This is a genomic window from Cytobacillus oceanisediminis, assembly GCF_003182355.1.
GTDB classification, from domain to species: domain Bacteria; phylum Bacillota; class Bacilli; order Bacillales; family Cytobacillaceae; genus Cytobacillus; species Cytobacillus oceanisediminis_A.
The window spans coordinates 115343-173013 of record NZ_QGTW01000013.1; the positions used below are offsets into that span (position 1 = coordinate 115343).

59 protein-coding genes, 1 pseudogene and 1 riboswitch (2 of these 61 running past the window's edge) are annotated in these 57671 nt (G+C 42.0%); of the genes and pseudogenes, 23 read left to right on the forward strand and 37 right to left on the reverse strand.

Going from position 1 to position 57671, the window contains the following annotated elements; all coding sequences use genetic code 11:
• On the reverse strand, positions 1-1010 hold the 5' portion of the coding sequence (locus tag DFO73_RS21320; RefSeq protein WP_110066712.1) for an acyl-CoA dehydrogenase family protein. It extends 133 nt beyond the left edge of the window; only the first 1010 of its 1143 coding nucleotides appear in the window; the start codon lies at positions 1008-1010; its stop codon lies off the left edge, out of view.
• 192 nt (positions 1011-1202) lie between these two features.
• Here DFO73_RS21320 and DFO73_RS21325 point away from each other — a divergent pair, with 192 nt between their 5' ends.
• Positions 1203-1589 carry a pyridoxamine 5'-phosphate oxidase family protein gene (locus tag DFO73_RS21325; protein WP_375137338.1) on the forward strand — a complete coding sequence of 129 codons (387 nt, stop codon included), beginning with the start codon at positions 1203-1205 and terminating at the stop codon, positions 1587-1589.
• 115 nt (positions 1590-1704) lie between these two features.
• Here DFO73_RS21325 and DFO73_RS21330 read toward each other — a convergent pair whose 3' ends face one another.
• The gene (locus DFO73_RS21330) at positions 1705-2088 is read right to left on the reverse strand and encodes an OsmC family protein (RefSeq protein ID WP_110066714.1); all 384 of its coding nucleotides are present in this window, start codon (positions 2086-2088) and stop codon (positions 1705-1707) included.
• A 191-nt stretch (positions 2089-2279) separates the two neighbouring features.
• Here DFO73_RS21330 and DFO73_RS21335 point away from each other — a divergent pair, with 191 nt between their 5' ends.
• From DFO73_RS21335 to DFO73_RS21345, 3 genes are all read left to right on the forward strand, one after another.
• Positions 2280-3458, forward strand: a complete 1179-nt coding sequence (locus DFO73_RS21335) for an MFS transporter (protein ID WP_110066715.1) — start codon at positions 2280-2282, stop codon at positions 3456-3458.
• Between the two features lie 262 nt (positions 3459-3720).
• Positions 3721-4539, forward strand: coding sequence for a DUF4362 domain-containing protein (locus DFO73_RS21340; RefSeq protein WP_110066716.1), 819 nt, complete (start codon positions 3721-3723; stop codon positions 4537-4539).
• Positions 4540-4832: 293 nt separating this feature from the next.
• Positions 4833-6755: a heavy metal translocating P-type ATPase gene (locus tag DFO73_RS21345; RefSeq protein ID WP_110066717.1), complete on the forward strand. Its 1923-nt coding sequence runs from the start codon at positions 4833-4835 to the stop codon at positions 6753-6755.
• Between the two features lie 265 nt (positions 6756-7020).
• Here the strand turns inward: DFO73_RS21345 and DFO73_RS21350 are convergent, their stop codons facing one another.
• Both DFO73_RS21350 and DFO73_RS21355 read right to left on the reverse strand, forming a co-directional pair.
• On the reverse strand, positions 7021-7845 hold the full coding sequence (locus DFO73_RS21350) for a YihY/virulence factor BrkB family protein (protein WP_110066718.1): 825 nt from the start codon (positions 7843-7845) through the stop codon (positions 7021-7023).
• A 19-nt stretch (positions 7846-7864) separates the two neighbouring features.
• A complete protein-coding gene (locus DFO73_RS21355) occupies positions 7865-8245 on the reverse strand; it encodes a YtxH domain-containing protein (RefSeq protein ID WP_110066719.1) in 381 nt (126 codons plus the stop codon).
• A 493-nt stretch (positions 8246-8738) separates the two neighbouring features.
• Between DFO73_RS21355 and DFO73_RS21360 the strand changes: the two genes are divergently transcribed.
• Complete coding sequence (locus DFO73_RS21360) at positions 8739-8969, forward strand: DUF1128 domain-containing protein (RefSeq protein WP_035326433.1); 231 nt, start codon at positions 8739-8741, stop codon at positions 8967-8969.
• 39 nt (positions 8970-9008) lie between these two features.
• On the opposite strand, the gene DFO73_RS21365 is transcribed toward DFO73_RS21360, so the two are convergent.
• The 5 genes from DFO73_RS21365 to DFO73_RS21385 form a co-directional block, all read right to left on the reverse strand.
• Complete coding sequence (locus tag DFO73_RS21365; protein ID WP_110066720.1) at positions 9009-10001, reverse strand: HD-GYP domain-containing protein; 993 nt, start codon at positions 9999-10001, stop codon at positions 9009-9011.
• A gap of 155 nt (positions 10002-10156) precedes the next feature.
• Positions 10157-10669 carry a type 1 glutamine amidotransferase domain-containing protein gene (locus DFO73_RS21370; RefSeq protein WP_110066721.1) on the reverse strand — a complete coding sequence of 171 codons (513 nt, stop codon included), beginning with the start codon at positions 10667-10669 and terminating at the stop codon, positions 10157-10159.
• A 93-nt stretch (positions 10670-10762) separates the two neighbouring features.
• Positions 10763-11488: a trehalose operon repressor gene (gene treR / locus DFO73_RS21375; protein ID WP_110066722.1), complete on the reverse strand. Its 726-nt coding sequence runs from the start codon at positions 11486-11488 to the stop codon at positions 10763-10765.
• A 72-nt stretch (positions 11489-11560) separates the two neighbouring features.
• Positions 11561-12550: a class I SAM-dependent methyltransferase gene (locus tag DFO73_RS21380; protein WP_110066723.1), complete on the reverse strand. Its 990-nt coding sequence runs from the start codon at positions 12548-12550 to the stop codon at positions 11561-11563.
• Between the two features lie 17 nt (positions 12551-12567).
• A complete protein-coding gene (locus tag DFO73_RS21385; protein ID WP_258309677.1) occupies positions 12568-12990 on the reverse strand; it encodes an FAD-dependent monooxygenase in 423 nt (140 codons plus the stop codon).
• Between the two features lie 238 nt (positions 12991-13228).
• Here DFO73_RS21385 and mnmH point away from each other — a divergent pair, with 238 nt between their 5' ends.
• Together mnmH and DFO73_RS21395 are read left to right on the forward strand one after the other, a co-directional pair.
• Positions 13229-14287, forward strand: a complete 1059-nt coding sequence (gene mnmH / locus DFO73_RS21390) for a tRNA 2-selenouridine(34) synthase MnmH (protein ID WP_110066724.1) — start codon at positions 13229-13231, stop codon at positions 14285-14287.
• Positions 14288-14516: 229 nt separating this feature from the next.
• Positions 14517-14858 (forward strand): helix-turn-helix domain-containing protein, encoded by a 342-nt coding sequence (locus tag DFO73_RS21395; RefSeq protein ID WP_110066725.1) that lies wholly within the window; start codon positions 14517-14519, stop codon positions 14856-14858.
• Between the two features lie 79 nt (positions 14859-14937).
• Here the strand turns inward: DFO73_RS21395 and DFO73_RS21400 are convergent.
• The 3 genes and pseudogenes from DFO73_RS21400 to DFO73_RS21410 all read right to left on the reverse strand — a co-directional run bounded on the left by DFO73_RS21400 (position 14938) and on the right by DFO73_RS21410 (position 18712).
• Positions 14938-15901, reverse strand: a pseudogene (locus DFO73_RS21400) (pseudouridine-5'-phosphate glycosidase).
• A 15-nt stretch (positions 15902-15916) separates the two neighbouring features.
• A complete protein-coding gene (locus DFO73_RS21405; RefSeq protein WP_110066726.1) occupies positions 15917-17014 on the reverse strand; it encodes a carbohydrate kinase in 1098 nt (365 codons plus the stop codon).
• Between the two features lie 312 nt (positions 17015-17326).
• Complete coding sequence (locus DFO73_RS21410) at positions 17327-18712, reverse strand: alanine/glycine:cation symporter family protein (RefSeq protein WP_110066727.1); 1386 nt, start codon at positions 18710-18712, stop codon at positions 17327-17329.
• A gap of 212 nt (positions 18713-18924) precedes the next feature.
• Between DFO73_RS21410 and DFO73_RS21415 the strand changes: the two genes are divergently transcribed.
• Both DFO73_RS21415 and DFO73_RS21420 read left to right on the forward strand, forming a co-directional pair.
• Entirely contained in the window at positions 18925-19362 is a 438-nt protein-coding gene (locus DFO73_RS21415) for a MarR family winged helix-turn-helix transcriptional regulator (RefSeq protein WP_110066728.1), read from the forward strand.
• 44 nt (positions 19363-19406) lie between these two features.
• A complete protein-coding gene (locus DFO73_RS21420) occupies positions 19407-20603 on the forward strand; it encodes an MFS transporter (protein ID WP_110066729.1) in 1197 nt (398 codons plus the stop codon).
• Positions 20604-21109: 506 nt separating this feature from the next.
• On the opposite strand, the gene motB is transcribed toward DFO73_RS21420, so the two are convergent.
• The 6 genes from motB to DFO73_RS21450 all read right to left on the reverse strand — a co-directional run bounded on the left by motB (position 21110) and on the right by DFO73_RS21450 (position 25312).
• Entirely contained in the window at positions 21110-21907 is a 798-nt protein-coding gene (gene motB / locus DFO73_RS21425) for a flagellar motor protein MotB (RefSeq protein WP_110066730.1), read from the reverse strand.
• Positions 21900-22694 carry a flagellar motor stator protein MotA gene (gene motA / locus DFO73_RS21430; protein WP_110066731.1) on the reverse strand — a complete coding sequence of 265 codons (795 nt, stop codon included), beginning with the start codon at positions 22692-22694 and terminating at the stop codon, positions 21900-21902. The genes motB and motA overlap by 8 nt, the downstream gene beginning before the upstream one ends.
• Before the next feature lie 155 nt (positions 22695-22849).
• On the reverse strand, positions 22850-23536 hold the full coding sequence (locus tag DFO73_RS29465) for a hypothetical protein (RefSeq protein WP_258309679.1): 687 nt from the start codon (positions 23534-23536) through the stop codon (positions 22850-22852).
• A gap of 149 nt (positions 23537-23685) precedes the next feature.
• A complete protein-coding gene (locus tag DFO73_RS21440) occupies positions 23686-24147 on the reverse strand; it encodes an STAS domain-containing protein (RefSeq protein ID WP_110066732.1) in 462 nt (153 codons plus the stop codon).
• Positions 24148-24204: 57 nt separating this feature from the next.
• On the reverse strand, positions 24205-24579 hold the full coding sequence (locus tag DFO73_RS21445) for a J-domain-containing protein (RefSeq protein WP_110066733.1): 375 nt from the start codon (positions 24577-24579) through the stop codon (positions 24205-24207).
• A gap of 124 nt (positions 24580-24703) precedes the next feature.
• Complete coding sequence (locus tag DFO73_RS21450; protein WP_258309680.1) at positions 24704-25312, reverse strand: peroxiredoxin; 609 nt, start codon at positions 25310-25312, stop codon at positions 24704-24706.
• A gap of 162 nt (positions 25313-25474) precedes the next feature.
• On the opposite strand from DFO73_RS21450, the gene DFO73_RS21460 reads away from it, so the two are divergent.
• Positions 25475-25663, forward strand: a complete 189-nt coding sequence (locus DFO73_RS21460) for a hypothetical protein (RefSeq protein WP_110066735.1) — start codon at positions 25475-25477, stop codon at positions 25661-25663.
• 35 nt (positions 25664-25698) lie between these two features.
• Here the strand turns inward: DFO73_RS21460 and hutH are convergent, their stop codons facing one another.
• On the reverse strand, positions 25699-27192 hold the full coding sequence (hutH, locus tag DFO73_RS21465) for a histidine ammonia-lyase (protein WP_181396088.1): 1494 nt from the start codon (positions 27190-27192) through the stop codon (positions 25699-25701).
• A gap of 358 nt (positions 27193-27550) precedes the next feature.
• Positions 27551-28402 carry an STAS domain-containing protein gene (locus DFO73_RS21470; protein WP_110066737.1) on the reverse strand — a complete coding sequence of 284 codons (852 nt, stop codon included), beginning with the start codon at positions 28400-28402 and terminating at the stop codon, positions 27551-27553.
• 261 nt (positions 28403-28663) lie between these two features.
• On the opposite strand from DFO73_RS21470, the gene DFO73_RS21475 reads away from it, so the two are divergent.
• The 4 genes from DFO73_RS21475 (at position 28664) to DFO73_RS21490 (ending at position 35037) form a co-directional block, all read left to right on the forward strand.
• Positions 28664-30757 carry a DNA topoisomerase III gene (locus DFO73_RS21475; protein WP_110066738.1) on the forward strand — a complete coding sequence of 698 codons (2094 nt, stop codon included), beginning with the start codon at positions 28664-28666 and terminating at the stop codon, positions 30755-30757.
• Between the two features lie 191 nt (positions 30758-30948).
• Entirely contained in the window at positions 30949-32265 is a 1317-nt protein-coding gene (locus tag DFO73_RS21480) for a short-chain fatty acid transporter (RefSeq protein WP_110066739.1), read from the forward strand.
• A gap of 118 nt (positions 32266-32383) precedes the next feature.
• On the forward strand, positions 32384-33643 hold the full coding sequence (locus DFO73_RS21485) for an MDR family MFS transporter (protein WP_110066740.1): 1260 nt from the start codon (positions 32384-32386) through the stop codon (positions 33641-33643).
• 161 nt (positions 33644-33804) lie between these two features.
• A complete protein-coding gene (locus DFO73_RS21490; RefSeq protein WP_110066777.1) occupies positions 33805-35037 on the forward strand; it encodes an aminopeptidase in 1233 nt (410 codons plus the stop codon).
• A 41-nt stretch (positions 35038-35078) separates the two neighbouring features.
• Here the strand turns inward: DFO73_RS21490 and DFO73_RS21495 are convergent, their stop codons facing one another.
• The 5 genes from DFO73_RS21495 to queF all read right to left on the reverse strand — a co-directional run bounded on the left by DFO73_RS21495 (position 35079) and on the right by queF (position 39604).
• Positions 35079-36266, reverse strand: coding sequence for a hypothetical protein (locus tag DFO73_RS21495; RefSeq protein ID WP_110066741.1), 1188 nt, complete (start codon positions 36264-36266; stop codon positions 35079-35081).
• A 278-nt stretch (positions 36267-36544) separates the two neighbouring features.
• Positions 36545-37984, reverse strand: coding sequence for a sodium/pantothenate symporter (gene panF / locus DFO73_RS21500; protein WP_110066742.1), 1440 nt, complete (start codon positions 37982-37984; stop codon positions 36545-36547).
• On the reverse strand, positions 37981-38271 hold the full coding sequence (locus DFO73_RS21505) for a YhdT family protein (RefSeq protein WP_110066743.1): 291 nt from the start codon (positions 38269-38271) through the stop codon (positions 37981-37983). The genes panF and DFO73_RS21505 overlap by 4 nt, the downstream gene beginning before the upstream one ends.
• Before the next feature lie 184 nt (positions 38272-38455).
• The gene (locus DFO73_RS21510; protein WP_110066744.1) at positions 38456-39088 is read right to left on the reverse strand and encodes a queuosine precursor transporter; all 633 of its coding nucleotides are present in this window, start codon (positions 39086-39088) and stop codon (positions 38456-38458) included.
• 18 nt (positions 39089-39106) lie between these two features.
• A complete protein-coding gene (gene queF, locus DFO73_RS21515) occupies positions 39107-39604 on the reverse strand; it encodes a preQ(1) synthase (protein ID WP_110066745.1) in 498 nt (165 codons plus the stop codon).
• Positions 39605-39716: 112 nt separating this feature from the next.
• Positions 39717-39762: riboswitch (PreQ1 riboswitch) on the reverse strand.
• A gap of 329 nt (positions 39763-40091) precedes the next feature.
• Here queF and mscL point away from each other — a divergent pair.
• A complete protein-coding gene (gene mscL / locus DFO73_RS21525; protein ID WP_110066747.1) occupies positions 40092-40463 on the forward strand; it encodes a large conductance mechanosensitive channel protein MscL in 372 nt (123 codons plus the stop codon).
• Between the two features lie 73 nt (positions 40464-40536).
• A complete protein-coding gene (locus tag DFO73_RS21530) occupies positions 40537-41181 on the forward strand; it encodes a Bax inhibitor-1/YccA family protein (protein WP_110066748.1) in 645 nt (214 codons plus the stop codon).
• Positions 41182-41499: 318 nt separating this feature from the next.
• Here DFO73_RS21530 and DFO73_RS21535 read toward each other — a convergent pair whose 3' ends face one another.
• Positions 41500-42225, reverse strand: coding sequence for a 5-formyltetrahydrofolate cyclo-ligase (locus tag DFO73_RS21535; protein ID WP_110066778.1), 726 nt, complete (start codon positions 42223-42225; stop codon positions 41500-41502).
• A 460-nt stretch (positions 42226-42685) separates the two neighbouring features.
• Here DFO73_RS21535 and DFO73_RS21540 point away from each other — a divergent pair, with 460 nt between their 5' ends.
• On the forward strand, positions 42686-43027 hold the full coding sequence (locus DFO73_RS21540) for a DUF3243 domain-containing protein (protein ID WP_110066749.1): 342 nt from the start codon (positions 42686-42688) through the stop codon (positions 43025-43027).
• A 41-nt stretch (positions 43028-43068) separates the two neighbouring features.
• On the opposite strand, the gene DFO73_RS21545 is transcribed toward DFO73_RS21540, so the two are convergent.
• The 7 genes from DFO73_RS21545 to DFO73_RS28845 form a co-directional block, all read right to left on the reverse strand.
• Entirely contained in the window at positions 43069-43350 is a 282-nt protein-coding gene (locus tag DFO73_RS21545) for a hypothetical protein (protein ID WP_110066750.1), read from the reverse strand.
• Positions 43351-43422: 72 nt separating this feature from the next.
• Complete coding sequence (locus tag DFO73_RS21550; protein WP_110066751.1) at positions 43423-43959, reverse strand: GNAT family N-acetyltransferase; 537 nt, start codon at positions 43957-43959, stop codon at positions 43423-43425.
• Positions 43960-44250: 291 nt separating this feature from the next.
• Positions 44251-45609, reverse strand: coding sequence for a TldD/PmbA family protein (locus DFO73_RS21560; protein WP_110066753.1), 1359 nt, complete (start codon positions 45607-45609; stop codon positions 44251-44253).
• A 1-nt stretch (position 45610) separates the two neighbouring features.
• Positions 45611-47002: a TldD/PmbA family protein gene (locus DFO73_RS21565; protein ID WP_110066754.1), complete on the reverse strand. Its 1392-nt coding sequence runs from the start codon at positions 47000-47002 to the stop codon at positions 45611-45613.
• Between the two features lie 239 nt (positions 47003-47241).
• Positions 47242-48753, reverse strand: coding sequence for a cardiolipin synthase (cls, locus tag DFO73_RS21570; RefSeq protein ID WP_110066755.1), 1512 nt, complete (start codon positions 48751-48753; stop codon positions 47242-47244).
• Positions 48754-48916: 163 nt separating this feature from the next.
• Positions 48917-49090, reverse strand: a complete 174-nt coding sequence (locus DFO73_RS28840; RefSeq protein ID WP_181396082.1) for a hypothetical protein — start codon at positions 49088-49090, stop codon at positions 48917-48919.
• 119 nt (positions 49091-49209) lie between these two features.
• Positions 49210-49353 (reverse strand): hypothetical protein, encoded by a 144-nt coding sequence (locus tag DFO73_RS28845; protein ID WP_181396083.1) that lies wholly within the window; start codon positions 49351-49353, stop codon positions 49210-49212.
• Between the two features lie 367 nt (positions 49354-49720).
• Between DFO73_RS28845 and DFO73_RS21575 the strand changes: the two genes are divergently transcribed.
• Together DFO73_RS21575 and DFO73_RS21580 are read left to right on the forward strand one after the other, a co-directional pair.
• Complete coding sequence (locus tag DFO73_RS21575) at positions 49721-50170, forward strand: SRPBCC family protein (protein ID WP_110066756.1); 450 nt, start codon at positions 49721-49723, stop codon at positions 50168-50170.
• Positions 50171-50183: 13 nt separating this feature from the next.
• The gene (locus tag DFO73_RS21580) at positions 50184-50681 is read left to right on the forward strand and encodes a GNAT family N-acetyltransferase (protein ID WP_110066757.1); all 498 of its coding nucleotides are present in this window, start codon (positions 50184-50186) and stop codon (positions 50679-50681) included.
• A gap of 105 nt (positions 50682-50786) precedes the next feature.
• Here DFO73_RS21580 and ggt read toward each other — a convergent pair whose 3' ends face one another.
• Entirely contained in the window at positions 50787-52568 is a 1782-nt protein-coding gene (gene ggt / locus DFO73_RS21585) for a gamma-glutamyltransferase (RefSeq protein ID WP_110066758.1), read from the reverse strand.
• A gap of 326 nt (positions 52569-52894) precedes the next feature.
• A complete protein-coding gene (locus DFO73_RS21590) occupies positions 52895-53407 on the reverse strand; it encodes an acyl-CoA thioesterase (protein ID WP_110066759.1) in 513 nt (170 codons plus the stop codon).
• A gap of 158 nt (positions 53408-53565) precedes the next feature.
• Here DFO73_RS21590 and DFO73_RS21595 point away from each other — a divergent pair, with 158 nt between their 5' ends.
• On the forward strand, positions 53566-54138 hold the full coding sequence (locus DFO73_RS21595) for a TetR/AcrR family transcriptional regulator (RefSeq protein WP_110066760.1): 573 nt from the start codon (positions 53566-53568) through the stop codon (positions 54136-54138).
• A 77-nt stretch (positions 54139-54215) separates the two neighbouring features.
• The gene (locus DFO73_RS21600) at positions 54216-55163 is read left to right on the forward strand and encodes an SDR family NAD(P)-dependent oxidoreductase (protein WP_110066761.1); all 948 of its coding nucleotides are present in this window, start codon (positions 54216-54218) and stop codon (positions 55161-55163) included.
• 14 nt (positions 55164-55177) lie between these two features.
• Here the strand turns inward: DFO73_RS21600 and DFO73_RS21605 are convergent, their stop codons facing one another.
• On the reverse strand, positions 55178-56116 hold the full coding sequence (locus tag DFO73_RS21605; protein WP_110066762.1) for a magnesium transporter CorA family protein: 939 nt from the start codon (positions 56114-56116) through the stop codon (positions 55178-55180).
• A gap of 209 nt (positions 56117-56325) precedes the next feature.
• Here DFO73_RS21605 and DFO73_RS21610 point away from each other — a divergent pair, with 209 nt between their 5' ends.
• Together DFO73_RS21610 and DFO73_RS21615 are read left to right on the forward strand one after the other, a co-directional pair.
• Positions 56326-56589, forward strand: a complete 264-nt coding sequence (locus DFO73_RS21610) for a hypothetical protein (protein WP_110066763.1) — start codon at positions 56326-56328, stop codon at positions 56587-56589.
• Between the two features lie 58 nt (positions 56590-56647).
• Positions 56648-57322 (forward strand): TrkA C-terminal domain-containing protein, encoded by a 675-nt coding sequence (locus DFO73_RS21615; protein ID WP_110066764.1) that lies wholly within the window; start codon positions 56648-56650, stop codon positions 57320-57322.
• A 112-nt stretch (positions 57323-57434) separates the two neighbouring features.
• On the opposite strand, the gene DFO73_RS21620 is transcribed toward DFO73_RS21615, so the two are convergent.
• Positions 57435-57671, reverse strand: the 3' portion of a protein-coding gene (locus DFO73_RS21620; protein ID WP_110066765.1) for a DUF1284 domain-containing protein. The gene runs 204 nt beyond the window's last position; only the last 237 of its 441 coding nucleotides appear in the window; the start codon falls outside the window, past its right edge; its stop codon occupies positions 57435-57437.

Genomic DNA, 57671 nt, shown 5'->3' on the forward strand with positions numbered 1-57671 from the left:
CGCATCGCCAAATCCACTACAGTAATAGCCGCGTTTGTTACAGCAAGCTTGACTGCTCCCAATTCCGGCCCCATACTGCTTCGAACTTCCTCCTCTTCTTCATCCCACCGCTTTGCAACTGAATATAGAAAATGGCGGGCTCTCATTAGTTCAAACTCCATCTCCCCGATTTTTTGCTGAACGTTCGGTAAATCAATGATGGAACCTTTAATGCTATTTGGTGAATATTCTTCTGCAAAAACGATCGCATAAGTTTGAGCCGCCTGGGCAATGCCTAAATAACACGCAGGAATATGAAGAAGCCACCCCGCCGCCCCTTTCTTGCCGGGCTGAAAGAACTCGACCAGTGCCTCTTCTTTTACACTGACATCATTTAAAATAAGGTCGTGGCTCCCTGTACCCCTCATTGCGATGCTGTCCCATGTTTCCTCGAGTGATACACCGTCTGCAGTCCGGGGAATCAGAAAATTTCCCGTTTCTCCACTTTCTGCAATCGTAGCGCTCACATTAAAGTAATCAAGTACAGGTGCCATCGTCGTAAAGCTTTTTCTGCCATTGATAACCCATTTATCACCATCTCGAACAGCAGTCGTAACAGGCTTCCCTCCCCTGGTCGGACTGCCTGTTTGGGGCTCCGTCGCACAATTGTTCATTAATGCACCATGCTGCACTTCTTCACATAACGCCTTAAAGGTTGATTCTTCCCAGCTTTTTTTCTCGCCAAGACTTTTAATGATTCCCATATGCCAGCCAATTGATAAAGCCGTAGAACCATCGCCTTCCGCCATCTTTTCCTGCAAACGGATAAATTCAAAAAGAGAGATTTCCTCGCCTCCATAGCGTTTGGGAATGGTTAATGACGTATATCCTGACTCTTTCAGCTCTGCGATATTTTCAAAAGGGAACCGGCCCTCTTTATCATTTTTAGCTGCTCTTGATAAAAATTTTCGGGAAAGCTCTTCCATTAACTGGACTCGTTCTTCAATGGTATTCAATTCCTGGAATTTCATGATTGAGCACCCCTTTCTTTTTTAAGCTGTAATCCTTATTGTTTTTGTCGGAATTATTATACTAAATTTTTATGAAATTGTTCTAGCCGGACGCCTTATTTGTCATAAAACAGACAGGAACACACAGATTAAGATGGAAGAAAGGAAGGGAGAATTATGTATGAGTGAACAATAAAAAAGAAAATGATGGACATGCTTGATGAATCTGGTGTTGGAACCCTAGCAACCATCCAGAACAGCAAGCCCTTCAGCCGTTTTATGCTATTTTTCCATGAAGACCTGACGATTTATGCGGCCACAAATAAAAATACCCATAAAGTGGAGGACATTGAAGCGAATCCATATGTCCACATTCTTCTTGGACTCGATGTTAAAAATACGAACGGAGAATACTTCGAAATCGAGGCCAAAGCGAACATTGATTCCTCCCTGGAAAGCCGCCGAAAATTCTGGGATGAAAAGCTGCGGGATTGGCCCTCTGGCCCGGACGATCCCAACTATGTCCTTTTAAAACTAGAGCCTGAACATATTCGATATTTTTCCAAGGCGGGGGAAGGTCCGGAAGAATTATCAATATAAATACAAGGAAGAGAGATCCTCTTCCTTGCAGCTCTTATCGCAGATTAACGGGCAGTAAAAGCCCGATTAGTTCAACTAACCATAAGTGGAGAATAAAGTACCCCCCCACTTCGCTTTATACAATCTCGAATGTTTCGACAACCTCAATGCTGTCTTCCACAGAGCGTACCATTGAACAGTTCTTTCTCGTCAATTCAAGTGCTTTATGAAGCTTCGCTTCATTTAAATCATTACCTTTAATGAGAAAGTGGATATGTACCTTTTCGACCCGATCGGCGATTTCTTCATTTCTTTCGACACTGGTTTTAATTTGAATATCCTCAAAATCCATTCGCATTTTTTTCATGATTTTTCTAAGGACCCCTCCGCTGCACACAGCCAAAGAAGCGACGAGCAGCTGGAAAGGCCTAAAACCATATTCCTCATCCCCTGCAATATCAAGGCGGCCAAATGGCAGCTCAGTATAAAAACCTACTTCTTCCTTCATTTTGAAATCCATTGTTTTCGCCCCTTTTTACTTTATATTTATATAGAGATTACACTATTTTTTCAGTAAACAAAACCATTATGTTAGTTTCATTCGGGATATCGCCTGATTCTCCATTATATTTTTCTTGCCAAGACTTCATATTCCCGATACCATCATTTAGGAGACATTTTTAAGTTGCTTTCAGAAAAAGAGGTTTTAATATGAATAAAGAAACAATGCGTTTTTGGATACTTATTAGCATTGTTGCGATTTCAGGGTTCAGCCAGGGAATGCTCCTTCCGTTAATCGCCATTATTTTTGAAAATGACGGCATTTCCTCCAGTTTGAATGGCTTGAATGCAACTGGGTTATATATTGGGATACTCCTAATCTCTCCTTTTATGGAGTATCCACTGAGAAAGTATGGGTATAAGCCGGTTATTATACTGGGCGGACTCCTTGTCGTTCTCTCCCTTGTTCTTTTTCCGGTTTGGAAGTCATTCTGGTTTTGGTTTATTTTGCGGCTCCTGATTGGAATTGGCGACCATGCCCTTCACTTTGGAACACAAACATGGATCACGTCATTTTCACCGGAGAATAGACGCGGCCGGAATATTTCACTGTATGGATTATTCTTTGGAGTTGGATTTGCTGTAGGTCCTTTAATGGCACCGCTTGTAAAAATCAATGAGACACTGCCGTTTATCATATCTTCCCTTCTATGCCTGATCGCCTGGATGTTTTTATTTACTCTGAAAAACGATTATCCGGAACAATCCATTGAAATCAATTCGTTTAAAGAAACAATGAAGCGTTTTTCAAAGGCTGCCAAATATGGCTGGGTGGCATTTTTACCGGCTTTAGGTTACGGATTTCTTGAGGCTTCTTTGAATGGAAGCTTCCCTATATATGGCCTGAGAATTGGGCTTGAGGTTTCCAGCGTATCACTTCTGCTGACTTCGTTTGCAATTGGCGGAATTGCGTTCCAGCTCCCACTCGGAATCATGAGCGATAAATATGGAAGACGCAATGTTTTAATGGGTGTACTTTTTATTGGGTTTATTAGCTTTATTGCTGCAAGCTTGCTGGAAGAATCGGTGCTGGCGCTTACCGTGTGCCTCTTTATTGCCGGAATGGTGGTTGGCTCCACCTTTTCACTCGGTATCACCTATATGGCAGACTTAATGCCTAAAAATTTATTGCCGACTGGGAATTTGCTTTGCGGGGTCGCTTTTAGTGTTGGAAGCCTAATTGGCCCTTATATCGGCGGACTTTTTATTCAATTCTTTAAATCAGTCAGCTTTTTTAACATTATTAGCATTATGCTTTTGCTAATCTTCCTTGCAGTTACATTATTCGGAAATAAACAGCCGGCTTTTGAAAAAAGCCAGTCATTTTAAGGGGATCTGTATGGAGATCCTCTTTTTTGTGGAGTTTGACGGCTTATCAGGAGGAATTTTTCGCTGCAGATGCTCGTTGACATGTTAATTTGAGCTTTGGCCATTTTATATGCAAGTTTTTCATTTGAATCATCTTCATTTAATGGCAAGTTTTAAAATATTTTTGCACACACCAGATATACACAAAATCCTCATGTTAGCGATAATAGTTCATTTGTAACATTTATCCTCTCCTTCCGTCTAATGGAATGAGGTGAATGGGATGAAGTATATTACGGCATTTTTATTATCTTCTTTTTTACTGGCTGGCTGCTCACCGGCCAATGGCGTTAACCCATCTGCAGACAACTATGATCCACAACCAAAAGATGTAATTGATTCTCATGGAAGCATTGAACATTTAGAAGAACTTGATCGATTTATTGAACAAGTTGACAAGCAGAAAAAGGCTAAAGTGCGCATTGTCCAATATACAATTGAAGGGGAGCCCATTCTGACAGACTTGGATTATAATAGGGAAATCATTCAATATCAACACGACACGACCAGAGACCAATACGGCTCTGGCAGCATAACTAAAAAAACTTGCCAAAATATCGCCAAAACAGAAACCAATACAGAAACATACTATAATCTCAGCTGCAGCGGGATCCAGGAGGAAATCATTTATGTAGAGCATGACAGCACCGCTCAGGACCGCTTTGAGTTCCACTTGAAGTATGGCGTTGGCAAAAAGAACGAAATCAATACAAAAAATCAGGAGCTTGTAAAGGATCTGCAAAATGGGGAAATGGTGACTGTCAGCGATTTTCAGTTTTCTGAAGAAGAGTTAAACAGAATATACAAAGCAATGATTTTTGCAAACTATTTGAGTGAAGTAAATTTATCAGACTCCTGTAATCAAAAACCATATGAAAGCTACGAACTAACCGTCTGGATAAATAGCGGGGAACGTCATTTTGAATGGACCGAATGCGACAAAAGCCCGGATGGCAAAAAAATGTCGGCTATGAAAGACCAAGTCCTTGAAATCCTTAAGCAAAATGAAACCTACAAAGCGCTCCCCCTCTCTAAAGGGTAATGAATAAAAATCAAGCATTTGTCACAATTCTAATGGACTGTTTACCTTTTCAATTCATAGGTTATATAGTAAAATAAAGATAAATAGAATACAATATTTGCATAATGCTAATTGCATTATCTCATATGACCGGTTTTACTGCTGTCACCTCCATGGTGGCAGCTTTCGTCGTTTTTTAGGGGTATTGAATGTGATTATTCTTCTCAATAAGGTGATTGAGAAGAATCATTATACAGACAACCGGAGAAAAATTGGAATTTATATAAACACAACTCATTTTAGGAGGAGAAACCATGAGTATGGAAGCAAAGGCTTTACTAAAAAGCAGCAATACACCTGATGAAAATTTCTTGGAAAAAATAAAACCCCATGCCGAACTAATTGCAGCTCTTTTCAGCGGTGTACTAATCCTTGCAGGCTGGCTATTGGACCGCAGCGACCTGACAACTGCATCCATTTTCACCTATTTGATGGCCTTTATCATTGGCGGTTTTGCCAAGGCGAAAGAAGGCATCGAGGAAACGATTGAGAATAAAGAACTGAATGTTGAAATGCTGATGATATTTGCAGCAATTGGATCAGCTATTATCGGCTACTGGACAGAAGGTGCCATTTTAATTTTCATTTTCGCGGTTAGTGGCGCTTTGGAAACGTACACAATGAATAAAAGCCACAAGGAAATTTCATCTCTTATGGAATTGCAGCCGGAAGAGGCGTTAAGAATTACTGGCGGAACCGAGGAACGCGTCCATGTTTCAGAGCTGGCCATTGGGGATCAGATTTTGGTTAAGCCCGGTGAAAGGGTTCCGTCTGATGGAACAATTGTAAAGGGGTATTCTTCCCTGGATGAAGCTGCCATTACCGGGGAATCACTCCCTGTTTCCAAGACTGCTGACGAGCCGGTATTTGCGGGTACAGTTAACTTGAACGGTTCGATTACAGTTGAAATAACCAAACCGAATAATGAAACGCTTTTTCAAAAAATCATTGAGCTTGTACAATCTGCACAGAGTGAGAAGTCTCCTTCCCAGCTTTTTATTGAAAAGTTTGAGGGCACATACGTAAAAATTGTTTTGGCCGTTGTTGTACTAATGATGTTTGTACCTCATTTCCTTTTAGGATGGAGCTGGACAGAGACCTTTTACAGGGCAATGATCCTGCTGGTAGTTGCTTCGCCATGTGCCCTTGTCGCATCCATCATGCCGGCAACTTTATCGGCAATTTCAAATGGTGCCAGGCACGGAATCCTTTTTAAAGGCGGCGTGCATCTCGAAAACTTAAGCCACCTAAAAGCGATTGCTTTTGATAAAACCGGGACTCTGACAAAAGGGAAGCCGGAAGTAACAGATGTCGTGGTCAAACAGGGCCTTGCTAAAGATGATATGCTGCTGAAGGCAGCTTCCATTGAAAGCCACTCCAACCACCCTCTTGCGAATGCAATTGTCAAATATGCCAAAGAAAATCTTTCCGTACCGCTTGTTCACCCGGAAAGCATTGAAGATGTAACTGGCTTTGGCGTCAAGGCCACTGTTGGTCATGATGAATGGAAAATAGGCAAGGCAGCCTTTGTTGGAAAAACGGAAGCGAAGGCATTTGCAGACGGTGCTGCAGACCGAATGGCAAGCGAGGGGAAAACAGTCGTTTTTATTCAAGTAAATGATGAAGTTGTAGGCCTTATCTCCTTGAAGGATGTGGTCCGCGATGAAACAAAGCAGGCCCTTGACCAGCTTAAAAAGCAGGGCATTTACACCATTATGCTGACAGGGGACAGCCAAACAACTGCTACAGCCATTGCCAGTGAAAGCCATGTAAATGATCATATCGCTGAATGTCTACCTGAAAATAAAGTTGAGCATCTTAAAAAACTGAAGGAAAAGTACATTAATGTAGCAATGGTCGGAGATGGAATTAACGATGCCCCTGCCCTGGCAACTGCCAATGTAGGGATTGCCATGGGTGAAGGAACCGATGTTGCATTGGAAACTGCTGATGTTGTTCTAATGAAAAATGATCTGCCTAAAATTGCGGAGGCCATTGACCTATCACGCCGCATGAATCGAATTATAAAGCAAAATGTCATCTTTTCCATTACCGTCATCATGTTTTTGATTGCATCCAATTTCCTGCAGATTCTTGATTTGCCTTATGGTGTTATCGGACACGAAGGATCCACAATATTGGTTATTTTAAACAGCTTGAGACTGTTAAGGTCATAAGAAAAAGCCTGGGAACTCAAACTCCCAGGCTTTTTTGAAGTTGGACAGTACTTATACAAGTACCTATTTGCTTATTAATGATAACCGTTTTGCCCGTTAGCAGAACCGGATGTTTTTTGTTTTGGTTTATTCTTCCCTTTTTGCTTCGTGCCGCCGTCTTTTTTCGTATGTTTTGTCATGATAAGCCCTCCTTAAAAGATGAATTCCCCCATCTATATTGTGTAACTATAGACGCTTTTTTAAGAAGGAAACTGCAGGAATTTTTTCAGCAATCTTCTTTTTTGAATTTAGTATTGATGGCATTGATTTCCCCGCCGAGAATGATGATAATTCCCGATATGTAAAACCAGATCATCAGGACAATGATGGCCCCTATGCTACCGTAAGTAGCGGAAAAATTGCCAAAACTGCTGACATAGTAGGAAAAAGCAAGCGAAGACAGCACCCAGCCAACTGTGGCAAAAAGCGCTCCCGGCACCGCGCTTATACAGGTCAGCTTTTTATTGGGCGCAATCCAATAAAGGCCAGTAAACACAATAAAAAGGATGATTGGACTGACCAGCCAGCGCAGCATATTCCATATTGCCAGGAATTGGCCGGATAACCCAAATTCTGAAAATAAAAACAGTCCGATTTGCTTGCCGAATACAGGCAGAAGCAAAGCCAGCACAAACACAAAAATCATGGCAAAGGTCAGCAATATGGCCATTCCTCTTGCAATTAGAAACGGGCGGCTTTCTTTTACGTCATATGCCTTATTAAAAGCCCTTACTACCGCATTAATGCCATTGGAAGCAGACCAAATGGTTGCGATGATCCCAAAGGAAAGCAATTTTCCATTTTTCTGCGTAATTTCATAGATATTTGTTTCAATCAGCTTCATCGTTTCGCCCGGGGCAAAATCCCGAATAACATTTAATATGTCTTCTGTTGTAATCGGCAAATACGGAAGCAATGTCACTAAAAATATTAATAAAGGAAAGAGAGAGAGAAGGAAAAAATAAGCCAATTGGGCGGCAAGACCCAGCACATCATCTTCCTCTATTCTCCTCCATAAGTTTGGAATCAGAGTCGAAAAAGCTCGTCCCATTCCAACACCTCGCTTGAGTTTAATGCGGAGCCCGAACCGTCTCACCAGCAGATTCCTGTGGCGTTCCGCTTGATCCCTTCGGCTTTATATCGCTAAATGCCTGTTTGGTATTTTGGACGATTTCTGTTACTTCTGGAGCCATCTCCTTTAACTCCTCAACAGTCCCAGTAATAAAAGCCACATCCTCACTCACTTGCTCAATTGCTGTCTTGACTTTATTCGATACTTCCTTCACCTGGGTAACGGCTTCATTTGGATGCTTTAAATAATAACCTACATCACTGGACGTTTTTTTGCAGTTATAGACAACGGTTTCTCTTGTTGTCTTATCCAGCATGCTCAATGCTCCTCCTGCAAGTGCCCCATAAAATACACCTTTCCAAAACAATGATTTCCCCATATTTTATTTCTCCTTTGGCAAATTTATTATATGAAAATTTAATTCATTTTTTCCCTTTTTTTAAAATAACGAAACCTTTCTGTTCCGCATATTGGTATCGTTTGTATTATGTACAATCCGTCTCTCCTATATTTTCTACTAATTTCCATTGCAGATGCAACCCTTAATTCAGTTGACATTTTTTTAAGAACATGGAAAGATGAAAAGAAAAGCGGAAGGCGCCCGCTTAAGGACGCAGACTAAAAACGCCACGTCCTGTGGCAACGTCTGCATGACCCGCATCCTGCGGGCCTCAAGCATAAGACGAGCCCTGTAAGAAAGTGTTCTTTCTTCTGAAAGGGATTGGCTTATGTTTCGAGTCCCTTGGAGCCGAAACTAGACAAACTTATGACCTCGAGCCGATGGCGCCTGTAGCTAGACAATTGAAAAGCGGAGACCCGTGACCTTACAGTTACTGCTTCTTCAAATACATAACAATGAGAGGATGTCCGGCATGAATAATTTATCGGAAAAATCGGTTGAAAATGTTGAGTTCATGATTGAAGCAATTAAAGAAAAGTTAAAGGTTCTAAATCTAGGGGCTATCAAGCCATCCCATTTTGATGAGGAAATGTATGAAGAATTAAAAGACATCTACGATCTTGTTATGAAAAAAGATTCCTTCAGCCCAAATGAAATGCAGGCATTGGTAGAAGAGCTCGGCAATCTTAGAAAAAATAAATAAATTGAAAGCAGCCAGTTTTGGCTGCTTTTTTACTGGATGCTAATAAAGTCCTTCTCCCTCAATGATCCCCGATATCAATAAAGTATGGTGTTCAGCCAATGAAATCTCCACGCCTGTATCCAAATATCGGATAAATGGACGCTGCAGGCTCTTAAGGATTTTCGTTACAATTGCTTTCCTGCCATTATTTAAAAGAACCTTGCTCCCAGGGATATAGGATGGAACTTCCTGGACAAACTGTTTAACCAACTCAATGGTAAATACCGTGCCGCTTTTCGCCATCATGTATTCCATTGCTTCATGAGGAGGCATTCCATCTTTGGAAATTAAATTATCATACATATTGGAAATTCCGCAAATTTGAGCAAATTCATGGATTTGGCTGCCCTCCAACCCCCGGGGACTGCCGCTTCCATCTGCATGCTCATGATGCTGATAAGACATATGGGCTGAAAGAAGACTGATTTCACGTCTTTTTCGAAGAAACTCAAATCCTTCCTTGGCATGGTCTTCTCCGTTTTCTGCGATTGCTTTTCCGATATCATGAAGCAGGGCACCTACAGCAAGATCCCGAATTTGCCTCTGCGAAACCTGTCTTTTTTTCGCAAGCTTTAGAGACAGCAAAGCCGTGTTGACCGCATGGGCAAAGTCCCTTAGTTCCTCAGCCAGCGTCGAAGCAGGAACCAGGACAATCGCTTTGCGCCTTCCAACTTCTTCTGCAAGCTTCAAGGCCAGCTTCTGCACTTCGCGGACCGGAAACTCCTCCTTATTTGCCGCAGCCTGGAAAGCTCTCTGCACCGTTTCAATTGCATCGATCCATGTTGGAAAGTCAACCATTTCATCTATTGTGATTCCGGAAGACTCAGCATCTTCCACAAATAAATACCGGATATCCATTTCCTTCAGCCTGCCCAAATATACCGGGTGGATCGAACGGCCTGCAGCAAGGAGGACACGCCTCTGCTTGTCATAAATCGGCTTGGCCAGCTGCATTAAATTATGATTGTATTCATCTATGCTAATCAGTCTCATTTTCACCACCTCCATTTTCCTTAAGTATACAAATACAAGGATAAGCTGTCATTTGATTTTCAGGATAATTTACTGAAAACACCGAAATATATTCTTGTTTACCCAATCACTAAAAACCCCCTGCCACTTTCGGCAGAGGGTTTTGAAAATTTAAGCTATAATAATTTAAGCGCTTCGCGGGTAAAGGCAGGGATATCGTCCGGCTGGCGGCTTGTGACCAGCTGGTTCTGGCAAACGACTACTTCTGTGTCCTGATAGTTTGCGCCGGCGTATTCCATATCGACTTTAATGGACTTGTAACCTGTAGCGTCGCGGCCTTCAAGCGTCTTTGCTGTAAGGAGCAGCTGCGGCCCGTGACAGATGGCAAAAACCGGCTTCTTATCGTCCATGAACGATTTAGCAAACTGTACGAAACGGTCATCTGCACGAAGCTGGTCTGGTGAGAACCCGCCTGGCAGGAATAACGCATCAAAGTCCTGCGGGTTTACGTTATCGATGCTCTCATCGATTTCGACAGCTGCTTCTCCTTGCTTCCCTTTTACAGTTTTCCCCTTTTTCTTCTCAATCGTTACCACTTCATGGCCTGCTTCTTTAAATGATTGGGCAGGCTCTGTATATTCTGCATCTTCAAACATATTCGTCATTAAGCAAGCGATTTTTTTACTCATAGGTAATCCTCTCCTTTGAAAAAAATCTTCACATAAGGAGATTTCCCTTATCGGACGGGCTTAAACGTTAGATTGCATATTTCAGGAGAAGTTTTAAAACACCTGGCTGTCCATTCTTCTCGCAAAATCAACAAACCTGAATTTGTCCGGCCTATGCCTGGATTCCGTGTATTGGAAGAGTGTTGCGTCATCAAAATAAATATAATTTTTCACAACGACAATCGCATGGAAGCCTTCCATATCCAGGAGCTTCCGATCCTCTGCAGTCGGTTCCTCCACTGTAAATTCCTTTTTTGCAAAACTGATTTTTTTCCCTAACTCTCCTTCAATATAGGCAAAGATAGAGCTTTGGCATACTTCCTCAGTTAAGCGGGGCACATATTTTTCAATTAAAAAATCTTTGTCCAATATGATTCTTTCATCTTCTATTTTTCTGACACGGAAGACTTTCCACACTTTTTCACTTTTTTCAATTTGAAGATGATTCATCGTCTCAGAATCTGGCTGAGTTAAGGAAAAACTGTCTACAATCGTTTCTGCCCGCTGGCCCATTTTTCCGGCAAGCTCCTTAAAGCTGACCAGGCCCGAAATGGGGAACTGCAGCTTTTTTAAATCAAGAACCATCGAGCCTTTGCCGCGGATTTTCTGGATATATCCGTTTTGGGCAAGCAAATTCAAAGCCTTGCGAATGGTTTCCCTTGAAGTTGAATACATCTCAGTCAATTCATTCTCTGAAGGCAGAATGGATCTGGCGGGATACTTGCCCTCCTGAATATGCTGGGCAAGTTCCTCATAAATTACCAAGTATTTATTTCTCATTTTTATCACCGTTTAGTCCAGTTTTATCCCCATTCTACCATTTTTTCAGAACTGTATCCTGTAGACCTTCATTTACTTGTTAGACAGCTGTATAAAATACCAGCCGCCTTCTGTTACAACGGGCTTATAGGTTTTTATTTTCAAATTTAATTCTTTCGCCATATTGACGATAACCTCCTCAGCCGGGGTCGGATATAGATTTTCAAACGCGGAGAAGAAGCTATTGAAAACACTTGAAAAGGCTTCTCCTTTTTTTGAGTGGAGAATAGGAGTGATGATCGTGATTGAACCATTTCGGCTGAGCCAGCTTTTCAAACGAGATAATAGCTGCTTGCGATCCTGGGGTTCGATATAGTGAAGCAGATTGTTGGCCATAATCAAATCTGCTTTACCTTCAGGCATATAATCATGGACATTGGAGTTGATGATGTTAATATTTTTAAAGTCCCGGCAATTACTTCGGGCCGATTCTGCGACCTCTTTATTAATCTCTATCCCTGTCAAATCAACATTGGGAAACTTTACGCTGATCCTGGTTAAATAGCCTCCTTCTCCACAGCCAATGTCGATAATGTGCTTGATCTTATTTTTTCGGATCGTTTTTAAAAGCCGGGGCAGGGCAAGCTGCTCAAGGAGTGTTGAGGTTCTCGCAACAGTTGGCCCGTGCTCTTCATGATCAAAGGTATTTCGTTTATTTGAACGGAGCAGCTCCGGATATGAAAGCAATGTCGGGATATGCAGTTCCATCATTTCTTTAAGGATGATCCCTGTAGACCTTGGGTTTTTCGGTGTGGAAGGCAGACTGAATTTGGACGCTGTTTTAATTTTGTCCTCCCCTTTCTTTTTTAAATGGCGGATGGCCAGTCCAACCTCTACCCATCTTAAAAGCAGCTCCTCCTGCAGATTCTTGCTTGATGCTACTTCCTTAACTGTCCTCCATTTCCGAAACTGCGAAAAAAGATCAAGTTCGAAGCCTACATAAGCATGCCAGCTATACAGAAACGGCTGGTGTTTTTTCATCCAATTCCTTGCTTTCAGTAAACGGACATATTCTTTTATCATCGTTGTTCAACCTTCTTTCAGCATTTCCAAGGATAGTCGTCTTCACAGTAGCCTTTTCCAATAGCACCGGATAGGTACTGAAAGTTCGGATATTGCAGTGCCTGTTTGAGAAGAATTCCTTTCAGCTTTTCATGCTCGATCATAACGGCATAATCAAAGTCTCCCGGCAATATGCTATAATCCATGGAAAACTCGTTCTCTCCCTCCTCAAAACCAATCCTGGAAAAAGAAAAACCATTACCTCGAATCTCATTCAGAACATCAAGCCGTTCGAAAATTTGCATACTCTTCGGCTGCAGGAGCTCTCCTTTATAAATGGAAGACGGCGCTTCAAGCTTTTCAATTACCAATACATCGATCTTCGACCTGGCAAGCTTCAGCCCAAGCGTCAATCCGCCAATCCCGCCGCCGACAACAGCTACCTCCGTATTCAGGGACATACTTCGCACCACCTTTGCCCTTTATTTATCCTCCTTTTTAAAAAGCAAAACCAATGGATATGCTGATATTACAGTGTTTGGAAAATTTTAATAGACCGTTCGCATGAAAAAAGGAGTATGATTAAGAGAGGCACCTATATTTTCAAATTCTTGTATAATAGATAGAATAGAATTATACAAACTAAATTTTTGTTCCATTTAGGACAATCTATATAGCATTAAACTTGGAGGCATTTCTATGAGAGAAATAACAGTCGAACAATATATTCAAATGGATAAGGCAGTTCCGGTTGATGTAAGGTCTCCAATTGAGTTTGAGGAGTGCAGTATTCCAGGAGCTGTGAATGTACCGCTTTTCACCAATGAAGAACGTGTGGAAATTGGTACTCTTTATAAAAAAGAGGGTTCTGATGCTGCTAAATGGAGAGCGATGGAGATGGTTTCACCCAAAATTCCATCCATGCTCGGGAAAATTCGGGATCTGAAAAATGAAGGCTATCAGCCTGTTATATACTGCTGGCGCGGCGGCATGCGCAGTAAATCTGTAGCCACCTTTTTAACATATGCAGGAGTCTCTTTCCCTCGTTTAGTAGGGGGATACAGGGCCTACAGGCAATACATTCTTGAAAATACAGCTGGGTTAATTCCTAATCAATCAGTTGTTCTGCACGGCATGACTGGCGTGGGAAAAACGGATGTACTGAAGGTTTTAAACGAAAGAGGTTTTCCTGTCATAGACCTTGAAGAAATGGCGGGACACCGCGGCTCGATCTTCGGCTCCTTTGGAATGGGTGACGGCAGCACCCAAAAAACCTTTGACGCGCTGCTGTATCAAGCACTTTCAGAGGTTAAGGGATCGCCATATATCATTATGGAAGCAGAAAGCAAGCGAATCGGCAAGGTTGTTCAGCCAGATGAACTGCTGGATACGAAGAAAACCGGCATCCACATCGATATGTTCGCTGGTATGGAGTCCCGTGTTCAGCGTATTTTCAGGGATTATGTTGAGCCCTACAAACAGGAAGAATGGTTCAAACCAAAAGTCAGTGAAAGCCTTGTATTTATCAAAAAAAGGCTCAAAGATCCTGAAATTCGCACCCAGCTTGATGAAGCAGTCGAAAAAGAAAACTACGAACTGCTGATCAAGCTTTTATTGGAACACTATTATGACCCTCGCTATGCATTTAAGCAGCATGATTATGAAGGTCAATTCCACCATGTAAATGCTGATGATGTTGAAGCAGCAGCTGAAGCCGTCATCAAGATCATTGAAACACAAAATGCTCCCGTCCTGTGACGGCGGAGCATTTTTTAGCATTTTGGGCTCTGTTAAATTTGCCTGTTGATTTCCGCTCCAATCAACAAAGTGCCCAAATCAACATCGAGCTTTGATACAGCCAAATTTATAAAACTATCAAAATAGCCATATTTAATCCCTTCGTTTATCTCGCTATTTCTTACTTTTTATTGAACAAATTGTTCGTTATAATAGGCAAATATATTATCTCATAAGGAGCATTATGCCTATGATAGGTAGACGCATTAAAAGTTTGAGGATCAAAAGAGGCTTTTCTATTAATGAGCTCTCTGATAAAGCCGAGGTTTCAAAGTCATACCTAAGCTACATTGAAAGAGGCATCCAAAAGAACCCCTCGGTGCAGGTACTATCCAGAATAGCCAAAACTCTTGATGCCAATCTCGAGGATTTATTGGAAGAAAATAAAGATATGACAGCAGACCTAACAACCCTTGATGAGGAATGGGTCAGCCTAGTGAGGGAGGCTATACGGCAGGGGATAACAAAAGAAGACTTTTCCTATTATTTAGAGTTTATTAAGTTCAAGAAAATGAATGAAGAGAAAGAATAATAGCTTCAGTTTATTGAATAACACCCCTGCAAAGTCCTCCTATGTAATCTTTTGAACAGAAAGGGCGGCTTATGCTGCTTTAAATTAAAAAGCCAAGCCCATCATTTGCAGATAAAGCCTGGCTTCCCTTTTTTTTATTGTTCAAACTGATTGCAATTTTAGATCCCACTTCAGCATATGCTTCACCAATGCAATGTTCGCCGTCAAGCTTATGCCTTCTGTAAGCTCCTTTACCTTCCCAAGCAAAAACGGGGTTACTTTTTTACCGCTCATGCCATTATCTTTTGCTTCTTGCAATGCCGTTTCAATAACCCCTGTGATAAATGCCTCTTCAAGCGCATCTTGTTCAGGAATCGGATTTGCAATGACAACTCCGCCTTTAAGGCCAAGCTCCCATTTAGTCCGGATCATTTCAGATGCTTCCTCTGCAATGTCCACTCGGTAATTCACGTTAAACGGGCTAGTACGTGTATAGAATGCAGGCAATACATCGGTTTCAAATCCAACAACCGGGACACCATGCGTTTCCAAGTATTCAAGAGTTAATCCTATATCCAAGATTGATTTTGCACCTGCACAGACAACAGCAACATTGGTTTGGGCAAGTTCCTGAAGGTCGTCTGAAATGTCCATGGTGGTTTCTGCCTCGCGGTGTACTCCGCCAATTCCGCCTGTCACAAAGACTTCAATGCCTGCCAGCTGTGCACAGATCATCGTAGCCCGCTACTGTTGTTGCTCCATTTTTCTTCTTTGCAACCAAATAAGGCAGGTCACGTCTGCTCGACTTTTCTACTTCCTCGCTTTGGGCCAGAAACACCAGCTCCTCATCAGATAGGCCAATCTTAATTTCCCCATTTAAAATCCAATGGTTGCAGGGACTGCCCCATTTTTACGAGTAATTTCTTCACCTTCTTTTGCGTCTGGACATTCTGCGGGTATGGCATACCATGTGAAATAATCGTTGATTCCAATGCAACAACCGGTTTATTTGCTTTCTTTGCTTACAAAACTTCTTCAGAGTACTCCAGCCATTTTTCTAACATGATGTCACATTATCCTTAGTTAAAATATTGTTTGAATGTTTCCTGTAAGCGTGTATTATTTAGGTTCGGATTAACTGTTTCTAGTGATTGCAGCGCCAGCATCGAGCAGGCCGTTCCAATTTTACAAGCATCCTCTGTGTTCAAGCCCTTCAAATGTGCAAAAATAATTCCGGCTACAAGTGAATCTCCAGCACCTGTCACATCGGCAATTTTCACCTTCGGAGGAAGCAGCACACCTGCTTCTCCTTCGTTGGTGAAGTAAACCAGCCCTTTATCCCCCCGGCTAATGACTACTTTTCGTGCACCTTTTTTCATTATTTTCTCTGCGGCTTTAAAAAAATCTCCTTCACTGCTGATTTCCATTCCTGTTAAAGCTTCCGCCTCATTTTTATTGGCAATCAGCCAGGTCACGCCATTCAGTTCCTTCGGCAAATTTTTCATTTTCGGTGCAGATACAGGGGTGATGCAGAGCGGTATACTCTCTTCATCACATCTAGCAATAATCTGCTTTAGGACAGGAGGAGGAAAGTTAGTGTCAAGTATAACCATTTCGGATGAGGCAAGATACCCCCACTTCTTCTCAATAAACTCAGTGTTAACATTTTCATAAATAGACATATCGGCTAGGGCAACGGACATTTCTCCTTCAAGATCGAGCACTGCTGTATAAGTGCCAGTGGTTAGCCCTGCCAGGGACTGTGAGGCTGTCACATCAACAAAAGCTTTTGTATATTCGATCAGCCATTCTCCGTCAGGGTCGTCACCCACAACAGTCATCAGGCCAACATCACAGCCCAGCCTCCCAAGGTTTTCGGCTATGTTGCGGGCTACCCCGCCGCAGGACTGAGAGCTCTCAGCCGGATTTGATGTCCCATACTGAAGTTGGCCTGTCACCTGAATCTTCCTATCAATATTGGAGCCGCCAATACAAAGCACTTCTTTTTTTACGGGAAGGACGTAGGCTCTGCCCAAAATTTTCCCCTGCTTTGTAAGCGAAGAAATATACCCAGCAACAGCTGATCTGGAAAGCCCCGTCTTTTCAGCTAAATCATTTTGTGCGATAAATGGAGCCTCTTTAATCAGCTGCAAAATCAATGACTCTTTTTCATTCATAATTAATCAGCCCTGTCGTATTAAACTTTTGTTTATATTATGTACTTTCGTCCATAAGTAAAACAAGTGTTATTTTTTCAAATAATTTTCTATAAAGGGTTTATTACCCATATTTCTAGTATATTTATTCGCTAGTTAACTTGTTTGTTTGCTGGATTAAGTGATTTGTTCGCTAAATTTTATTGTTTATTCGCTAGATTTAATTATTTAATAGCTAGTTTCCAGCATTTATTCGCTAAGTTCACAATTAGGGAGGCGGTTCGGCTCAATCTATAAAAAAATGCCTCCCGCCATAAGACGGAAGACCATTAATTACGCTGCACTATCATCTTTTTTAATATCTTTTAAATAATATTCTTCTGATGTAAAGAATTCGTTTTTCAGCTGTTTGACTTCTTTGCTTAGGAGCAGGACAGCTACGATGTTCGGTATCAAAATCATAGCGAGAGCCAGGTCAAGGAATTGCCAAATGGTTTTCGCCGCTCCTACTGAACCGAGAACAATGGCACCGATGTAAACAACCTTGATTGCTTTTCCCGCAAAAGAACCAAAAAGGAACTCGGCCATTTTTGAGCCATAAAAAACAACCACAATGATAGTCGAAATGACAAAGAATATTAATGAAATGGCAACCAGTACACCACCGAAGGAACCGAAATACTGTGTGAATGCAGCTGCAGTCAAGGCTGAAGGGTCTTCCATTGCACCCTCTCTTGTCCAAACACCTGACGATAACACGACAAAGGCTGTAGCTGTACACACAATAAGTGTATCAACAACGATTCCGACTATTGCCCAGAAACCTTGCCTTACCGGATGGTCCGTTGTTGCAGCAGCATGGGCAATCGGCGCCGTTCCAAGTCCTGCCTCATTGGAATATAATCCTCGTGCAAATCCCCAGCGAATGATTTCGCCAATTGCCGCACCGGCAAATCCGCCTATTGCAGACATTGGCTGAAACGCATAAGTGAAGATTAATTCCAACACTTCAGGAAATTTGCCAAGATTCATAAATAATATAGCCAGAGCACTGCCTACATAGATAAGAGCCATGAATGGAACAACAATCTCCGTTACCTTCCCGATCCTTTTTATACCGCCAAAAACGACTAATGAAACGAGAACAGCAACAGCAATTCCCGTATAAAGCCCATTGATGCTGAAAGTTTCGCCAACAGCCGCGGCTACTGCATTCCCCTGTACCATAATGCTGGGAATCAGTTCAATCATGAGCGCAAAAGCAAAAATGACTCCAAGCCACTTCATGTTAAGCCCTTTTGTCATATAGTACATCGGCCCGCCGACATATTCGCCTTCTTCATTTTTCTCGCGGTACTTTACTGCCAGTACACTTTCGGAGAATTTAATCGCCATACCGATCAAAGCAATGACCCACATCCAGAATACAGCACCAGGTCCGCCAAACATAATGGCAGCCGGAACACCGACTATATTTGCTGCACCGATGGTCGATGAAAGTGCAGAGGTTAAAGCCTGCAGAGGTGTAACAGTTCCTTTCCCTTTCGGCTTTTTAAAAATGCTTCCGAATGTTTGCTTAAAAATATATACCGGGTAACGAAACTGGAAAAAGCCTAGCATAAAGGTTAAATATAAACCCGTACCCGCTAATAATAGGATGATTGGGTAGCCCCACAGCCATCCTGAAATACTTGCAACAATCTCTAATAACTTGTCCAAAAAATTATCCCCCTTGTAATGTTAACACAGCTGTCCTTAACGTTTTATTTCCCTGTTTTTTGCCAGTTAAACATTAAGCTAGAAAAAGTATAAACCTTTGATAAGGATAGTACGGTTTCTCAAACTTCCAGCCCAATTCCTACTTGCAAGGTAGACTTATTCTTAGAAATCATGTATATTTAGCTAGGTAACTATTTTAAAAGGATGATCTCATGGATTCTAATCAAAGCGAACTTTTTCACTCCATAAATCAATTTACTCGCCATTTTTCGAAAGTACTTAATGAAAGTTTGGTGCCGCTTGGTTTGTATGCTGCTCAATGGACCATCATCTATCGCCTTAAAACAGGCGGTCCCAGCACGCAAAAAGAGCTTTCTTCCTATCTGGGCGTTGAAGCGCCAACTATGACACGTACACTGGCCCGTTTGGAGAAAGCCGGATGGATTACAAGAACAATAGGCAAGGACAAACGCGAAAAAAAAATCATGCTAACCGACACAGCCATACATGAATATGACAATTGGCTCCACGCCGTCCGAACAAGCGAAAGCCATGTACTAAAAAACATTACCGTAGAAGAAATTAATATCATGATCAAACTCATGGCGAAAATGAAAGAAAACATGGTACCAGGCACCTATACCAGTTGATGAATGTGGTATAGGTACCTGGTACCGATTGTTAGGAGGTCAACATGAAGAAACAGCCGTTATGGACGAAGGATTTTTTGAGTATTTCTATTACTAGTTTTTTCTTATTTATGGGTTTTTATATTTTGCTGACAACGCTTCCCCTTTATATTTTGGATGATTTAAGGGGTGACGAGACACAGGTGGGCCTGATTATATCGGTATTCCTGATTGCCGCAGTGATCAGCCGTCCATTTACTGGAAAGTGGATTGACGAGCTTGGCCGCCGGAAAATCTTGCTTGCTTCATTACTGGTGTTTGCAGTCTCTTCCCTGCTTTACTTTTGGGCTGACTCAACTCCAGCTTTGCTTGCATTGAGGTTCCTGCACGGAATCGGCTTTGGTATGGCAACAACAGCAACCGGAGCGATAGTCGCGGACTTAGTTCCCAATGAACGCAGAGGCGAAGGTCTTGGCTACTATGCAATGTTTATGAACCTGGCCATGGTTATCGGCCCATTTGCAGGCTTGACGATTGTTCAATATGCAAACTTTGTATGGATTTTCGCTTTATGTACGGTTTTATCATTCATAGCGCTTTTATTGGGTGTTTTTGTAAAAATGCCACAAAGAGCAGAAGGCTCTGCCAAGCATCCAAAATTTACTCTCTCAAGCTTGTTTGAGAAAAACGCAGTTCCTGTCGCTGTCGCAGCGGGAATCCTTGCATTTGCTTACGCAGGAATTCTTTCCTTTATTTCTGTTTATGCCAAAGAGCTTGGCCTGCTGGAAGCTGCAAGCTTCTTTTTTGTAGTATATGCGGCGTTCATCATCATGTCCCGCCCCTTCACAGGCCGCTGGTTTGATACTTATGGTGAAAATAAAGTCATTTATCCGGGCATCATCCTGTTTGCCGCCGGATTATTTTTGCTTAGCCAGGCAAACAGCACCTTTTTGTTCCTGCTGTCCGGCGCAATTATCGGATTAGGCTACGGCACCATCGTTCCAAGCCTTCAAACAGTAGCGATAAAACGAGCCGATCCATCGAAAAGAGGCCTTGCTACTTCTACCTTCTTCACACTATTTGATACTGGGATTGGATTAGGCTCCTATATTTTAGGAATACTTGCGGTTCAAACAGGATTTTCAACCCTATATTTCATGCTTGCGGGAGTTGCGCTGTTTGGCCTGTTCGTCTACTATATGCTCCATGGGAAACAGAAAGAGCCAAACACAGTGCACTCTGAAGCTAATTTGCCGTTATAACTCGTATAGCTGCTTATTCTGGAAAAGAGCCCATTGCGGCTCTTTTTCTTTTGTCGTTTGTCAACCCCGAATTGTGTATATTTTCTGTCTTTTTTGTAAAAACCAACATATAATGTAATTAAATAAAAATGCAGATATCATTTCAAGGAGGTTTATGAATGACAATCGTTCACATTTTGAACTTTTCTATTCCTATTGCATGTGTATTTTTATTTGGTGTAATGGTTGACCGCATGTGCAAACCGGACGGATCTGAACAAGAAGCAAATGAATAATGGAACTTAATTTGTAAAGTTGCTGGATTTCTGCGCTTTTTTTGTTTTTTATCGTCCTGCCCGCTGAATTTAGATGAAAGTTTCAGCATATCCAGACAAAAAATTAGTATATTTGCAAGTTCAGCTATTTTATTAGCAACTTTTGATTTTTATTAGCAGCTTTTCTATTTTATTAGCAACTTTTCAATAATTCCGCATTCATCCTTCACCTAAAAAAAGAAATCAGCAATTCTAAGGCTGATTTCCCGTTCTTGGCAATATTAAAATTTCTACCCGTCTGTTTTTGGCTCTGCCATCTTTTGATTCATTGTCGGCAACCGGCTGGAATTCACCAAATCCCTTTGCACTGAACCAGCGTGGATCAAGTTTATCGTGATGAAGGATAATTTTCATAAAATTAACCGCCCGCATTACACTTAGTTCCCAGTTTGATTCAAAGCGGGAATTACGGATTGGAACATTGTCTGTATGCCCGCTAATAATGATATTCCGGGGCGGGTCCATGACGAGGAGCTCTGCTATTTCATTCGCTATTTTTGAATCTCCGGTCCGAACCTCTGCACTTCCTGAGCTAAAAAGGACATTATCTCTGATTGAAACAAGCAGCCCCTCTGTGGTTAAAGAAGTCTCCAGCTTGTCTGCCAAATTCTTATTCTCTATAAATGCATTTACTTTTTGCTGAAGAGCGGCTAGTTCTTCCTGGTCTGCCGCCTGCTTAAGCTGCTCTTTTTCCAGCTTATCAAGCGCAGCCATTCCCTCAAAGTCCTTGCCTGGATTCTCTAAAACAGCATCTGTTGATTGCATCTGGCCTTCGGGCACCGGGCTTGGAAATTCCATGACACCTGTTCCACCAGTAAAAACGTCATTGAATGCTTTCGATAACTTCTGAAACTTTTGTGCATCAACAGAACTCATGGCAAACAGGACAATAAAAAGAGCCAGCAGCAGGGTTAATAGATCAGCATATGGCAGAAGCCAGGATTCATCCACATGCTCTTCGTGATGCTGCTTCTTTTTTCGCCTACTCATCCTTCGCCACACTGCTTTCTTCAAGGAATTTTCTGCGTTCCCCTGAAGGAAGATAGGAAGCCAGTTTTTGTTCAATTACCCGCGGTGCTTCCCCTTCCAAAATGGACAGGATTCCTTCAATCATCATGCTCTTCAGCTTTGCTTCCTGCTTCGATTTTCTCTTTAGCTTATTGGCAAACGGATGCCAAAGCACATATCCCGTGAAGATCCCCAGCAAAGTTGCAACAAAGGCCGCACTGATGGCATGGCCCAAGCTGGTTGTATCATTCATATTTCCCAATGCTGCGATCAATCCAATAACCGCCCCCAACACTCCGAGAGAAGGAGCATATGTGCCTGCCTGGCTGAAAATCAAAGCTCCTGATTGATGCCTTTCTTCCATGGCATCGATTTCTTCGCTCAACACATCACGGATGTAATCAGCGCTTTGGCCGTCAACCGCTAGTGATAACCCGTTTCTTAAAAAAGTGTCTTCGATTTCATTGGTTTTAACTTCAAGGGCAAGCAGACCTTCTTTTCTTGCCAGCTGAGCCCAATCTGAAAACATTTTAATCATCTCAGTGGGATTCATGAGCTTTTCTTCCTTAAATAAGACCCTAAATAGCTTTGGTACCCTTTTTACTTCACTCGTTGGAAAAGCAATGGAAACTGCTGCTGCCGTTCCCAAAATAATAATCAGGATAGCTGCAGGATTAAGGAGAACTGCGGGGCTTACCCCTTTGTAAATCATCCCTACTCCAACCGCTATTAATCCTAAAATTATTCCTATTATTGTTGTCTTATCCATGCATGCCACACCTATCTATGTAGTCTAAGAAAACTGCAATCCTATCTACTATTAATTTCGGATACTTTCTACGGTTCTTTAGGAAAATTTTCTTATGCGTTATTTTCAATTAAAACAGGACAAGGTTCAAAAACCTGTCCTGTATCTGCATACCGTTAGATCCAGCGGCAGCCGCAATGCCTTCTTCGTCTTCTGTCATCGTCTTCTGCACCGCGCACTCTGTCACCTCTGCAGCCTCTTCCTGTTCCGGCTAAATCTCTGTTATACCATAAGTGACCGGCACCATCATGACGGCGATGTCTTCTGCGGTCATCTTCTGCTCCCGCTACATCATCACGGCGATGTTTTCTGCGGTCATCTTCTCCCGCTACATCATCACGGCGATGTTTTCTGCGGTCATCTTCAACTCCCGCTACATCATCACGACGGTGTTTTCTGCGGTTATCTTCTGCTCCCGCTACATCGTCACGGCGGTGTTTTCTGCGGTCATCTTCAACTCCCGCTACATCATCACGGCGGTGTTTTCTGCGGTCATCTTCTGCTCCCGCTACATCATCACGGCGGTGTTTTCTGCGGTCATCTTCTGCTCCTGCTATATCATCACGGCGGTGTTTTCTGCGGTTATCTTCTGCTCCCGCTACATCGTCACGGCGGTGTTTTCTGCGGTCATCTTCTGCTCCCGCTACATCACAGCGGTGTTTTCCGCGGCCATCTTCAACTCCTCCTACATCGTCACAGCGGTGTTTTCCGCGGTCATCTTCTGCTCTAACAATAACCTTGTCTGCCCTAATTTCTACTTCATCTGCATTGATCTCAAATCTTCTTCTCCAATTGTTTGACATTTGAATACCTCCTTCCCCCTGGATACTATAGAATATGTTTCTTCGAAGGTTTCCGCATGGACAAAACCCCAGGCTATCAGAAAATGTGCATGTCTTTTGTATAAAAAACAAAAAAACTCCTTTCCTTTTAAGGAGAGAAGTTTCCTGGACTATATTTTTTGAAATACTAGATTATTTATCTTCATTAAGTGCATTAATGCGGCCTGGAACGTGGCATGTGTTTCAGTATTAAGCTCAATGCCTGATAAGACAATCTCTTTTATTAACTGTGGCGTCATGCCGACAAAATAAGGCTTTACCCCCATTAGGCGAATTGATTCAGTTAGATTTCGGATTTGCTGGCCCAATTCAACAAGGCACATCTGCTCAATTCGCTCGACCGTAATATCGGTAAAATCGATGATGGCAAATTCTATATCATGATTTTTGATATGGTTCAAAATTTTAACGGTAATCTTTTCAAACCTTTCTGCAAAGAGGAGGCCTGTAATCGGCACCAAAATAGTTTGGGGAACAATCGATGGAATGATTGGTGCAGTCATTTCTGCGATAGTCGCTTCGTATTCCTCTATCCTTTTTTCAAGAGACTTTATATATTCATCTTTATTCATGTTTTCTCCTTAAATGCTTCATTGTATGCCATCAGGGGAACTGTAAAATGGCCAGCATTAGAATAATTTATTGTTTATTTTTTCTTCGTAGTTTTTAAAAATTGATGAATTGGTATTTTGTCTTCTTTTCGACATCATGCTATTAAAACGAAGCATTTTTTCATTGAGCTTCTGCTTCAATTCCTTCTTTTCTTCACTATCCTCGCATTTTTTGATTAGGTCTTCAATTGTGAGCATTTCCTGTTTAATTTGGGTTTCTTCCTCGGTATAGCCAGCATTTTTCAGAATGCGGTAAGCCATTCTCAGGTTTTCCGGCACTGACGCAAGATCATCAAAAGGAAGCGGCTTTCCATAGCCCGGCAAGTTGTCAAACTCGCCATCCTTGTAAGCTCTTTTAATCCGATCTTCAGAAATAATGGTAAAGAAGTCCATCCTTTTATTTCCCCCTTTACATAATTTGTTACTTCTTATTATATATTTTCAGCGCTGCTTATTAAAGTAATTATATTTTAGGAATGCGCACGAAAAAACAAGAGAAAGCTTCTACCTCCTCCTGCTATATTTTCCCTATTAGATTCGGATCCCGGGTGATTCCAGGCTCGCCTGGCTTCCAATTTGCAGGTACTCCCTGCCCTGTCTGCTGGGCATATTGAATCCCCTGCATAATTCTGACATGTTCATGAAGATTCCGGCCAACTTCCCCTGGATAAATTAATTTTGCAGAGATGATCCCATTTGGATCAATAAAAACCGATGCTCTTACGGCTGCCCCAGACTTTTCATCCAGAACCCGGTATGCTCTGCTGATAGTATGTGTCCTGTCGCTTACCATCGGAAAATTTACATTTTTTAAAGAGGGAGAGGTCTCCTTAAATACTTTGTGCGAATATACACTGTCCGTACTAATGGACATTACTTCACAGTTAAGTGCTTTTAAGTAAGGATTAATAGCGGCGACCGCCGCCAATTCTGTCGGTCAGACAAAAGTAAAGTCGCTTGGATAAAAGAACAGCAGTACCCACTTGCCCTTATAATTCTCTAAATTGATTTTTTTTATTTGATTATCAATAATGGCATCAGCAGTGAAAATCGGAGCACGATCTCCACGGCTTGCGCAAAAAAACGCTGGGCTTGCAGCCACGGCTGCGTTAAATTCATTCACCATTCCTTTGCTCCCTTCATACTTCAATATCCACCATATATACTTATGCTTTCAAAAAGGAAAATGAACGCGAAAAAATGAAAATAAGCTGCCATACATAGTCTTTAAACTCAGGGGGGAAAATAGTGAAAGACCCGTAACCTTAAAGATGAAAGGAGCATTACCATGTCACGTGGAGTACATTTCAACCATAAAAGAAAGCTTCATCCAGGGAACTTTCCTGAACATACAATGGTAGAACAGCATACAACCGAAGCTCAAGAAGACGAGGAATTAATTGTTACACAAGAATCATTTAAAAACCGCTTTGAAGAAGATGAAGCAAAAGAGCTTGAAGATAGAGCCAAGGAATAGGAATTAGGGTCTGAAAAATTTCAGACCCTTTGTTTTTATATTGTTTCAATATCAACTTTTTTCAGCCAGGAAGCACATGCTTCAATATCCTTAGAGAAAATGCGATCCTTTGTAATGGAAGGGACAATTTTTCTGGCTTCTTCATAGAATTTCTTTGTCTTATCAGCCATTTTTTCTGATCCGCGGTATTCTGCTGCCTGCAGTGCGCAAATTAATTCAATGGCAAGGACTTTATTAACATTTTGGATAATCTGATATGCATGCCTTGACCCAATCGTTCCCATGCTGACATGGTCTTCCTGATTCCCGGAGGAAGGAATCGAATCGACACTTGCCGGATGTGCAAGCGTCTTATTTTCCGATACAAGGGAAGCCGCCACATATTGGAGAATCATCGCACCTGATTGCAGGCCTGGTTCCGGGCTTAAAAATGGCGGTAAATCACTTAGCTGCGGATTGACAAGCCTTTCAATTCTGCGCTCTGAAATGTTGGCAAGTTCCGCGACAGCAATTTTCATAAAATCCATTGCGAGTGCAATCGGCTGGCCATGAAAATTCCCGCCGGAAATGACGCTTTCTCCATTATCAAAAATGAGCGGATTATCAGTAGCTGCGTTCATTTCAATCTCAAGCTTTTCTTTTACATAATCAAGTGCCTGCCAGGAAGCACCGTGCACCTGCGGAATGCACCGGACCGAATAAGCATCCTGAACCCGGATTTCTCCCTGCCTGGTAATCAAACTGCTTCCTGACAGGTATTCACGCATCCTCCTTGCTGTATCCACCTGCTGCTGATAGCCTCTTGCCTGGTGGACATTTTCATCAAAGGCATCAATAATTCCATTTAAGCCCTCCATGGTCACAGCTGCAATCAATTCACTTTGATAAGCCATCCTTTCTGCTTCAAGATATGCTACGACACCCATCGCAGTCATCGCCTGTGTACCATTGATAAGCGCAAGGCCTTCCTTTGCTTCCAATGTTAGAGGTGCAATGCCTTCCTGCTCAAGAACTTCCAATGCCGGCTTCCTTTCACCATTGTAAAATACCTCTCCCTCTCCTACTAAGACCAGCGCTAAATGGGAAAGAGGCGCCAAATCGCCGCTTGCACCAAGCGAGCCCTGCTGGGGAATGACCGGATGAATATTTTTATTAACCAGTTCTAGAAGCGTCTCGATTACTGCTGGGCGAACTCCGGAAAAACCTTTTAATAATGCATTGGCTCTTAAAAGCAGCATGGCTCTTGATACAGATTCAGAAAATGGCTCTCCTACACCACATGCATGCGAGCGGATCAGGTTTAATTGAAGATCCTGTACATCCCCCTGATCAATGAGTACATCGCTAAACTTTCCAAAGCCAGTATTAATGCCGTAAATGACTTTTTCCTCGCTGACAATTTTTTTCACTGCTGCATGGCTGTTTTTAACACTCTCCATACTCTCCTCAGATGCTGCTACTTTTTCTCCTTCAAATAAAACTCGATTGACTTCTTTCAAAGTAAGCAGATTTCCGTTTAGAATAACCATTTTATTTTCCCTCCTATGCGTTAAAGTCATCAAAGATCCTGTTAGATTTTCCATTTCATTTCCTCCTCGGTACATTAGCGAAATAAAGAAAAGGCTGTATTTCAAACACAGGTTTGAAATACAGCCTTTTAAACGGATTATTCGCAGCGAAATTTTTTGGGTGTTTCATGATCATCAGTCCAATGTCTTTATATTTTCTGAATATAATTAATTTTAATTGTCCTAATGAATGTTTGTCAATTAAATTTTACCAGTTTTTAACAAGTTAGATTGTTAGAATGGTAATACAGTAAAGCGTTTTAACTCTTCTTTCACAATAAAAAGAGCTGCACACATGCCAGCTCTTCTCTCCCCATTATTATTCTTTGTTTTCTATCCTTTGCCTTCTCAAAGCATGCTTTAATGTACTGTAAGTATCTATGCCTGTAAAGTCTAAGCCCAACTGGATGGAAGTCTGGGCAACTTCAGGGCGAATGCCGGAAATGGTTGATTTTACCCCCAGCAGCTTTAACCCTGTTGTCAGTGAAAATATTTGATGGGCAACCATTGTATCAATAATGGCAACACCCGATAAATCGATAAAAAGGTGTTCTATGTTTTCCTTTGCACATTTTTGCGGGATTTGCTCCAGAAGCAATTGTGCACGCTCCGTATCAATATTGCCGATCAGCGGCAAAACAGCGGTTGAATCTTCAACAGGAATAACTGGAGATCCAAGTTCGTTAATCAAATTTTGCTGTGCAATAAGCCTTCTATTTGTAAGGTTATAGTACTTCTCCGTAAACTTATTAATTAACTTATCGAATGCTGTATTTATAATGGAACTCCACTTCAAGATATCGTCTGTTGAAATTTCATCCTGATTTTCCTTTATAAACTTCTCAACAAAATGCCAAAATGTTTCTCTTACATTGCTTAAAGCTTCAAGGACTTCATAAATAGGCGTATCCGATTCGATTCTGCTTTCCGCTACTGTGCTGGCCCACCTCTCCATGTTTTCGGCGAATTGTTTCTCGTCCTCCAGCAGAGCAGTGGAAACGGTATAGTTAGTAAAAGCGTTTTGTTCGCGCAGCAATTTCTCATAAGCCGGGTCTGCATCGGCTGAGTAAATGGAATCACCCTGTTTTTCTCTCATTGAAAGCCACTTGTCAGTAATGTTTTTTGAATTTGCTTGAATAAAATCAAATAGTCTTCTGTATTTTAAATCCATAATTTCACCTTGTCTTTCTATTTGTAAAGATATTGGTAATTTCATTGTAAAATGAATGGGTTTTAAATTGAAAGCAATACACCTTATGCCACATAACTTATCTTTCCAAACCAGCTGAACATTTATATCTTTTTTCCTTGAGGATTACATATCTTGTTCAGGAAAGATAACCCCCTCCATTACAAATTTTAATGCTTTTCCGCTATACTGAGTAAGGATAGAAAAAGGATTGCGGTCTTGCCGTAATCGAAAGGAGTTACGATGAAATCACTAGTTCTTGCAGAAAAGCCCAGTGTTGCACGTGAAATTGCAAGGGTGCTGGGCTGCCGGCAATCACATAAAAGCTATATAGAAGGCGACAAATATGTCGTTACTTGGGCTCTGGGACATCTAATCGAATTAAAGATGCCCGAACACTATGACAGCAAATATAAAACATGGAAACTGGAGGACCTGCCTATTATCCCTGATCAAATGGAGCTGAAGGTGATGAAACAGACAAGCCACCAGTATAAAGCCATTGAAAGCCTGGCAAAGCGTACGAATATCAATGAGGTCATTATTGCTACGGATGCCGGCCGCGAAGGTGAGCTTGTCGCACGCTGGATACTGGACAAAGTCCGATGGCGCAAACCAATCAAACGATTATGGATTTCCTCTGTTACAGACCGTGCTATCCGGGATGGATTTAAAAATCTAAAGCCTGGGAAACAATTTGACGATCTATATGAATCCGCAGTCTGCCGGGCGGAAGCCGATTGGCTCATTGGCTTAAATGTAACAAGAGCACTGACCACCAAATATAAGGATCCTCTTTCCGCGGGAAGGGTGCAGACACCGACTCTGGCGCTTATTATGGAAAGGGAAAAAGCCATTCAAAAATTTGTTCCTAAAGAGTATTGGACTATTCGTGCCCAGGTAGGGCCTCTTCAGGCTGATTGGGAAAAGAACGGTGAAAAACGAGTTTTTTCAAAAGAAATAGCTGATAAAATTGCCTCTAAAACAAAAGAGCAAAAAGCCATTATCCAATCCATAAACCGGAAGGAAAAAACGGAGCCGCAGCCGCTTCCTTATGATTTGACCGAGCTGCAGCGTGATGCCAATAAACGTTTTGGCTTTTCGGCCAAGAAAACATCAAATGTGCTGCAGAAGCTTTATGAACAGCATAAGCTTGTCACATATCCGAGAACAGATTCCCGCTATCTGACAAAGGATATGGAAGCTACCATGATTGACCGCCTCCATGGCATTGCCGCTTCCTATAAGGACGAAGTGCGGCCGATTCTGGCAAATCAGGGGAATGTACTTGCGAAGCGGGTCTTTAACAATGAAAAGGTCACTGACCACCATGCCATTATCCCAACGGAGGAACGTGTTCATCTTGGTGATTTGTCCACGGATGAGCGCAAGTTGTATGAATTAATCTTGCGCAGATTCCTGGCACTATTCCATAACCCATATAAGTATGAAAGCATCCATGCCGTTATTGACGTAAATGGCGAAACCTTTACAGCCAGAGAAACGGCTGTTATTGATTTGGGTTATCGCAAAGTTGAGCGGAATACCGATGAAGAAATAGGAAAGCAAAGCCTTAAAAACATCTCAAAAGGGCAATCCTTTACGGTTCAATCAACAGAGGCAGCTGCCAAGCTGACCGAACCGCCGCTCCGTTATTCTGAAGCGGATATTTTGACCCAAATGGAAAAATACAGCCTTGGAACACCGGCCACAAGAGCAGAAATTATTGAACGCTTGCTAGAGACAGAAGCAGTGGAACGGCAAAATGGCCGCCTTCATCCAACCAAAAAGGGCAAGCAGCTCATGGACCTTGTGAATGATGATTTAAAGTCGCCTGAACTGACTGCCAAATGGGAACAGGATTTAGAAAAAATTGCACGAGGAAAAGCAGACCCAAAAGAATTCCTGCAGAATATCCGCAAGCAGACAAGGACATTGGTATCCGAGATTAAAAAGAGCGATAAGTCTTATCGTGCCCATAATCTGACAGGCTCGAAATGTCCCGAGTGTGATTCCTTCCTGAAAGAGAGGAACACAAAGGATGGGAAAATACTGGTCTGTTCTAATCTGGAGTGCAGTTTCCGCAAGCGGAAGGATCCGAAGCTTTCGAACCGCCGCTGCCCTCAATGCCGCAAAAAAATGGAAATCCACCAGGGCAAAGCAGGCGCATACTTCCAATGCCGCCCATGCAACGTCGTTGAAAAAGCCCAGGACAAGAAAAAAGCAGTCAATAAACGCGAAGAGCGTAAACTTGTCCAAAAATATACCCAAAAGGAAGACTCTTTTGGAACAAGCCTTGGCGATCTGCTTAAGGCTGCGATGGAAGATAAGGATTAAAGCTTGGCCCCCGGCAATGCCGGGGGTTTTATTTTTTGATACCCGATAGCTGTTTAGCTTTGGCTCTCATAGACTATACGTACTTCCCTCATCTAATCTGCGAAACACCCGCCGATCAGCCAGAGCTTTTCTAAGAATATTGAGCTCGTCCTCTCCATAGCATGTACTAACACTGAAAGGAGTGTGACACAATGTTAACCAAAATGGCAGACCGTTTTTCAAAGCTCGTAGAGAAATATCTTCCGGATGCTTTTGTCATCGCTGTATTGATGACACTATTTGTCTTTATCCTTGGGCTTTTCATGAAGCCATCCGAGCCTGTGGAGTTGTTTAAATCCTTCGGTGACGGTTTCTGGGTGTATCTTGCTTTTACTATGCAAATGGTCCTCCTGCTGATGACCGGAATGGCGCTTGCTTCAGTCCCAGCAGTCGAGCGAACCCTTGAAAAACTGGCATCCAAAGCACAGACTGCTAACCAGGCTTACGTACTGACTTTTCTTATTTCCTCTGCCGCTTACTATATTAACTGGGGACTTGCCGTTGTAGTTGGAGCCATTATTGCCCGTGAAGTCGGCAAAAGGAATCAGAATGCACACTTCCCTCTTTTAGTTGCGGCAGCATATGCGCCTACTGTTTTATACACAGCTGGTTTATCCAGCTCTATCGGGCTTACTGTAGCGACTGAAGGACATTTTCTGGAGAAAGTGGCTGGAGTGATCCCTACTTCAGAGACGATTTTTCATCCAGGCACCATCACTATTCTGGTTGCTCTTTTAATAACCATTCCGATCTTCATTGTATTGATGGCACCTAAAAAAGAGATTATATCCTATACTCCTCCAACGAATTCCAAAAAGGCTGCTGAACAGGAAGAAAACTCGAATGACACGCCTGCAGGAAAACTGGAAAGCACTCCTTTTCTAGGAATAGGTATTGGGTTAATAGGCCTCATTTATATTGCTTTTGAATTTATAAATGGGCGTGACCTGGATTTAAACATTATTAATATTGCCTTTCTCTCACTTGGGCTGATTCTTCATAAATCACTGATCCAATATGCAAAGGCCTTTAAGGAAGCAGCTTCTGCCATTTCGCCTATTATTCTGCAATTTCCTTTTTATGCCGGCATCATTGCCGTCCTTGGAAGCTCTGGACTTGCCGAATCTATTATTAACGGAATGACATCAATAGCCAGCAAAGAGACTTTTGATATTTTCACTTATTGGACAGCTGGACTCGTTAATATTCTTGCTCCTTCAGGCGGAGGGCAATGGGCATTGCAGGGGCCGCTTCAAGTACCTGCCGGCCTTCAGCTGGGAGTGGATCCAGCGGTTACAGCTATGGCTGTCGGCTGGGGTGATGCCTGGACTAACTTAATCCAGCCTTTCTGGGCACTGCCAATTTTAAGTGTCGTCGGCCTTCATATCCGCCATATTATGGGCTACTGCATCTTATTAGGCATTTGGGTTGGATTTATTACAACAATTCTTATGTTTTTTGTTTATTAATGTGAAAAGGCCAAATCCAATGCGGTTTGGCTTTTTATCATAGCTAAAAAATCTTGTATTTTGTTCAAACTTGGTAGTATGATAGCGTTATTCTGATATTCGAAGTCGAGGAAACAGCATGAGAATAAGAGATTGGGATAAGAATTTAAAGGTGAGATTATTTGGGGAAGCGCTAATGAATATTACGTTTTGGATGTTCTTCCCGTTTTTAACGATTTATTTTGCGGATGAATTCGGAAAAGACAAAGCTGGATTATTGCTCATTTTTTCGCAGGTTTTTTCTGTGTTTGCCAATTTAATGGGCGGTTATAGCGCCGATCGATTCGGACGAAAGAGAATGATGGTCCTATCAGCCTTTGGGCAGGGAGTATCCTTTTTAGTTTTTGCCTTCGCGAGTTCTCCCTGGCTGGACTCTCCTGTACTTGGCTTTGTCTGCTTTGCTCTAGTGGGTATCTTCAGTTCATTTTATTGGCCAGCAAGCCAGGCGATGGTGGCAGATGTGGTGGATGAAAAAGATCGAAGCCATGTATTTGCTATCTTTTATACATCGATTAATATAGCTGTTGTTGTGGGGCCAATCCTGGGAGCTATCTTTTATGTTCATTACCGTTTTCAGCTTCTTATAGCTGCTGGCCTTATCTGTATGCTTTTAGCCTTAATTCTTGGAAAATGGACAAGGGAAACAGCCCCTCAGCAGTCTTATGTATTGAGCGAAAAAGGCAAGTGGTATTCCTTTTTATTAAAGCAAGTGAAGGATTATGGCATTATCTTCAGAGATAAAACGTTTCTTCTGTTTATTACTGCTGGGATTCTGGCAGCGCAAACCTTTATGCAGCTTGATCTATTAATACCTGTCTATACAAATGACTTTGTTAAAAATCAGCAGCTCTTTAAATGGGGGGAGTGGTCTTTTCATGTCCATGGAGAGCAGGCCTTTGGAATTCTGCTTTCCGAAAACGGCTTTCTTGTAGCTCTATTTACCGTTTCCGTAACGAAAATGATGCTAAAGTACAAAGAAAGAAATGTTTTTATCTTATCTTCTCTCACATATGCTGCGGCCATTATTATGTTTGGCCAAACACAATGGATTTGGGGACTAATCCTGGCTATGGCTGTCTTTACTCTCGGCGAATTAATGACCGCTGGCCTGCAGCAGAGCTTTGTATCAAAAATTGCACCCGAGCAGATGAGGGGCCAATATTTTGCTGCAGCCTCCCTCCGATTTACCATCGGGAAGACCATTGCTCCTATATCCATTCCGCTAACGGTCTGGATCGGATATGATTGGACATTTATCATCCTGGCTTTACTAGCCGTATTAAGTTCATTCTTATATTGGCTGATGTTTGCACTTCCCGAAAAGAGCCGGGACAATTAATGCTGAAAAGGAATCTGTATAAGGTTCCTTTTTTATTACCTTTCTTCATCCCAGGATGGAGAAAGCAGGTTCTCGGGGCTGATTTTAAATTCAATATGTTTCTTTTTCCGAATAGAAAAGCTACAATTGAAAATGAAGATTCTGACAAAGGAGGATACATAATGAGTAACTTTCAAACTAGTTTAGAGAAATACGCAGAGCTAGCTGTAAAAGTAGGAGTGAATGTCCAAAAGGGCCAGACACTTGTCATTAACACAACGCTTGACGCGGCTGAGTTTGTCCGTGTTGTTGTAAAAAAGGCTTATGAAGCAGGTGCCCACAATGTTGTTGTGAACTGGAGCGACGACACGGTTACACGCACAAAGTATGATTTAGCCCCGGATGAGGCTTTCACAGAGTACCCCGAATGGCGTGCCAAGGAAGTAGAAGATTTGGCTGAAAAAGGTGCGGCATTTATGTCCATTGTTTCAGCAAGCCCTGATTTGCTGAAAGGCGTAAAATCAGAACGGATCGCCAGCTTCCAAAAGGCTGCCGGAAAGGCACTTGCGAAATACCGCAAGTTTATCCAGTCCGACAAAGTCAGCTGGACTGTAATTGCTGCGCCATCTCCAGCCTGGGCAAATATGGTATTCCCTGAGGCACCGGCAGAATCCAGAGTGGAACTGCTTTGGAACGCTATTTTTAAAGCAACTCGTGCTGATCTGGATAACCCGGTTGAAGCTTGGAAAAAGCATGATGAAACACTTCATGAAAAAGTGGATTATCTGAACGGTAAGCGATATAAAAAGCTTCATTACAAAGCTCCTGGAACTGACCTTACAATTGAACTGCCTAAAGGCCACTTATGGGTTGGAGCAGGCAGTATAAATGAACAGGGACATGAGTTCATGGCAAACATGCCTACAGAAGAAGTTTTCACCGTTCCTTATAAAACTGGTGTTAACGGCACAGTTTCCAGCACAAAGCCATTAAGTTATGGCGGAAACATTATCGACAACTTCAGCCTGACATTTGAAAACGGACGCATTGTGGATGTTAAAGCAGAAGAAGGAGAAGAAATTCTTAAGCAGCTTGTTGAAACAGATGAAGGCTCCCACTATCTTGGTGAAGTAGCCCTTGTTCCTTACAACTCGCCAATTTCCCAATCAAACCTGCTTTTCTATAACACTTTATTTGATGAAAATGCCTCCAACCACCTGGCAATCGGCAGTGCTTATGCATTCTGTATTGAAGGCGGAAAGAAAATGTCCAGCGAGGAGCTGGCGGAAAACGGACTGAACGAAAGCTTAACACATGTCGACTTCATGATTGGCTCTGCTGAAATGGACATTGATGGCATCACCGAAGATGGCAATGCTGAACCAGTATTCCGCAAAGGCGATTGGGCTTTTTAAGGAATAAAAAAGGATATCATTCTTAAGAAAATCATGTGGAATTATTCCGCATGATTTTTTGTTTTAGTTAGGTGTATTTTACTTACCTGTCCCGCTTGATCAGAAAAAACTTCTATGGCGTACTTATCTGCAGTGTAAACAGAAAGGGTTCCGCCTGTATTTGGATCATCTTTTACTTCCGCTGGATTTCCAAAAAGGGTCTTTATCTCATCGATTGTGGTTCTCATCCGCTGTCCTGGAATAGAGATCGCTGTTACATTCCTTGTTTCACTTTCATAATAATAGGTAATATCAGGGTACATTACATACGGACTTTCATCTTCAAACCCCTCTTTTATAAAATCCGGCTCTGACTTTTTAATTTCGGATATATTTGTGCCAATCGGATAAGGGCTTCCAAGCGGAATGCCTTGTTTTGCTTTTTCAATTACATCACTGCTAAGCTCCAGGTTTTTAAATGGATAATAAAAGGCTTCATCTTCTATCCATTTATTCATCCAGCTGGCATTATTCTCGCTCCCTAGCTCTTCGCGATCGTGAAGAGTCAGGGAAAGGGTTTCCTCGTTAAAAAGCCATGTTGAAACAACCCATTTATCTTGTCGGTTTTGAACAGTCTGGATAAACTTCTGGTTAACTCTCTTTATTTTCGCCAGTGAGGAAGTTATTACATCCTTCTCGGAACTAATCTCGATTACTTCACCATCTTTTACTGCCAGCAAATGGCCCTTGGCTTCATCCTGGCCTTTCGGCTGAAAGACTGAAATGATTGTCTTGTTTCTCATTTTTAATGTATACACTTGTTCCTGCGAAGAATTAAAAACCATTTCACTAGCCTCACTTAGGACATCCTGTTTATAGGCGACTTTAGAGTCCTTTTCTGCCAAATAGACAGAATAATGCCCAGTATAATAGGAATCGCCTTTTTTTCCTTTTTGGCTGTCTTCCTCCAGGATTGTATTTCCTTGATCTTCTGCAAAAAGATATACGGTATATTTCAGCTTCCCATCAGCAGCCTCAAATTGGTATAAAGACTTATTCTTAAGCCAAACAGAATCTTTTTTCTCTTTCCCTTCTGTTTGAACAGCTGAAAATTCATCTTCTGCCTCTATTTTATCTTCTTTTTCAAATGTAATATCCTCTGTATTTAATGATGCATTGGTTTCACTTGAGCACCCTGCTATTATTGACGATAACATGACCATCGATATGATATATATAAATTTTTTCATTGTAATCTCCCTAATGTTTTAAAAACATTTCCATTTAAAGTCAAATGTTACAATAACTTTGCCTTTAACCTATTAAGTGTAACAAATAGGGATCGTTTCTACAAATCTACCAATATGCTCATTTTTTTATAAAAACAAGCATTTCCTTTCATATCCTCGGTTTAAGGCAATTCTCCTGCTTCAATCAAACGTTTGATTGAATTGGGTTCCGGCCAAGTATATGAATGGATCCTGCCTCAAAAGCAAAGCAGGCTCCAGTTGTACCGGAGCCTGCTTTTTTAAATTTCAGCTGCTGATGATGATTTTTCGGTAAAAAGGCTTACAGCTACATAAGCTAGCAGTGATAATGCAATAGGCAAAACGACTGTATTCATGCCAAACGCATTTGGATAAAAGGTATGAAATAGAATATAGGTGCCTGTCCCAGTTAGCATGGAGGCTACTGCGCCGAACTTATTTCCTTTTACCCAGTACAGGCCGAGCACAACCGGCCAAATGAAAGCTGCTTCAAGTCCCCCAAATGAGAATAGGTTCAGCCAAATCAGCAGGTCAGGCGGGCTGAGCGACATTAGAAACACCAGAACACCCAATAGAGCTGTAACGCTAAAGCTCATTTTTTTAATTGTGCTTTCATTTGCATCTGGCTTTATGTAATTGATATATACATCTTTTACGATGGCTGAGCTGACAAGCAGCAGCAAAGAATCAACCGTTGACATGATAGCGGCCATCGGAGCAGCGAGAACAATCCCTGCAAGCCAGGGAGGAAGAACTTCCATCGCAATCATCGGCATTACTTTATCCCCCACTTCAATTCCCGGAAGAATCGGGCGGGCGAATACGCCAATTAAATGCATGCCAAGCATGATAGAGCCGACCACCACTGTTCCAATGATAATGGCCCGGTGCATGGCTTTTGCATTTTTATAGGACATGGCCCTCACTGCAACCTGCGGCAGTCCGACAACACCAACTCCCACTAAAATCCAGAAAGATGAAACATATAAAGGCGTCAGCCCTCCATCAAAGCCATATGGAGTAATAAGATTTGGATTCTCTGCCGAAAGGTCACTGATTATATTGGATATTCCTCCACCTGCCACAATGACAGCAATTAGAAGGATCAAAGTTCCGATAAACATAATCGCTCCCTGGACGGCATCTGTCACCGCTACCGCACGGAAGCCTCCAATCACCACATAAACCATTACAGAAGCCGCAAAAATAAACAATGCGGAAATATAACTTAACCCTGTCAATGACTCAATTAATCTTGCACCGCCAACCCATTGGGCCGCCATAGCGGAAAACAGGAAAATAATGATGCTGAGAGCTGAAAGCCAGACTACCCATTTGCTGTTATATCTTTCTTTAAGAAAATCTATGAGCGTAACTGCATTATACTTCCTTGCTGTGATGGCGAATTTCTTGCCAAGAACCATGAGGACAAAATAACCGGTAACTACCTGTGACATCGCAAGCAGCACCCATCCCAGCCCCTGGGTATAGGCAACCCCAGGGCCGCCGATAAAGCTGCTGGCACTTCCGTAAGTTGCAATCATCGTCATGGCCAGAATAAATCCGCCAAGCTGCCTTCCCCCCAGGAAATAATCCTGAAGAAACGAATTGCCCGACTGGATATGTCTGCTTGACCAAAATCCGATAATAAATATAAGAATTAAAAAAATGAGGAGAGGAGCCAAGACTTCCCAGTTCATTCAGAGTCTCCCCCTTCCGTGTTCTCTTCAAAAGGCACTTCTTTAAAAAAGAATTTTACTGCTGCAGTTACCAGTACGACCATAATGAGAAAACCGGCCACACAGCTATAGAAAAACCATGCCGGCAAGCCAAATATAAACGTATACTCGTCCGCCGGTCCTGAGCCCATACCGTAGGCAAATCCGTACCACCATATAAAATTAAAAAGAACGAGTCCAATTCCAATCCATGCCTCTTTTTCAGCAATTTTAAAGCGAGGATCCTTTCTATGTATTTCTCTCTTCATCTTATCCCCCTTCAGAGCTTTCTTATAGTATGTATGATTTGGAAGGTATTCTAGCATTCAGTTTCAATTTAAAAATACAGCATATTCCCTGAACATAATCCCATTAATAACTCTTTTCTGCAACAAAAAAAAGCAGATTGCTCTGCTTTTTTGATACTATTTTTAAAATAAACTTTTTGCAAGCTTATGCCGCAGCATTTACTTCAGCTCCAGCACGTTCCTTTTTCGCTATTTTTACAAATAAATAGACTAAAGGTGTATCAATAAGGGCCACGATAAATTTAAAAATATATTGAGTGGCGACCATTCCAATTAGCGCCCCAAGCGGCATTGTGCCATAGAAAGCAATCAGAATAAACACAGTCGTGTCAATCAGCTGGCTCGAAGCAGTTGATAGATTGTTGCGGATCCACAGTTTTTTGCTGCCGTGCTTTTCTTTCAATTTGTGAAAAACAAACACGTCAAGATTTTGGCTTACCAGGTAAGATATCAGGCTGGCAATGGTTACCCGGAAGCTGCCGCTTAGAATCGTTTCAAACTCGGCTTGTGCACCGAAAAACGGCGCGGTTGGAAGATGGATGGCTGCGAAAATAAAGATCGCTGCAAGCAGCTGGGTCACAAAACCGGCAAATACCGTTTTGCGGGCTGCTTCTTTACCATAAACCTCGCCGATAATATCTGTAATCGGATAGGTAAACACATAAACAATTACAGCAGCAGGCAGGATCGCCCAGCTTCCGATGCTGAACAATTTAACAGCCAGGATATTTGATAATATAAGCAGCCCTGCAAAGGCTGCATTTAAATATAAAAGCAATGATATTCTCCTCTCACATTAACGATTGTCAATGGTCTCCGGATAGAGATCATGGTTCATTAAGCGGTAATCCGCCATTTTTTCATATTTCGTTCCCGGCTTGCCATAGTTGCAATAAGGGTCAATCGAAATCCCGCCTCTTGGCGTAAACTTGCCCCATACCTCAATATAGCGCGGATCCATCAGTTCAATTAAGTCGTTCATAATGATATTCATGCAATCCTCATGGAAATCGCCATGGTTTCTGAAGCTGAAAAGATATAGCTTCAAGGACTTGCTTTCTACCATTTTTTGATCCGGAATATAACTGATATAGATGGTTGCAAAATCAGGCTGCCCTGTTTTCGGGCACAGACTCGTAAACTCGGGGCAATTGAATTTTACAAAATAATCGCGATTTGGATGCTTATTATCAAATGCCTCCAAAATCTCAGGCGAATACTCAAAAAGATACTTCGTTCCCTGATTTCCCAATAAAGTAATATCCGTTAATTCCTCATCTCTTCTTCCTGACATAAAAAAGCCTCCCTTTATATGATCCCGCGGCATCCAAGAGAGGTCCAAAAATACAGCCTGAAAAAACAAAAAACCATATCCTCTCTTGGATATGGTTGACTATTGTATAATCAAAGCCATAGTTTTTTATAGAGGGTGAAGCTATGAACCTCTCCCGTTGATACGGGAATATTCTAAATGTAATTGTCATAGTTACTATAGAGAAAAAGCTTGTTTCTGTCAACGGATATTTTAGGAAAGGGCCGGGGCTTTTACTGTTGGTTCTCAGGAGAGAAACAATGGGAGCTGCTTTGATGCTGCTCCTTCTTGACTTTTCCCCAGATATTGCATCAATCGGGGTTTGGGAGGTAGTTATTTCTGTGTTATATAAAGATTTGGCCTCCTTCGTTAGAGGCTCTCTTCATTTTAATGCTGCCGTATCTAGTCTTCCCCTTTCCCTTCATAGTATAATAACGGTAATTTGTACAGAAAGGTGATATGGAATTTTATGTGGAATGAGTTTAAAAAATTTGCACTAAAGGGAAATGTGCTGGATTTGGCTGTGGGGGTTGTCATTGGGGCTGCCTTCGGAAAGATCGTTTCTTCTCTTGTAGATGACATTATTATGCCGCTTGTCGGATTGCTTATGGGTGGAGTAGACTTCACAAAACTGATGATAAAAGTAGGAGGCGCAGAGGTCAAATATGGTTCATTTATGCAGAATGTGGTTGACTTCCTGATCGTAGCGTTCTCAATTTTTATATTTGTGAGGATCATCAATAAGCGTTTCAAAAAGAAAGAAGAGGCAAAGCCGGCACCTGTTATTGATAAAAATGTAGAGCTTTTAACTGAAATCAGAGATTTATTAAAAAACAAATAAAATCCTGAAACCTCATTAACAGGTATTCCGTATATACCTATATAAAAATTATGTTAGAGGAGAAATAAAAAACATGTATGTAAATCAAACTGCAAACAGCAATGGTTACTTATCTTCTGTATTAAGGGCGTTTGCATTATCATTAGGAATTGCATTCATTGGGACGATGGCCGGCGTTTTTGTTCCGCCTGCATTGTTTTTGCCGTTAGTTATTCTGGAAATTGGAATGCTGCTTTTTGCTTTTCTGCTTCGCCGTAAAAAGGCAATCGGCTACACGTTCCTATATGTGTTCACATTTATATCAGGGGTAACAACCTATCCAATCGTTGCGCATTACCTTGCTGCCATTGGGCCGAATCCTGTTCTGGTTGCTCTTGCCACTACCACGGTTGTTTTTACAGGCCTGGCAGTCTACGCGACAACAACTAAGCGTGATTTATCATTCCTGGGCGGTATGCTTATGGCTGCATTGCTTGCACTTATTGCGATTTCCATTTTTAATATCTTCTGGCCGATAAGCTCAACCGGAATGCTGGCATTCTCTTTCATCGGAGTGCTTGTTTTCAGCGGATATGTACTATTCGATTTCAACCGTATGAAACATTATGGTGTTTCAGCTGAAGAAGTGCCTTTGATGGCTCTAAACCTATATCTTGATTTTATCAATCTGTTCATCAATATCCTGCGTATTTTCGGGATTCTTGGAAGCAGGGACTAAAAAAGCAGGGCTGATCCTGCTTTTTTTCTTTTGGCACAGAGCATTATTTCTGTATTCCTTTGTAAAGATTCGGTATATCAAAAGCATTTCATGAATGGCGGTAAATACATGAAATACATTCTAGAAACCCAAAGCCCTGAAATAAACATTCGTTGGACCAGGCAGCCCATGGCCAATATACCATGGCTATTTTCGTCCCCCATCTTGGCTGACCAGTCTTCAGAGCCTATCTTGCGCAGTGAATCACCTTAAAGTCATGCAAAGATTGATGATGTTTTAAAGAAAATGGATGAAGTAAAAGCCTAAAAGGCAGCCTGGTTATTTGGCTGCCTTCCCTTTTGTCATCTCCCATATCTCACGCAAGACCGGCATTTCTTCCATTTCTTCTTCCGTCACAAGCTCCCATTGAATGCCGTCGGGCTTGGGATAAGGAGTATTCGTTTGAATCAGTTCCATTTCGGTTGCAATCCAGTCCACAGTTAAATCATAAGGATCCCTTGGTATATCTGCATCGGTGACCTGGGCGCTATTAACCGTTCCAATCACAGGGATTGGAGGATTGCCAAGCTCCCTGATAATGGCATATTCCCGGTCAGCATACCCCTCGCCCTTCCCAACTCGCCTTCCATCCCTATGAAGTCCTACCGATCCTGCAAAAAATAAATCGATCAAAGGAAGTTCAGTAAGAGGAATTTCTTTTCCGTATGAATGTATATGCTTAAGGCTCGCGGCTTTTCGTTCTTCACCTGCAGGAACCCATTCCGGTTTTACCATAATAAAGCCTGCTTTCAGCCTTGGAGTCGGAACCAGCAATGTCTTACCGTCTTTTAAAATTTGTGTGCGGATCGGCAGCTGCGGACTGTCAGGATTCACTTTTATTACTTTTGCTTCTTTGTATTCGGGCATATTAAAAACGAATTGTGCCGCCTTTTCCGCACCTTTGAAATTTGGAATTCTATTTTTCAGCGGAAAAGGAAAACGGCCGAGCTTATTTTCCTCAAGATAATTCCATATGTAATCACGGATTTCTTTCTTTGTATTCAAGGCATTCACTCCCTTTCCCTTTATTTTATCCATCTTATATCAAATTGAATAGAAAAAGGGTTCTCCAATTACCACATTTTTCTTTTAAGAAAAATGTTTTGGGATGGGCTATCGTGGTAAACAGATAATGCAAGGCCAATAACAAAACGGAAGGGACTGGTGCACGATGAAAAGCGTAACAGCGACTTCAAGGTTCGTCATTGGCATTGCAAGAAACCAGGGAGGATTTGCAGAGCGTTCGAAAGGCACTCTCGTCTATAACCGATATATTTAAAATCGGTTCGATCCTATGCAAATCGTAATTCCTTAGGTTGTCCGTCATCGGACTTAAAAAAGATGCAGACCAATCGGTTTGCATCTTTTTTAATGGTTTAAATTCAACGGAGTCTCTAGTAAATGGAAGTTTAGAGTATTGCCAGAACGGATATCTATTAAGAAAACTCGTTAGGAGGAAAAGACCATGAATGAACAAGAACACGTAATCAAACAAGATGGCGAATTGGATACAGGTAAAGTTAAAAAGGCAATGGACCGAATCTCAGATGAAAGAGCTGAAGATATTTTAAGCAGCTTTGATGAGTTTAAGAGCTATCTAAGCGAAAGAATCGAACTAGGCAAGAAGCTTGGACTAAATGAAGAACAGCTTGCGGTTACAGCTGAAAAGGTTGCTGCTTACCTTGCAGAAAATGTAGAGCCAAAAAATCGGGAAGAACAGCTGCTGAAAGAATTGTGGAAGGTTGGAGATGAAGAAGAAAGGCATAAGCTGGCGCATATGCTCGTCCGTCTGACTGAGCAGGGTTAATTAACGGCCGGAATCGTCTGCTATTGACTGTTCCGGCTTTTTTATTGCTTAAGTTCTTTATAATGATGGATAAATTGACTTGGCTCTGATTTTACATGAAAGGAATACAGCCCCCGGTTTGTATGAAGATAAAGGAATCCGAGTTCCGAATTGGCAGCCCTATAGGACATATCCCATACTTCATCAAGCAGAAATTTTTCCGATGGCGAAATGATATGATCCTCATACAGATAAAGATGGTGTTCCTGTTCAATATACTGCTGCTGATTCCAGTCGATCGTACGGCTGACAACAACAAAAGGATGGGAAGCAATGATTCTCACAAGAACCTCCATTTATGAAAAGTTATGCTTCCATTGAAACATAATGAAGAATCAGATTCAAACTATGCGTGTTTAACCTGTGTATTCTTCCTGTAAAATCGCATAATAAGTTAAATCTACCGGCTTCCCGTCTCTTACTGCATGCTGGCGGAATACTCCTTCATGCTTCATTCCTGCCTTCTCCATAATCCTCCAGGATCCCGGATTATCGGTAAAAGCAAGCGCATAGATCCGGTTATGGTTCATTTCTTCAAAACCGTATTTAATAACAGCCTTGGCTGCCTCTGTTCCATAACCTTTCCCCCAGAACGGCTTGCCGATCCAATAGCCGATTTCTGCTCTCCTGTTTACATTTGGTCCTGAAATATTAATCAGCCCTATCAAGCTGTTATTTTCTTTTAGAGTGATAGCAAAAATAGCAATCTTTCCGTTCTTCTCGGCTTCCAGAATACTTGTTATAAACTCCTTCGCTGCGCCTTTAGGATAGGGATGCGGGATATTTAATGTGGTTTTTGCCACATCATAATCGCTCGCATACTCTTCTACCTTTTCTGCATCATCAAGTGTAAGCCTTCGAAGAATAATGTGGTTAGCCTCGAGGGTTTTCATAGTTTGGCCTCCTTTTTTAAAGTATCATCAGTTTTTCTCTATCGAAACTCAATTTCCTTTATTTTCAGCTATACTACCGGCAGCTTGATTTCATATCTGAAGTTATTATCAAACATGTTTCTGACTTTATCTTGCATATTTAAGAGTTTATCTAGCATATCTGTGAATTTATTTAGCAGCATTTCATTTTTATCTAGCATGTTCCAAAATTTATCTAGCATCTCATACAATTTAAAGAGGGACACCCTTAAATGTGTGCCTCTCTTTATACCAAAACTTATTCCAGTACATTTACTCAACTGTTACCGCAAGCTCTTTTATTAAAAGAGAAGGCGACCCGATATAGCCTGTGGCCATAAATCCCATGGAGAATTCCAAATCAGATCCGATGGCCTGAATGTTGTTCAGCAGCTCATAAAAATTTCCCGCAATGGTCATTTGATTGACAGCGTTTTGAACTTTTCCGTCCTTGACGTAATATCCATTCGCCGCAATCGAGAAGTCGCCAGAAATGGTATTCGCACCTGAATGGAGGCCGGACAATTCGGTAATAATCATGCCTTCAGATATGGAAGATACCAATTCATCATAGCTTTTATTTGAAGGGACGATATGAAAATTGGTAGGCGCTACTGTTAAAGGTCCTTTATAGGAAGCTTTATAAGCGTTTCCTGTTGATTCCACGCCTTCTTTTTGGGCAGTTTTACGATTATGCATCAGCGATACGAGCCTTCCGCCTTTAACAATATCTTTCTTAACTGAGGCAACACCCTCGCTGTCAAAGGTAGAGCTTAGCAGCCCTTCTTCCAAAAATGGATCATCGACAATGTTCAGTGATGGCACTGAGATGCTTTGGCCCGTTTTGCCTTTTAAAGCCGACTGTCGTTTTTGGGTGCTTTCCGCCGAGAAAATCGTGGAATATGTTTGCAGCAAGGCGCTTGCTGCGTCGTTTTTCAAAAGAACAGGATAGTTTTTGCTTTCAGCACTTTGGGCATCAAGCTGGGATAAAGCTTCTTCGACTGCATGTTTTGCGATGGCTTCCGCTTTTAACATTGAAAAGTCTCTCGTAAACTTGGAATACTCTCCATTTTTCACTTGATTGCCCTGCTTCACGATGACCGATACATAGATGCCCACATGATTCTTCTTTTCGCGGAGGTTGAGGCCTTTGCTGTTCATAATGGCCCTTTCTGTTTCACCGCTGCTTAGCATAAAATAATCAGTTCCCGTTACTCGTTCATTATACGCATAGATATGCTTTTCAATTTCCTTAAGCAAATTAATTTTTTCATGAATTGATACGTCCGCTAGATTAGTTGAATAGAAGTTTCCTTCTTCATACTTTTCGCTGCCGGCAAAAATCTCTTCCTGCACTTCATCCTCTATGAATTGGGAGTTTTCCTTGGCGTTTTCAATTAGAAAAGAAAGTGATTCTTCATCAAGCTTTTCCGTAAATGCATAGCCCATTTTGCCTTCGTAAAGCCCTCGGAAGGAGGTTCCGAATACTTCGGAAGTGTCATAGGAATCGATTTCCCCTTTATAAAGCTCACAGGCAAACTTCTCTTCCCTCTCATAATAAAGCTCCATATCGGTAAAACCATGCTGCTCTCCCAACTGAAAAAGCCTTTCCTTAAATTCCTGCAAATTCATTCTATTCGTCCCCCTTTCTGCCGCCAACGGTCATTTCGCTTACACGGATCATCGGCTGGCCGACGTTCACAGGGATGCTGCCGCTTTGAGACCCGCACATACCGGCACCATGGTCCAGATTATTCCCTACCATATCTACAAGCTGAAGGGTCCTAGGGCCATTTCCTATTAATGTAGCACCTTTTAGCGGTTTGCCGATTTTTCCATCCTTCACAAGATAAGCTTCCATCACGGCAAAATTATAATCGCCAGTTGTTGTATTCACCTGGCCGCCGCCCATGTATTTCGTATAGATGCCGTGCTCAGTGTTCGAAATAATCTCTTCCGGAGTGGACTTGCCATTAGCGATATACGTATTGGTCATCCTGGAAGTCGGCGCAAAACGGTAAGACTGCCTTCTGCCTGAGCCGGTTGACTCCATGCCCATTCTCCGCCCGTTAAATTTATCAATCAAGTAACCTTTTAAAATACCATTTTCAATCAGAATATTTTTGCGTGCTTTTTCGCCTTCATCATCAATTGTGATGGAGCCCCACTCATTGGCGATTGTTCCGTCATCAATATATGTAACGACATCCGAAGCCACTTTTTCCCCAATACGGTTGGCAAAAACAGAATTTTCTTTCGCGACAGATGTGGCTTCAAGTCCATGTCCGCATGCCTCGTGGAAAATTACGCCGCCGAATTCATTATCAATGATGATGGGAAATTTCCCGCTTGGGCATGGATCTGCACCTAGCATCGTAACCGCAATACGGGAAGCTTCATTTGCATAATGCTCAAGATTCAGGTTTTCCATAAATTCAAAGCCTTTATGGGCCCCAGGTCCGTAAAATCCCGGTTGCATCTGGTTGCCGTCTACCGCAATCGATTGAATCGCAAGGCGGCTGCGGACTCTGTGGTCTTCTGCAAACTTGCCTTCCGAGTTGGCGATCAGTACATTCTGCTCTTCATCCAAATACCTTACAGTAACCTGCTGGATGCTATTATGATAGTTTTTCGCAATTTCGTAAGCCCTTTTCATAACATCCACTTTGCGGAACTTCTCAACTTCCCTCGGGTTTAACGAGATCGGATGTGCTGCAGGAATGATTTCCTTTTGCAGCTTGGATGGCTGGATCATCGTGTTTCCTTTGATTGCCTGCGCAGCATTGCCCGCTGCTTTTAGCAAACCATCCTTTGTCCCATCCGTTGTATAAGCATAAACACTTTGTAGGCCTTTAAACACGCGAATACCAATTCCGTAATCACGGCCTGATAAGCTGCTCTCAATTTTCCCGCCCTGCAATACAAGGTTATTGGTAAAGCGGTCCTCAACGAAAACTTCCGCAAAATCCCCGCCAGTGGCCAGGGCTGCCGCAATGACATCTTCAATAATTGATTGTGAAAGCATGAAAAAACCCCCTTCTACTTTCTAACTTTTCAAACTATTCTAATCATAACGTACTAATATTCATTTTAGTATGTTTTTTTCCTTTTTTGACCAATAGGAAGAATGATTGTTCCTCGGTCTGGAGACCTAAATGAAAATGAATGATGGGCTATTTGCAGGTTCATTCTCCTATTTGCAAAGTCCACAATTCCCTGGCCAGACATTAAAAAGGCGCCTATCCCAGGCACCTTTTCTAACCTTTACAGAACACCCGAAAACAGCCGGGCAAATGATTCTTTTGACCTTTCAACAAAACCTCTTTTATAGTACTCTACAGGACTTATTTTAACGCTCTCCTCCAAATCCTCCTCAAAATGGGCGACAAGATCGCGGATGGAGCTTGTGCCGTATAGGAATACATTTACTTCAAAATTCAAGTGGAAACTCCTCATATCCATATTGGCTGTTCCAATCGAAGCGAGAATTCCGTCAACGATAATGATTTTTTGATGTAAAAAGCCTTTTTTATAAGAATAAATCTCCACTCCGTACCGCAGCAGCTCCGGGAAGTAAGATCGGCTCGCATATTGGGTCAGGAAGCTGTCGTTAATTTCCGGCACTAGGATACGCACCTCCACCCCTTTAGCTGCCGCTACCCTCAACGCTGTCCGGATTGATTCGTCTGGAACAAAGTATGGCGTGGCAATCCAAATGGATTTGGCTGCACAAGAGATCATGGAATAATACAAATCACTCATGATCCCCTGCTGAGTATCAGGGCCGCTTGCAACTACCTGCACCGCCCCATCCAGCACATCAACATCAATCGGATACTTTACATCTCTATATTGCTCGAGTACCTCTTCTTTACTGACATATTCCCAATCCAGCAAAAACACTGTATGAAGTGTGTAAACAGCCTCGCCTTTTAGGATCATATGGGTATCCCGCCAGAAACCGATTTTTTCGTCTTGGCCCAAGTATTCAATGCCAACATTGAGGCCGCCTACAAAACCGATTTTCCCGTCAATTACGACAATCTTGCGGTGATTTCGGAAATTGAATTTCTGATTGAAAAATCCGTATTTTAGAGGGGAAAAAGGCCGTATTTTAATGCCTGCTTCCTCCATGGATTGCAGATCCTCCAGGGAAATGCCCATGCTGCCTGCCGCATCAAAAATAAACAGCACTTCCACACCTTGCTTGGCCTTATCAATTAATATATTTATGATTTCTTTTCCAAGTCGGTCTGATCGGAAAATATAATATTCCATATGGATAAACTTTTCTGCTTCCCGCAGTTTTTTCTTTATTTCATTAAAGGTTTCCTCGCCATTTTTCAGCATCTTTGCCCGCGAATTGGTGCTAAGGGGCGTTAAGGCCACATTATTGGCAAACCTGGCAAAGCATAGCTGGCTGTCCTGCAGGAAGGAAATATCAGGGGTATCCTCTCTCTTCATCAGTCTTTTCCATTCATCCCGGTCCCTGCTCCTCTTGCTTTTAAACAGATAGCCTTTCAAGTAAAGCTGTCCGGAAAACAAGTAAAAAAGATAGCCAAACACCGGGAAAAACACAAGAACATACATCCATAAAAGGGTCTGATGGGGGGAACGGTTTTCGAGCATCAATGAATAGGCACTTATTAAAATGGCCGCGACATACAAAATAGCAGCACCTAATTTGATTAGTGTGCCGGCATCTGTAAAAAATATTGTATAGGCTGATACAATTAAGATAAATACAAAAAGTGACTCGATTTTGCGTCTTCTCATGGCCCACTTCTCCAACTCTAAAAAGGTTACAATTATGTAAGTATCTTATACCCTTTCTGATGCCCAAAAGAAACCAGGTACAATTAGCATTTCCCATTTAAGGAGAAGAAAGCATTATTCAAAAAAAAAAGAAGCCTTGCCTTATTACGCAACCCTCTCCATTTTATTGCCCGCCTCCGGTATACCGATTGTCACCCATCATATAGTTCGAGCTTTCTCCCGGCTTTGCATTTGGGCTGATTCCTTTTTGCAAGGTATTATTATTCTTCTTTCGCCTGCGGTCAATGCTGTAGGCAAAGGCAAGGGTCACTATAATTAATCCAAATAATACGCCCATCTTTCGTCCCCCTTTTTATATGTATATTCATCATCGGCAAACCTTTGCTTAATATTCGGGGCGAAATCCATTTTTCCTCTAAAAAAGAGAGCTATAAATTATAGCCCCCTCACTTTACATTATTTTCTCATGTTCTCCTGGTCTTTTAAACGGTTTTGCTGATCCGGCAAGCGTTCCTGATCCTTCAGTGATTGCTGCTTGTGCTGCTGGGACTGCTGCCCTTTTACAACATCTTTTAGGTCTTTGCTGTTTTCCTGTGACATTTTAATCCCTCCTGTTATCCTTTTCATTCCTGTTCCCGTATTTTGGTTAAAAAAACTAATTTTCATTAAAAAGTAGGATCTTTTCTAAAAGTAAAAACATTGATAAATAAGGTTGGTTGATTGGAGCGCAAGGTGCGAGACTCCAGCGGGAGGAGTGGGACAGGTGAGACCCCACAGGTGCTGCGCACCGAGGATGCTCACCGCCCTCCCCGCGGTTCGCTGAGCATCCTGGAGCGGAAGTCAACCACTCCTCCCTGCTTATTTAAAAAGCAGCAAAGTTTGCGAAAACAACAAAAAGTAAAAGGGTTTTGTGCAGGTACAGAGAAACTATTAGAAATAGAATACTAACCATAGGGGGATTTGCAGGGTGAAAAAGTGGTCAACAGAAATAGAAATTCAAGCTCCGATAGAGAAGGTATGGGGGCTATTAAATGGTTCTGAGGAAAACATGCAAAAAATTATGCCCCAGGTGGTCGAGCATAAGCCGGTTAAAATAACAGATGAAGGTGTCGGAAGCATCTACCGGCAAAAATATAAAGAAGGATCAAGGGTTGAAGAATACGAAGTAGAAACCCTCAAGTATTCGGATACTCCAGATCATAAAGAGCTGAAGGTCGGATTTAGCCTTGCTAATATGTTCGATATCACAGCCCACTATGAAATGGCCAAATTGGATGAGAATAGAACCCGGTTCAAATACACGGCCTCGAACCAGCCGTTAAAATGGTTTGTAAAACTCTTCTTAATTTTTGCGAATGACAAGGTCGTTAAAAACTTTGCGGAGCGGGTCAAGCATGTAGCGGAGGCAGAAGCTTGAAGGAGGAAATTAAATGGAAATAAGGCTATTACAGCCTGATGACGCTGTAAAATACAAAGAATTGAGATTAGAAGGATTAAAAAAGAACCCCGAAGCATTTGGTTCAAGCTTTGAAGAAGAAGTTGGGCGTCCTCCCGAAGTTTACGGAGAAAGGTTTAAAGCGGAGAACTCCTTTCACTTTGGTGCATTTGAAGGCGGCCGGCTTGTGGGCGTGGTTAGTTTAGTAAGGGAAAATGCATTAAAAATGAAGCACCGGGCCAATATTTATGCGATGTATGTGACCGAACAGTCCCGGCAAAATGGCATCGGCAAATTGCTGGTTGGCGAAGCATTGGAAAAAGCGCGGGCATGGGACGGGGTTGAACAAATCCATTTGGCTGTCATGTCAGAAAATGCCCCAGCGAAAAAGCTTTATTCCTCTTTTGGGTTTGAAGTATACGGCAAGGAGCGGCATGCCTTGAAGATCGATGGTGTGTACTATGATGAGGAACTAAGGGCATTGTATTTTTAACTGTACAAAGGCAGCCTCCTGTTTTAGAGGGGCTGCCTTTTTCTGTTTAGCCCTCCACATAAAAAACAGCGCCCTGCTGCAGCAGGGCGCTATCTTTCTACAGTTCTATTTTCCTTTATCTTTTCCTTTGCCTTTCAAATCAACACCGATGGCTGCTCCGTTGCGGCTGGAGTCTGCTACGCCTTTGAAGGTGCCATTTTCATGGTCAATCAAAATGCTCTGAACGTTTCCGATTGTTGTCGGATTCGGCCCGAAGTTATGGCCCATCTCATTAAGATGATCAAGGACTCCCCCAGAAATCCTCTCTTCATAGCGATAAGAATTCAAATTGTTCGTATAGATGCGCGGTTCCTCTACCGCAGACTTTAGTTCCATATCATATTCAATTGCATGAAGAATGGTTTGCAGTACAGACGTGATGATAGTCGGACCCCCTGGTGAGCCTACTGTCAGTACAGGTTCTCCACCTTCAAAAACAATCGTCGGTGTCATGGAGCTTAACGGACGCTTGTTCGGCTGAACTTCATTGGCTCCTCCTGGAACGGCATCAAAGTCTGTCAGCTCATTATTCAGCATGAAGCCGTATCCTGGAACCATTATGCCAGTCCCAAATACCTGTTCAATTGTTGTTGTATAAGAGACGACATTCCCCCATCTGTCTGTTACTGAAAAATGGGTGGTCTCGCCATATTCGCGGTCATTTGGCTGATCCGCCGCTTCATAATTTGCTGCGCTGTTTTCATACTTCCATGGATCGCCAGCTTCCGGATTTGCATTCACTTCATCCAGGCTGATCAGCTCCTGGCGCTCTTTAATATATTCCGGGTGGAGCAATCCATTAGTTGGAACATTTACGAATTCCGGATCGCCTGCATATGCCGCACGGTCCGCATAAGCTAAATGCATCGTTTCAGCTAGCAGGTGGTATTTTTCCCAGGATTTTAAATCATACTGTGATAGATTAAAATCATCCAAAATCTTCAGCATCTGCAGCAAAAATACACCGCCCGAGCTTGGAGGAGGCATGCTTGCGATTTCATATCCCTGATAGTCTCCCCAAACAGGTTCATCAATGGTCACTTCATAGTTCGCAAGATCTTCCGGCGTCATCGATCCGCCGAAATCCTGAACAACACCGGCGAGGGCTTCAGCAATTTGCCCATTATACAGAGCGTCTGCCCCTTCAGAACGAATCATTTTCAAAGTCTTTGCCAGGTCTTTCTGTACAAGATGGTCCCCTTCTTCCATAGGTTCTCCATTTTCCAGAAATACTTCGCCTGCAGCCGATCTGCTCAGCTTATCCTGATTATCGGCAATTGCATTCGCCAAAACCGAATCAATCGGGAAACCTTTATCAGCCAGCTTAATCGCCGGGCCGATCAGCTGCTGCATGGAACGTGTCCCCCACATATCCAGAGCCGTTTCCAATCCTTTCAAGGTCCCTGGTATCCCAACTGCTGTACCGCCGGTTGAACGCTTAGAAAATGGAATTGGATTCCCGTTTTCATCAAGGAACATATCAGGAGTGGCCCCGGCCGGAGCGCGTTCCCGGCTGTTAATAATGGTCGTTTCCTTGGTCTCTCCATCATACACCATCATGAAGCCGCCGCCTCCGATCCCTGACATCATCGGTTCCACCACGTTGAGTGCAAATTGGACAGCAACTGCGGCATCAATGGCGTTACCTCCCTTTTTCAAGACATCCGCCCCAATCTGCGATGCGAGCGGATGGGCCGAAGCCACCATGCCGTCATCGCCGACGTCAACCTGGCTATAGCCTTCATAGTCATTTTTAGGCTTTTTTGCCTGGCCGGTTAAAGGCATTGTCCCGGCTACTAGTAAAATACTAAAAAAAACCGCTAAACTAGCTTTCCAAATTCTCTTCATCTTTTTCCTCCTTTATAGGTTTCCTCATGTCTACCGTAAGAGGCAGGAAAAAGATTATCAAGAAATAAGAGTTAATATTCTGAAAGTTAAATCTATTGAACTACGAGATAATATGTAAAAAGTTCCAAATAACTTAGCAGACTAGGAATAAATGAGGAGTTATTTTTTATACATGTTTTCCCTTTAAAAAATGGGAATATTTTAGGAGAAACAGCGTGAGGCGCTATTCCTCCCAGCAAAAAACTGATTTATAATTCAGTCCAGTCTTGATGCGATCTCATTAGCAAGGATTGCAGGCATTTCTTGAACCCATTCCTCTTCCCTACCTACCAGGGCAAACCTGTTCCGTATTTTTTTGCTCTGGCTTCACTGTCTTTTTTACGCTTTTTCCGGATTTCAGCGCGTTCTTTAGCTGTTTCATATAAACTCTTTTCTTCATCAGTTTCTGGCAGTACGGAAGGCACTGGTGTTGGTTTGCCATTTTCATCAATGGCAACCATCGTTAGAAAAGACATGGCGCAAACATTTCGTTCGCCTGTGACCAGATCTTCGGCAATTACCTTTACAAAAATCTCCATCGAGGTTCTGCCTGTATAAGTTACAAATGCTTCCAGACAAACCGAATTGCCTTCATAAACAGGATGAAGGAAGTCAACGGAATCTGTAGATGCCGTTACGATATTTTTTCTTCCGTGGCGCATAGCGGCAATGGCTGCCACATCATCTATATAGGCCATAAGCTTCCCGCCAAATAAAGTTCCGTATGTATTCGTGTCAGGCGGCAGGACAATGCTTGTTTTTACTGTAAAAGACTCTCTGCATGTTTTGGTTTCATTCATGTTGTTTCCTCCTGAAGCTATTAATATTTTCTTCAAGCATACCAAAAGCTGCTGGCTAATAAAATTAATTTGGAAAGTTTATCAAAATTGTGTTGCCAAAAATATCCTTAGCGGCATATAATTTTATTGACCAATGTTCAATAATGAAAGGTGATTTGATGAGCCCAAGAAAAGCAGCCTACGATGAACTTACAAAAGAAGCGATCATCACTGTAGCACGTGACCTGTTTGTACGGGAAGGATACTCAGCCGCATCCATGAGAAAAATTGCGGATACCCTCCACTGCAGCCACGGTGCTATCTATTATCATTTCAAAAATAAAGCCCAATTATTTTATGAAATCGTTGAAGCGGATTTTCAGACGCTCAATCAGGAGCTGGAAAGTGTTCTGGCTAAGCCTGCTGAAACCAATGAACAGAAACTATATAACATTCTTTATCAGTATATCCAATTCGGCCTTACCCACCAAAAACATTATGAATTGATGTTTTTGATTCGGGACGATGATGTTAAAAGCTATCTTCAGGAAGGACCGAATAAAAGCTATTTACATTTTGCTCAGGCTATTAACTCCCTCACCGAAAAACAGCTCTCCGTAAAGGAGATATGGTCAATATTCCTAAGTATGCACGGTTTTGTGACGCATTATTGCAAATCGGAAACAGCATTTGAAGAAGTGAAGGAACTAGCCTCTTCACATGTGAATTTTTTAATCAAGGCGATTAGTTAAAGAAGTGAATAGTCATTTCTTTAATTTTTTACCCTCATTTGAACAGCGGTCAATTAAATGTGAAAAGGATGATAAATATGTTTAAAACAGCTGCAGTGCTGGGAGCTACCGGCGGAATGGGCTATGCTTTGACAGAGGCTCTTTGCCATAAAAATATTCGAACAATAGCTTTTGCGAGATCAGAAGAAAATTTACTTAAGTACCAAGAGGAGTGGGGTCCAAATGCTGAGATTTTTGCAGGAGATGCCATGAATCAAGCTGATGTTGAAAAAGCTGTTTCCGAAGCGGATGCCGTATTCCATGCTATCAATATCCCTTACCAGAACTGGGACCCGGCACTGTCTATTATCCTGGATCATCTCCTAGACGTTTGCCGCAAGCAGAATAAGCCATTTATCTATGTTGATAATATATACTCCTACGGTCTGCACTCCATGCCTGCCACAGAAACATCCGCCAAGAATCCACACACAAAAAAGGGGAAGCTGCGCCAAACCTTAATTGAGAAAATCAAAAATTCAGGTGTGCCGTATACCATTGCCCATTTCCCTGACTTTTACGGCCCACATACAGGCAATACACTTTTACAATACACCTTCCAGCAAATCATCGATAAAAATAAAGGGATGTTTGTCGGTAAAACAAACATAGCCAGAGAGTTTATTTATATAAAGGATGGGGCCAAGGCATTAGCTGACCTTGCCCTAAAAGAAGAAGCGTACGGTGAAGTATGGAATATTCCAGGGGCAGGAACGATTACAGGTGAAGAAATCGCCCGTATTGCTTCCCGGCATCTCAATAAACAAGTCTCTTTTAAACCTGTCCACAAATGGATGATCCGTGCCATTGGCGTCTTTGATCCTTTCATGAGGGAATATACCGAAATGATGTATCTGAATGAAACACCTGTTATTCTGGATGGAAGCAAATACGAAAAGCGCATTGGAAATCTTCCTAGAACAACTTATGAGGATGGGATTAAGCAAAGCCTTGAACATTTACTAAATAGGAATGCCGCAATTTAACGGCATTTCTTTTTCTATTTAAAGAAAGAGTTTTTCTTTCTTCCACGTAATATATCTCCCATCCAACCCTTTTTAACTAGCATAATATAAAGTGCAGCGGTTGTACCCATAATCAAGAAGAGTGATAAAGGGTATCCAATTTTCCAGTCAAGCTCCGGCATATACTTAAAGTTCATGCCCCACAGCGCGCCCCATGATGCTACTGGAGTCATTAATGTGGTTATAACCGTGAGTGTTTTAACAATCTCATTTCCGCGGTGCATAGACACCATTTCTTCAAAATTCACAAGATCATCAATTTCCTGCTGATATTCCCTTACAAGGGTATATCCCCTCTCAATTCTTTTACAGGTTCTTTTGAATTCCGGTCCTATCGTTACCTCTTCCCCAAAGGCTTCCTCAACACCGAGCCTAATCTCTTTAACTGGAATCATTAGATTTTTCCATACTAAAATCTGATGGCGGAGCTGATAGATTTCTTCAAGGCGATCAATATTGTTTTTCTCTTTGATCTTCCAGAGCAAATCATTTAAACGGACTTCAAATTTATCTATCTTCTTAATGTTATCACTTAAAACCTCACCCAAAATAACAAAAAATCCATCAATTGCATTGTTTGTATGATCCATTTTTTTTAAAAGCAGAGAGTTATCTGATTGAATGACAGAGGAATCAAAATTTACAGTTATAAGAAAATCCCTCGTTAAAAAATAGTGAAATAAACTATTTTCTTCTTGCTCATTGGTTGTTTGCTGATAGATAAGAGAGCCGCTTAAAAACTCTTTTTCACGCACTGTAGTATCCATTTCCATCACATTTGTTTTGCTCTCAGATGTTTTTTCTGCCCACCTCTGTAAAGCATCTTTATAATCCGGATTCAGTGCCCAGTCAATTTCATTAAGATGGTCATAGCGATGCCACTTCCAATTATTCTCACTGTACTCTTTTTTCATCTCCATCTTCCTTTCCAGCTGGAGCCTTTCTCTTCCTATTTAATAATTACATGTTTCCCTTCTCCCCTCCTCATTAAAACCTTACAAAAGGAGTAATTATTTCTGAGCTGGTAACAATGTTAAAAGGACAAAATGTTTTCATTTAAATAGGGCGGGTAAATGTAGAGTAAGAAAGACAAATTTTATATTTAAAGAGGAGGAGCATAATCATGAATTCTCGTCCGTTAAATCCATATGTATTAGCCGGTGTCGGAATTACCAGTATTTTATTATTGGCCAGCAAGAACAATAGAAACAAGGTACAATCCCTTGCTGTAAAAATGAAAGGCATGATTCCTGACCGTTTCCTTAATGATACAGTCCCAGCAGAAAAGCTGGGGCACCCTGACCCTCATAATATTGAAGACAACAAAATGGTCGATGAAGGGTCCATGTATTCAGTTCAATACTATAATGAAACAGTACAGCAATGACCTAAGGACTAGCCTCCTTAGGTTTTTTACATAACTTTGAATAATCGGAGGATTAGAGATGGGTGTGCTTTTTATCCTGATTTACTTGGGAATCATTCTGGCTGTGATCGAAATAAATACGCTGCTTTTTACTTATACAGGGCTGGATAAGCATATTGCCCGGTTTCAGGTTATCTCAATGCTGACGGGCACAGGGTTTACGACAGGAGAGTCGGAGCTCATCATTGATCACCCGATCCGCAGGAGAGTCGGGGCGTTTTTAATATTGTTTGGCGCCTTTTCACTGGCCGTGATTATTTCGGCCATCAGCAACCTTCTTTCAGATGAATTTTATACAAAAAATATTTCGATTGTGGCTGCTGCCTTAATTATGATTATTTTTATCTTAAAAACGCCTTATGTTAAAAAGCTGCTTTCCAGCAAGCTCGAACATGAGCTCGAGGAGCACTACGATTTTCGTGATTTGCCGATCAGGGATGCCCTGCTCACGGATGAAAGTGATCATATATTAAATTACTTCATAGATAGTTCATCTGAATTTATCGGAAAAGAGCTTGGTGACGTTATTGAGGAGGATGAAGATATCCTTGTTCTCTACATCCAAAGAGGTGATTTGAAAATCAGGAAAAATCGGCTGGTTACAGAAATCCAAGAAGGAGATCATATTATCTTATATGGCGATGAAAATGCAATCGAAAGAAAGTTTGGCCCAAAAGAAGATAGACAGAAATAAAGCACCTTCTGCTAAGTGGAAGATGCTTATTTTTTTGCTCATTTGGCCCTTTGCAGGAACGGAATAACCTTGTGAATGAGATGGTTTCCTGAATAAGTGCCTTTTATATAAGCTAGTAAGTTTCCATGGAAGACTGGCACATTTGCCGGAGGTCGGCAATGCCTTCCTTGCAAACCCCATAGGATAGCCACGAACACCCGGCACAAATAACATCCAGGTCATCCGGCCTGACTTTTGCAGCAGTAAGAGAAACAAGAACCGATTTGGGATAGGTTTCTCCATCCTTCAAGCCCAGTTGTTCGATTACTTTCCTATCCATTGTCAAAACATGATCGTTGGAATTCTCGCT

Coding starts and splice junctions, on each gene's coding strand:
- DFO73_RS21610 (WP_110066763.1), top strand. CDS start 56,326: ATGAATTCTCGTCCGTTAAATCCATATGTATTAGCCGGTGTCGGAATT.
- DFO73_RS21360 (WP_035326433.1), top strand. CDS start 8,739: ATGAATAATTTATCGGAAAAATCGGTTGAAAATGTTGAGTTCATGATT.
- DFO73_RS21490 (WP_110066777.1), top strand. CDS start 33,805: ATGAGTAACTTTCAAACTAGTTTAGAGAAATACGCAGAGCTAGCTGTA.
- DFO73_RS21440 (WP_110066732.1), bottom strand. CDS start 24,147: ATGAATAAAGATGAATATATAAAGTCTCTTGAAAAAAGGATAGAGGAA.
- DFO73_RS21595 (WP_110066760.1), top strand. CDS start 53,566: ATGAGCCCAAGAAAAGCAGCCTACGATGAACTTACAAAAGAAGCGATC.
- DFO73_RS21605 (WP_110066762.1), bottom strand. CDS start 56,116: ATGAAAAAAGAGTACAGTGAGAATAATTGGAAGTGGCATCGCTATGAC.
- DFO73_RS21540 (WP_110066749.1), top strand. CDS start 42,686: ATGAATGAACAAGAACACGTAATCAAACAAGATGGCGAATTGGATACA.
- DFO73_RS21405 (WP_110066726.1), bottom strand. CDS start 17,014: ATGAATGAAAAAGAGTCATTGATTTTGCAGCTGATTAAAGAGGCTCCA.
- DFO73_RS21350 (WP_110066718.1), bottom strand. CDS start 7,845: ATGGGACGAGCTTTTTCGACTCTGATTCCAAACTTATGGAGGAGAATA.
- DFO73_RS21345 (WP_110066717.1), top strand. CDS start 4,833: ATGAGTATGGAAGCAAAGGCTTTACTAAAAAGCAGCAATACACCTGAT.
- DFO73_RS21495 (WP_110066741.1), bottom strand. CDS start 36,266: ATGAAAAAATTTATATATATCATATCGATGGTCATGTTATCGTCAATA.
- DFO73_RS21415 (WP_110066728.1), top strand. CDS start 18,925: ATGGATTCTAATCAAAGCGAACTTTTTCACTCCATAAATCAATTTACT.
- cls (WP_110066755.1), bottom strand. CDS start 48,753: ATGAGAAGACGCAAAATCGAGTCACTTTTTGTATTTATCTTAATTGTA.
- DFO73_RS21565 (WP_110066754.1), bottom strand. CDS start 47,002: ATGCTTTCACAATCAATTATTGAAGATGTCATTGCGGCAGCCCTGGCC.
- DFO73_RS21600 (WP_110066761.1), top strand. CDS start 54,216: ATGTTTAAAACAGCTGCAGTGCTGGGAGCTACCGGCGGAATGGGCTAT.
- DFO73_RS21480 (WP_110066739.1), top strand. CDS start 30,949: ATGTTAACCAAAATGGCAGACCGTTTTTCAAAGCTCGTAGAGAAATAT.
- DFO73_RS21420 (WP_110066729.1), top strand. CDS start 19,407: ATGAAGAAACAGCCGTTATGGACGAAGGATTTTTTGAGTATTTCTATT.
- motA (WP_110066731.1), bottom strand. CDS start 22,694: ATGGATAAGACAACAATAATAGGAATAATTTTAGGATTAATAGCGGTT.
- DFO73_RS21395 (WP_110066725.1), top strand. CDS start 14,517: ATGATAGGTAGACGCATTAAAAGTTTGAGGATCAAAAGAGGCTTTTCT.
- DFO73_RS28845 (WP_181396083.1), bottom strand. CDS start 49,353: ATGTCACAGGAAAACAGCAAAGACCTAAAAGATGTTGTAAAAGGGCAG.
- DFO73_RS21460 (WP_110066735.1), top strand. CDS start 25,475: ATGTCACGTGGAGTACATTTCAACCATAAAAGAAAGCTTCATCCAGGG.
- DFO73_RS21355 (WP_110066719.1), bottom strand. CDS start 8,245: ATGGGGAAATCATTGTTTTGGAAAGGTGTATTTTATGGGGCACTTGCA.
- mnmH (WP_110066724.1), top strand. CDS start 13,229: ATGAGAGAAATAACAGTCGAACAATATATTCAAATGGATAAGGCAGTT.
- panF (WP_110066742.1), bottom strand. CDS start 37,984: ATGAACTGGGAAGTCTTGGCTCCTCTCCTCATTTTTTTAATTCTTATA.
- mscL (WP_110066747.1), top strand. CDS start 40,092: ATGTGGAATGAGTTTAAAAAATTTGCACTAAAGGGAAATGTGCTGGAT.
- DFO73_RS28840 (WP_181396082.1), bottom strand. CDS start 49,090: ATGGGCGTATTATTTGGATTAATTATAGTGACCCTTGCCTTTGCCTAC.
- DFO73_RS21550 (WP_110066751.1), bottom strand. CDS start 43,959: ATGAAAACCCTCGAGGCTAACCACATTATTCTTCGAAGGCTTACACTT.
- hutH (WP_181396088.1), bottom strand. CDS start 27,192: ATGGTTATTCTAAACGGAAATCTGCTTACTTTGAAAGAAGTCAATCGA.
- DFO73_RS21560 (WP_110066753.1), bottom strand. CDS start 45,609: ATGAATTTGCAGGAATTTAAGGAAAGGCTTTTTCAGTTGGGAGAGCAG.
- DFO73_RS21335 (WP_110066715.1), top strand. CDS start 2,280: ATGAATAAAGAAACAATGCGTTTTTGGATACTTATTAGCATTGTTGCG.
- treR (WP_110066722.1), bottom strand. CDS start 11,488: ATGAGAAATAAATACTTGGTAATTTATGAGGAACTTGCCCAGCATATT.
- DFO73_RS21330 (WP_110066714.1), bottom strand. CDS start 2,088: ATGGATTTCAAAATGAAGGAAGAAGTAGGTTTTTATACTGAGCTGCCA.
- queF (WP_110066745.1), bottom strand. CDS start 39,604: ATGTCAGGAAGAAGAGATGAGGAATTAACGGATATTACTTTATTGGGA.
- DFO73_RS21370 (WP_110066721.1), bottom strand. CDS start 10,669: ATGAGTAAAAAAATCGCTTGCTTAATGACGAATATGTTTGAAGATGCA.
- DFO73_RS21590 (WP_110066759.1), bottom strand. CDS start 53,407: ATGAATGAAACCAAAACATGCAGAGAGTCTTTTACAGTAAAAACAAGC.
- DFO73_RS21385 (WP_258309677.1), bottom strand. CDS start 12,990: ATGTCCCTGAATACGGAGGTAGCTGTTGTCGGCGGCGGGATTGGCGGA.
- DFO73_RS21505 (WP_110066743.1), bottom strand. CDS start 38,271: ATGAAGAGAGAAATACATAGAAAGGATCCTCGCTTTAAAATTGCTGAA.
- motB (WP_110066730.1), bottom strand. CDS start 21,907: ATGAGTAGGCGAAAAAAGAAGCAGCATCACGAAGAGCATGTGGATGAA.
- DFO73_RS29465 (WP_258309679.1), bottom strand. CDS start 23,536: ATGTCAAACAATTGGAGAAGAAGATTTGAGATCAATGCAGATGAAGTA.
- DFO73_RS21485 (WP_110066740.1), top strand. CDS start 32,384: ATGAGAATAAGAGATTGGGATAAGAATTTAAAGGTGAGATTATTTGGG.
- DFO73_RS21380 (WP_110066723.1), bottom strand. CDS start 12,550: ATGATAAAAGAATATGTCCGTTTACTGAAAGCAAGGAATTGGATGAAA.
- DFO73_RS21340 (WP_110066716.1), top strand. CDS start 3,721: ATGAAGTATATTACGGCATTTTTATTATCTTCTTTTTTACTGGCTGGC.
- DFO73_RS21530 (WP_110066748.1), top strand. CDS start 40,537: ATGTATGTAAATCAAACTGCAAACAGCAATGGTTACTTATCTTCTGTA.
- DFO73_RS21475 (WP_110066738.1), top strand. CDS start 28,664: ATGAAATCACTAGTTCTTGCAGAAAAGCCCAGTGTTGCACGTGAAATT.
- DFO73_RS21615 (WP_110066764.1), top strand. CDS start 56,648: ATGGGTGTGCTTTTTATCCTGATTTACTTGGGAATCATTCTGGCTGTG.
- DFO73_RS21580 (WP_110066757.1), top strand. CDS start 50,184: ATGGAAATAAGGCTATTACAGCCTGATGACGCTGTAAAATACAAAGAA.
- DFO73_RS21445 (WP_110066733.1), bottom strand. CDS start 24,579: ATGGACTTCTTTACCATTATTTCTGAAGATCGGATTAAAAGAGCTTAC.
- ggt (WP_110066758.1), bottom strand. CDS start 52,568: ATGAAGAGAATTTGGAAAGCTAGTTTAGCGGTTTTTTTTAGTATTTTA.
- DFO73_RS21325 (WP_375137338.1), top strand. CDS start 1,203: ATGCTTGATGAATCTGGTGTTGGAACCCTAGCAACCATCCAGAACAGC.
- DFO73_RS21470 (WP_110066737.1), bottom strand. CDS start 28,402: ATGGATTTAAAATACAGAAGACTATTTGATTTTATTCAAGCAAATTCA.
- DFO73_RS21365 (WP_110066720.1), bottom strand. CDS start 10,001: ATGAGACTGATTAGCATAGATGAATACAATCATAATTTAATGCAGCTG.